Raw genomic sequence first — 56,585 nt, 5'->3', positions numbered from 1 at the left:
CATCTCTATTTCAGCACAGAGGTTTTGCGCCTGGCCAGCGGTTTTTCTGTTGACTCACCTGATCCCACCCACCACTACACTCGTGTAAGGTGCGCATCTTTCCTACGGAGCACTGGCATGAGCACGGCCCAACACAACGCGCTGCACGGCAAGACCCTCGAACAGATCCTCACCGAGTTGGTGGCGCACTACCAATGGCAGGGCCTGGCCGAGCGCATCGATGTGCGTTGCTTCAAAAGCAACCCGACCATCAAGTCGAGCCTGACCTTCCTGCGCAAGACGCCGTGGGCACGGGAAAAGGTCGAGCAGCTGTACGTGAAGCTGCAGCGCCAGGCCTGACATGCCGCGTCGCCCCTGGCTGACCGGCATGGCCGTGCTGGGCTGGTTCGGCCTGACCGTGCAGGTGTATCTGGTGCTGCTGGCGCGCTGGCAGGAGCAGGCCAGCCTGGTGGGTGGCCTGATCAATGTGTTCGGGTATTTCACCGTGTTGACCAACACCCTGGTGGCAACGGTGCTCAGTTATGCGGCGTTTGGCCGGGAAGGCCGTGCCAAACGCTTTTTCCTGTCGCCTTCGGTGAGTTCCGCAGTGGCTGCCAGCATCGTGCTGGTGGCATTGGCCTACAGCGTGCTTTTGCGTCACTTGTGGCAACCGCAGGGCTGGCAATGGCTGGCGGACGAGTTGCTGCACGATGTGATGCCCGTGCTATATGCCTTGTACTGGTGGTGCGAGGTGCCCAAAGGTAGGTTGCGGCTATGGCATCTGCTGGTCTGGGCGGTTTACCCGACGACGTATTTTGCCTACGCGCTTTGGCGTGGGAGCGAGATTGGCGTGTATGCCTACCCGTTCATCGACGTGGCGAGCCTGGGGTATGGGCAGGTAATGCTCAATGCCCTGGGGGTGTTGGCGGGGTTCTGGGGGATTGGGCTGGTGTTGCTGGGGCTGGATCGGTGGCGGGGGCTGCACAGATTGGCTTGACCTGCACTGGCCCTATCGCCGGCAAGCCAGCTCTCATAGAACAACACATGACTCATTGGTTCGGCGAGGTTCTGTAGGAGCAGCCTTGTGCTGCGAAGAGGCCGGTGCTGACAAAGCCTGTCTATTGGCTCTACCGGCCTCTTCGCAGCACAAGGCTGCTCCTACAAAGGACGCGTCAGACGTGCGATATTGGTTCTCTGCACGACAGCGCAGCCCTTGAGCGCTGCGGGTACCTGTGGGAGCCGGCTTGCCGGCGATAGGGCCAGTGCAGGCGATAAACAATCATTCGTCGTCCGAAGTCCCGTCGGCACGCCAGTAGGCCACAGCCTTGAGCGCATCCTCAGGCAAACCTTTCTCCAGCAACAGTGCCTTGGCCTGGCGGGTCAGGGCTTTTTCCAGTGCTACCCAGCCGTACAACCGGCCTTGCGGCAAGGTCAGGTTCTTCACCAGCGCCAGCAAGTCTTCCTGTTGGCGACGTACCCAGATCACTTCCACCTTTGCCTTGCTTGGCAGTGGCTGGCGTTCCTGCTCGTCTTCGATCTGGATAACCGCCAGTACCTGCCGGCCCGCTGGCAATTCCTCCAGGCGGCGGCCAATGGCCGGAATGGCGGTTTCGTCGCCGATCAGCAGGTAGCTGTCGAAGATGTCCGGCACCACCATCGAAGCCCGCGGCCCGGCGATGTCCAGGGTTTGCCCGGGTGCCGCCTGGGCGGCCCAGGTGGATGCGGGGCCATCGCCGTGCAGCACGAAGTCGATGTCCAGTTCATTGGCCACCAGGTCGATGCGCCGTGGCGTGTATTCACGCATGGTAGGCCGTGCGCCACCTTCTCGGCCCAGGTTACGAGCCTCGATGGCCTGCTGTTGCTCCGGCGTTTCGGCGAACAGCAGTTTGATATGGTCGTCAATGCCCACGCTGGTGAAACCTTGCAGCTCGGCACCCCCGAGAGTGATGCGGCGCATGCGCGGGGTCAGTTCGGTGACCCGCAGCACCTGCAGGTGGCGTTGGCGGATTTCGTGGTTGACGCGGTGAATGGTGTCATTCATGGGGTGTCTCCGGGACAGGTTCGGCCGGCCCGGAGGCGATAGCCTTGGCGGTGTGGTTGAGCAGGTCGCGGACCCGCTCGATTTCTTCCGGAGTCCAGCGGCCGCTGTGCATGTGCAGTGCGTGGCGCAGGTTGCCGACCGCTTCATGAATCTCTGGTGGGCGGTCGTGGCCGCGCAGGGCGCGCTTGCTGACTTCGATGCGCATGCGCACGCCGTCCAGTGCGACGGCCTGTTCGGCCAGGGCGGTGCGGCCGGCTTCGGTGATGGCATAGAGGCGTTTGCTGCCCTGCACCTGGCCGCTGATCAGCTCGGCCTCCTCGAGGAAGTTGAGGGTGGGGTAGATCACCCCGGGGCTTGGGCTGTAGCTGCCGTCGAACAGGTTTTCGATCTGGCGGATCAGGTCGTAGCCGTGGCCTGGCTGCTCGGCGAGCAGGGCCAGCATCAGCAGCTTGAGGTCGCCGGGAGCGAAGACGCGCGGGCCGCGTTCGCCACGACCTGGGCGCCGCTCGAAGGGGTCATGGGGGGTATGTTCGCGCATGGGGGCTGGGCTCCGTCGTTTGCGATATATCGTAAGATATTACTCAAGATATATCTAAAGACAAGCCCTCAATTGCAGATGATTATCATCTATTCGTTCGATGTGTCCCCTTGCGGTGTGGCTGTATGCACGGCAACCTGCGGCGGCTTGCACTCGTTCGGATTGCCCGGTTGCAGGTAAGGCATGAGAATCGGCGCCATGCCCTTGAGTACCTGCACCGGCAGCGCCGAGGTGAACTTGAAGGCCTCTGCCGAGCGCCCCGGCACGAATGCGGTCAACGTGCCGAAGTGGTTGTCACCCAGGAAGAACACGAAGGTGGCGGTACGGTTCAGCGAGCGCGAGCCGATCAGCCGGCCGCCAGCACCAAAGCTTTCGATGCGGTTGTCACCGGTACCGGTCTTGCCGCCCATTACCAATGGCGTGCCGTCCTGCAGCTTGAAGCTGCCGGAAATACGCCGCGCGGTGCCCGCATCCACCACCTGCGACATGGCGCCTTTGAGGGCGCGCGCCACTTCGACCGGCAGAATCCGTACACCCCGGTCCGGGTCGGTGACCAGCTTGGTCTCGTAAGGCGTGTTGGCCGCAAAGTGCAGGGTGTCGATACGCAAGGTCGGCAGACGCACGCCGTCGTTCTGGATGATGCCAACCAGTTCGGAGAGGGCGGCAGGGCGGTCGCCCGAGCTGCCGATGGCGGTGGCCAGCGAAGGCACCAGGTGGTCAAACGGATAGCCCACGCGCTTCCAGCGCTGGTGAATGTCGAGGAACGCTTCGATCTCGACCATGGTGCGAATGCGGCTGTCACGGGCGCCCTGATGGCGGCTCTTGAACAGCCAGCCGTAGACCTCCTGGCGCTCGAAGCGGCTGGCATTGACCATTTCGGTCAAGGTCGAACCGGGGTTCTTCAGCAGGTAACCCAGCAGCCACAAGTCCAGTGGGTGGACCTTGGCGATATAGCCCTGGTCGGGCAGGTCGTACTTGCCCGGGCCATAGGCGTCGTACATCTCCGACAGGCGGCCATCGGTCAATTTGCCCAGGACGATCTTGTCACCCTTGAGGTGGGCACGGACGAAGGCGTTGAAGGTTTCCTGGCCAGCCTCGGGGAACAGGTAGCGGTGCACGGCCGCCAACCGTTGCGGGGTCACGCGCATGCTATCGAGGAAGGTGTCCAGGCGCTGCTGCGAGGTCTTGCGCTGGTATTTCTTCCAGAAGCGCATCAGGTAGTTGGTGCCTTCCTTGTCGGCGAAACGGGCCAGGTATTCCTGGCGGCGCGGGTCGGAGTCGTCCTTGAGCAGCGGCACGCGGTTGTACGGTTGCTGGTAGGTCACGTAGCGCACCAGGTCGCGCATCAGGCGGATGAACGGCAGGTTGATCGATTCGCGCAATGCATCCTTGAGGGTTGGGTTGCGGCTGTTGTCTTCCTTGCGGAAGTTGTTGAACACATGCATGCCGCCGCCGGTGAAGAAGGCTTCGCCGGTGTTGGCCGAATACTTGCGTTCCAGCGCGGCATCGAGCATGGCGTCCAGGCTCTGGTTCTTGCTGTTCTGCGCCAGCCATTCCAGCGACCACTGGCTGATGCGGTCGAGTTCGGCGACTTCGACTTTCTTCAACTCGGCGGCTGGCTTGCCGGCGTATTTGTCGTGCAGTTCGGCGATGATCTCCAGATAGGTGGTGAGCACCCGCAATTTGGCGGTTGAGCCCAGCTCCAGCTTGCTGCCTTCGTTGATGTCGAATGGCTGGTCGGTGCTGTCGGTCTGCACCCGCACCCGCGAGCCGTCGGCGGTGCGCTCGAACAAGGTGAAGCTGTAGCTCACCTGATCGGTGGTCTTGGCGGTGAGCAGGCGTTCGCCGATCAAGCCGATCTGCGCCGCGAATTCAGGATCGGCAAGGTTTTTCAGGTACTGGCTGACCTGCAGCTGCAGGTCGGACTGCAGGGTGCTGGTGGCCGACACATCCAGCCGGTCGAGATCGTAAAGCGGGCGGTTGAGCATGGCTGCCAGGCGGTTGCGTGCCAGGCTGATGCCCTTGTTGGTGACGATCGGCACGATGGTCGGTTGCGCCACCCAGTCGCGGTATACCGCCTTGCTGGCCAGTGCAGCGTCGGCCAGTGGCTGCTCGATGACCTTGTTGGCGGCCAGCACGCGGATGTGCGCGTCGGTCAGTTCGGCCAGTTCGAGCCGCCCCTTGGACAGGTAGTGCGACGGCCGGCGCTGGGCAATCATCAGCGACAGCACCTGGCGCAGGGCCAGGCCGCGTGTGGCCATGCTCTCAGGGTCGCTGGCGGTGGAACTCAGGGCCTGGTTGACCTGGTCGAAATCGGCGCCGTACCACACCCGCAGGCCTTCGGCCATGCCATGCACTTCGCCATGCCCAGGTACTGCCGACAGCGGCACGCTGTTGAGGTAGTCCCGCACGATGCGCTGGCGCGCCTCGGTTGTATCAGGGCCGCCCTGATAGGCACGCACGCTGGCGGAAATCATCTGGCGGATCTTCTCGGCGCCGGAAACGGTCAGGCCGTCCGGTGAATGGCGGTACTTTTCAAGCTGCGTAGCCAGGGTGCTACCGCCAGCGGACTGGCCGGGCAGGGCCAGGTACTTGGCCACCTGGCTGTAGGCGGCCTTGGCGAAGCGCGGCCAGTCCACGGCCGGGTTGTTGCGCGGGTCCTTGGTGTCGAGCAGGTCGCGGTTCTCGATGAACAGCAGGCTGTTGACGATAACCGGCGGGATCGCCGCAAAGTCCGGGTACAAGTGTTGCGGGTAGTTGTACTGGTACAGCATGTCGCCACGGCAGTCGGTGATCGACAGGCCAGCCTGGATTTTCTCGATATAGGGGGCGAACAGCCCATGATCGACGTAGTTCATCAACGCCGGCGAGAACTTCACCTGCTCGCTGATCAGGTAGTCGCGCTTGAGCAGCCGCGGCAGGAATTCGCCCAGGGCGCTGTAGCCCAGGCGTTTGTCGAACGGCCCTTCGCCGGGGTAGACGATGGCATCGCTGGGGCCTGGTTGCAGCGAATAGGTGAGGGTGCTGGCCAGCTTGCTGAATTCCCGCGACTGCAGGTTGGAGGTGCGGAATTCGTCATATGCAGCGAAGCCGATGGCAACCAGCGCCACCAGCAGGATGAGGATGATCAGCCGCCACCATAGCCGACGCTGACGGGGGGACTTTGGTTGTGGCGTCTCGGCCGGAGGTATCTCGGGTGCTTCCGTTCTGCTTGGTTCCGATTGCCACAGTGCGCCCATAGTCTTCTATCCGGCCAGGTATTTTCGTCTTGCTTGTCTGAAGCTTAGACGTTGAGCGGGTCAGGTGAAAAATTTGTAAGAGACGGAGAAGAGTGGCGTAGGGCTATGCGGCTTTGGTGTGGGTTTCTTCATACGGCGATGTTGCTATGGTGGCCGGGCGATTTGGGGCCGCTTCGCGCCCCATTCGCAGCACAAGGCTGCTCCTACAGGGGAATGCGTATCCATTGTAGGAGCAGCCTTGTGCTGCGAATGGGGTGCGAAGCGGCCCCAGAGATCTAGCTGAATATTCCTGTTTATACAGCGAAAAAACCTGCAAGGGTCTTCCTATACTGCTCGCCCCCTTCGCCTCGCCGGGCGCTCTATTCCGGCACTCGGGCCGGCCCACAAGGCCAGTTCGGCAAGCCAATGCCACGCCTATCGGCCTGGCTGGTGCTGCACGAAGGTCAAATCCAATAACAAAATGAGGTTGTATTGCTATGCCAGTCGGCAACCACCCTGCCCACGGCCAGGCCGCTGAAGGCGGCCCGCTCAAGCGTGAACTGGGCGAACGGCACATCCGCCTGATGGCGCTGGGCGCCTGTATCGGTGTCGGTCTTTTCCTCGGTTCGGCCAAGGCCATCGAAATGGCCGGCCCCGCCATCATGTTGTCCTATGTCATCGGCGGCCTGGCCATCCTGGTGATCATGCGCGCCCTTGGCGAAATGGCCGTGCACAACCCTGTCGCCGGCTCGTTCAGCCGTTATGCCCAGGACTATCTAGGCCCGCTGGCGGGCTTCCTTACCGGCTGGAACTACTGGTTCCTGTGGCTGGTGACCTGCGTTGCCGAAATCACCGCGGTGGCCATCTACATGGGCATCTGGTTCCCCGACGTACCACGCTGGATCTGGGCCCTGGCGGCGCTGGGCAGCATGGGGGCGGTCAACCTGGTGGCCGTCAAGGCCTTTGGTGAATTCGAGTTCTGGTTCGCCCTGATCAAGATCGTCACCATCATCGCCATGGTCCTTGGCGGCATCGGCATCATTGCCTTTGGCTTCGGCAATGACGGCGTGGCAGTGGGTATTTCCAACCTTTGGAGCAACGGCGGCTTCATGCCCAATGGCGTGACCGGCGTGCTGATGTCGCTGCAAATGGTCATGTTCGCCTACCTGGGCGTGGAAATGATCGGCCTTACCGCCGGTGAAGCACGCAACCCGCAAAAGACCATCCCGCAGGCCATCGGCTCGGTGTTCTGGCGCATTCTGCTGTTCTATGTCGGTGCGCTGTTCGTGATCCTGTCGATCTACCCTTGGAGCGAAATCGGCAGCCAGGGCAGCCCGTTCGTCATGACCTTCGAGCGCCTGGGCATCAAGACCGCCGCCGGCATCATCAACTTCGTGGTCATCACTGCAGCGCTGTCGTCGTGCAACGGCGGCATCTTCAGCACCGGGCGCATGCTCTACAGCCTGGCGCAGAACGGCCAGGCCCCGGCGGCCTTCGCCCGTACGTCGAAGAACGGCGTGCCGCGCAACGCGCTGCTGCTGTCGATCGGTGCGCTGCTGCTGGGCGTGCTGGCCAACTACCTGGTGCCGGAAAAGGTCTTCGTCTGGGTGACTTCGATCGCCACCTTCGGCGCGATCTGGACCTGGGTGATGATCCTGCTGGCGCAACTGAAGTTCCGCGCCGGCCTCAGTGCCACTGAACGCAAGGCACTGAAATACCGCATGTGGCTGTGGCCGTTGAGCTCGTATCTGGCGCTGGCCTTCCTGGTGCTGGTGGTCGGCCTGATGGCGTACTTCGAGGATACTCGCGTGGCGCTGTACATCGGCCCGGCGTTCCTGGTACTGCTGACGGTGCTGTACTACGCATTCCGCCTGGCGCCGAAAGATGCGCAGGGTGTGGCCAGTACTGCCTCCTGATCTGAAATGGCTGGGGCCGCCTTGCGGCCCTTTCGCGACACAAGGCCGCTCCTACAGGCGACCGCGACCCATGCAGCTGGCGCGGTCGCCTGTAGGAGCGGCCTTGTGTCGCGATGGGCTGCGTAGCAGCCCCAGGGTTCTATCAGGCCGCCACTTCGCTGTTCGGTTCAAAGCTGTCCGCCCGTGCCAATTGCCACATGCGCGAATAGAACTGCCCGTTCACCTCGCCAGTCAGCAGCTCACCCGGCTTCAAGAACACATGCATCTGCGAGAACAGCTTGATCTCGGTGGCCGAGATGCGCCGTACCAGGTGCTTGGCTTCCAGCTGCGCCGGGTGCTCCAGGCCCGCTGCCGCAAGCATTTCGGCCAGGGCACGCAAGGTGTTGTGGTGGAAGTTCAACACCCGCTGGGCTTTGTCCGGCACCACCAGCGCACGCTGGCGCAGAGGGTCTTGCGTGGCCACACCGGTCGGGCACTTGTTGGTGTGGCAGCTCTGCGACTGAATGCAGCCGATGGCGAACATGAAGCCGCGCGCCGAGTTGGCCCAATCAGCGCCAATGGCCAGCACGCTGGCAATGTCGAACGCGCTGACGATCTTGCCGCTGGCGCCCAGCTTGATCTTGTCGCGCAGGTTCAGGCCAACCAGGGTGTTGTGCACGAACAGCAACCCTTCGCGCAGCGGTACGCCAATGTGGTCGGTGAACTCCACCGGCGCCGCGCCGGTGCCGCCTTCCTTGCCGTCGACGACGATGAAGTCGGGCAGGATGCCGGTTTCCAGCATGGCCTTGGCGATGCCCATGAACTCCCACGGGTGGCCCAGGCAGAACTTGAAACCTACCGGTTTGCCGCCAGACAGCTCACGCAACTGGGCGATGAACTGCATCATCTCGATGGGTGTGGAGAAGGCGCTGTGGCGCGACGGCGATATGCAGTCTTCGCCCATCAGCACACCACGGGTTTCGGCGATTTCCCGGGTCACCTTGTGCTTGGGCAGGATGCCGCCATGGCCGGGCTTGGCGCCTTGGCTCATCTTGATTTCGATCATCCGCACCTGCGGGCTGCGTGCCTGGGCGGCAAAGCGTTCGGGGTCGAAGCGCCCGTCTGGCGTGCGGCACCCGAAGTAGCCGCTGCCCAGTTCCCAGACCAGGTCGCCGCCATGCTCGCGGTGATAGGGGCTGATGCTGCCTTCGCCGGTGTCATGGTGGAAGTTGCCCAGCTTGGCGCCCTGGTTGAGCGCGCGGATGGCGTTGGCGCTGAGCGAGCCAAAGCTCATCGCCGATATGTTGAAGATCGACGCTGAGTATGGCTGGCTGCATTGCGGCCCGCCGACGATGACCCGGAAGCTTGCCGGGTCGGCCAATGGCGCCGGGCGCATGGAGTGGCCGATGAATTCGAAGCCGGACTCGTACACGTCGATCAGGGTGCCGAATGGTTTGTCCGAGGCTTCGTTCTTCGCCCTTGCGTAAACCAGCGAGCGCTGGGCGCGGGAGAACGGCAGGGCGTCGCTGTCCGCCTCCAGCAGGTACTGGCGAATTTCCGGGCGAATGGCCTCGACCAGATAGCGGATGTTGCCCAGGATCGGATAGTTGCGGCGTACTGCGTGGCGTTGCTGCAACAGGTCGAACAGACCGATGAGGCTGAGGATTCCGGTGCTCAGGGTGAACGGCCACAGCCATTCGTGGTGGGTGAACGGCAGGCTCGCCAGGGTGAACAGCACACAGGCGGCGAAGAAGGCATAGCGACTGAGAAGTGACAGGCTCATACAGGGTCCTTGCGATGGCGCGGTCAGGCTCAGGGCCTGGGGCAAACCCCGACCATAGCCAAGTTGCTCGGCTGTGCAAATTAAAATCGGGGTAGCGAAAATCATTCTCGCAGAGCCTGGCGATAGTCTTCAGGCCAACACGGGCTTTTGTAGGAGCAGCCTTGTGCTGCGAAGAGGCCAATAGGGAAACAGATTGTCTTCGGCAATAATGGCCTCTTCGCAGCACAAGGCTGCTCCTACAGGTGCTGTGCATGCCCTGAAGTCAGCAACAAGGGATTCAGATAGTGTCGCGCAGCAGCTTCTGCCGCCAGCTTTCCTGCTCTTGTGCCGGCGCTTCGACCAGGTACGAATAGTGCCCTGCCACCCGCATCGCCACTGGCACCCCGTCGCGGTACAGCAGGCGGTTGCCGCTCACCGCCGGCACTTTTGCCCCCGGCAGCAAAGACCCGACCAGGTTCAGTGGGTCACTGGCACTCACCACCACCAATGCCCCGTCCAATTCACGCCGCCGCACCTGCCGCAGCAGCCCCACCGCCTCCGGCAAGGCGAACTGTTCGCCGGCCAGCCCGGCAATGAAGCGCCCGCCACGAATCTCGCCACGCGCTTCCAGCCGGTGATAGCAGCGCAGCAGTTCGCGCCAGGGCGGCAGCACATCGCTTTCGCGCTCCAGCAGGCGCCAGCACACCACGCCATAGCGCCGAAGCAGGGCCCGGGCGATGTGCTCCAGGCGCTGGCTGTCGTCTACAGTGCCCCTGCGCAGCAAGGCCCAGCGCCCGGCATGGGACATGCTGCTGGACAGCGGCGGGTGGCCGCGTCGGCTGTTGCGCGATGTGCGTTTCGCCGCCGGGGTGATCAGGCTGCGCAGGCCGGTGAAGCTGTCGGCCCCCACCAGGCCTGCACCTACCAGCTCTTGCAAGGCCGTCTCCAGTTCGCTGGGCAGCAGGTGGGCGTCGTGTGCCAGCTCGTCGAAGAACAGCGCGCCATGTGCGTTCAGCACCTCGTGGACGCGTTGCGCCCGTGCGCCGAGGCTATCCAGGGCGGGTACGGGGGCAAGGCTGCGCCACAACCCAAGATGCTCGCGCGGCAGCAGCACCAGTGGTGTGCTCGACAAGGTGTTGCTCGACACGGTCGCCGCCAGCCGGCTCCAGGCAAACTGTCCGCTACGGCAGGCATCGTCGAGCCAGTGCGGGCTGTAGTCCTTGATACGTGCCGGCAGCAGTTCGGCCTCCCAGGCTCCGGCTGCACTCGGGAACCCTTGCAACTGGCCAAGTACCTCGGCCACGGCTTGCGGGCCGCGCAGGCGCGTGTCGTCAGCCAGGTGCTGCCAGTCGAACAGAAAGCGCACGAAGTCCTGCAGGCTGACCGGCTCGATCTCCCGGCGCAGGCGTTTGACTGTGTAGCGGTGGATGCGCGCCAGCAAATGGCGCTCGCACCACTGCAGTTCGCTTGCGCCGGGGCTGAAATGCCCACGCAGCACATAGCCTTCGGCCTCCAGGCGGGCCAGGGCCTGTTCGATGGCCGGCAGCGGCTTGCCAAGTGCTGCCGCAATCTGCGCACGGGTCAGCGGGCCATGGCCGCTCAGGCGGGCTCGCAACAGTTCGACCAGCGCAATGTCCGGCTCGATGGCCTGATCGAAGCCTGGCAGTACCTGCAACGCAGGTTCCAGCCGGGAGCCGGGATACAGCACCTGCAGCAGACTCGACCGCTCGCGTGCCAGCCACAGTTTTTCATCCACCAGGCGCAAGGCCCGGCCAGCCTTGGCCAATTGTCTGAGCAGCAGCTCCCAGCCGGCATTGCCCTGCACTTCGTCCTGGCTGATGACACCCAGGCCCATCAACGCTTCATGCATTTCGTCGGCGTTGCGCGGTTGCGGCCAGGCCTCGGCCGTCACGGCGGCAATCGCATCGGCGTCCAGCGCGCCCAGGTCGTCGCCGTTCTGCACCTCGTTCCAGCGCCGGTTGAGCACTGCCTGCGTGCGACGCTCTTCCAGTGGCGCGTCATCCAGGAAGGCATATGGCCGTGCATTGAGGATGGCCGCCGCCAACGGCGAAGGGGCGGGCAGATCGCGGCACAGCAGGCGTACCGTGCCGCTTTCCATGCGCCGCAAAAGTGCTAGCCAGCCTTCGCTGTCCATCGCCTCGTGCAGGCAGTCGTCGAGGGTTTGCTCGACCAGCGGATGATCAGGAATCTGCCGCTCGCCGACGATGTTCTCCAGGCAGGCGATCTGGTCGGGGAACACGGCGGCAATCAGGTCTTCACTCTTCATCCGCTGGATCTGTGGCGCCACCTTGCGACCGCCGACAAAGCGCGGCAAGGCCATGGTCACGCTGGCGTTCCAGCGCCAGCGCACGCCGAACAGCGGCGCATCGAGCAGTGCCTGGACAAGGATCGACTCGGCGTTGCGGCTATTCAGGTAACGCCACACGTCGTCCAGTTCGAAGCTGTGGCTGGAGGACAGCGACAGCACGATGGCGTCCTCGCTGGCCGCCGCCTGCAACTCGAAGTTGAAGGTGCGGCAGAAGCGCTTGCGCAGGGCCAGGCCCCAGGCGCGGTTGATGCGGCTGCCGTAGGGCGAATGGATGATCAACTGGGTACCGCCGGACTCATCGAAGAAGCGCTCCATCACCAGCGTGTCCTGCGAGGGCAGGGCACCAAGCACTTCGCGGGTGCGGGCCAGGTAGTCGAGCAACTGGCCGGCGGCGTCTTCACCTAGTTCGAAGGTGGCCTGCAACCATGTCAGCACCTCGGCCTGGTTGTTGTCAGCCAGCTGTTGGTCGATCTGCGCCTGCAGCCGGGCCACCGCGGCGGACAGCTCGTCGCTGCGCCCCGGCGCTTCGCCCAGCCAGAATGGAATGGTCGGTGGAAGGCCATGGGCATCCTCCACCCGCACCCGGCCTGGCTCGACCCGCAGGATTCGATAGGAGGCATTGCCAAGCTGGAAGATGTCGCCGGCGATGCTTTCCACGGCGAAGTCTTCGTTGACGCTGCCGATGTTCAGCGCCTGGGGTTCGAGCAGCACGGCGTAGTCGGCGTTGTCGGGGATGGTGCCGCCGCTGGTCAGGGCGGTCAGCTGGCTGCCGCGGCGGCCACGCAGGGTGCCGCTCACCGCATCGCGGTGCAGATAGGCACTGCGCACGCCCTGGCGGCCGTTGTAGCCCTCGGCGAGCATGCGCAACAGGGCCTGGTAATGTTGCTGGTCGAGTTCGGCATAGGGCGTGGCCTGGCGCAGGCAGTCGAACAGGGCTCGTTCGTGCCAGGGCTGGTTGCTGGCTTCGGCGACGATCTGCTGGGCCAGCACGTCCAGCGGCGCCCGGGGAATGTGCAGTTCATCCAGTTCGCCCCGGCGTATGCAGTCGAGCAGGGCCACGCATTCGATCAGGTCATCACGCGAGGTCGGGAACAAGCGGCCCTTTGGCACGCCATCGACCTGGTGGCCGGCGCGGCCGACCCGCTGCAGAAAGGCCGCTATCGAACCTGGTGAAGCGATCTGGCAGACCAGATCGATGTCGCCGATATCGATGCCCAGCTCCAGCGATGCGGTGGCCACCAGCACCTGCAACTGGCCATTCTTAAGGCGTTGTTCGGCGTCCAGGCGTAGTTCCTTGGCCAGGCTGCCGTGGTGCGCGGCAACCGCCTCCTTGCCCAGCCGGTCGCTGAGGTGGCGGGTGATGCGCTCGGCCAGTCGCCGGGTGTTGACGAACACCAGGGTGGTGCGGTGTTCGCGCGCCAGGGTGGCCAGGCGGTCATAGACCAGGCCCCAGACATCGGTGGCCATCACTGCACCCAGCGGCACTGGCGGCACCTCGATGGCCAGGTCGCGCTGCCGAGCATGGCCGACATCGACGATTGCGCAGGGGCGGCCGTTGCCGACCAGAAATTGCGCCACCCGTTCGACCGGGCGTTGCGTGGCCGACAGGCCGATGCGCCGCAACGGCCGGTTGCACAGGGCCTGCAGGCGCTCCAGGGTCAGTGCCAGGTGGGCGCCGCGCTTGTTGCCGGCCAGGGCATGGATTTCGTCGACGATTACCGTGTGCACGCTGGCCAGGCCTTTACGGCCAGAAGCCGAGCCCATCAGCACGTAGAGCGATTCGGGGGTGGTCACCAGGATGTGCGGCGCCAGCTTGCGCATGGCGGCACGCTCCTTCTGCGGAGTGTCGCCGCTGCGCACGGCCGTGGTGATGCGCGGGGCGTTCAGGCCCTGGTCCGCGATGGCCTGGCTGATGCCTTCGAGCGGGGCTTGCAGGTTCAGGCGGATATCGTTGGACAGCGCCTTGAGTGGCGAAACGTAGACCACCTGGGTTTGCGCTGGTAGCTCGCCCTGGTGCTCCAGGCCTTGGCGGAACAGTTCGTCGAGTACGGCCAGGAACGCACTGAGGGTCTTGCCCGAGCCGGTCGGTGCGGCCAGCAGCATCGACTGGCCCGCATGGATCAACGGCCAGGCCTGGGCCTGGGCATCGGTCACCGTGGCGAAGTGGCGACGGAACCAGGTGCGCACGGCGGGGTGGAACAGCTCGAGCACCGGGTGGTGTTTGGCGGGCAGGTTCATGTGTTGGTTATGGAGGGTGTGGGACGGGTTGGCAAGGGGCCGTTCGTCTGGTGCCGGCCTCTTCGCGGGTAAACCCGCTCCCACAGGTACTGCGCCGCTCTCTGACCTTGTGGTGCACCTGTGGGAGCGGGTTTACCCGCGAACAGGCCGGCACAGGAGACACTGGCCTTGTCAGGGCAATGACCCCCATGGGATCCTCCCCGGCCATTGTTTCAGGTGAGCCCCCATGCCCAACACCATCCGCATCGCCGCGGCCCTGCTGATCGATCCCCAAGGCCGAACACTGCTGGTACGCAAACGCGGCACCCAGGCTTTCATGCAGCCCGGTGGCAAGATCGATGCTGGCGAAACACCCGTGCAGGCGCTGGTGCGCGAGCTGCATGAGGAACTGGGCCTGCACATCGACCCGGCCCAGGCCGTGCACCTGGGCCAGTTCAGCGCCCCGGCCGCCAACGAGCCGGGCTTCGAGGTACAGGCCGAACTGTTCCGTGTCGACAGCGCCGCAGCCGTGCTGCCGGCCGCGGAGATCGAGGAGGTGGTGTGGCTGGCCGCAGACCAGGTACCCGCCATGCAGCTGGCACCCCTGACCCGCGACCTGATCCTGCCGCTATACCGCCAGGCCGTCAGCGCACCGCGCTGACACCATCGAGGGTGGCGAACGAGGTGTCCTTGGCCGTCAGCAAGAAGTCGCGCATATATGGCGCATCGAGCATGTCGGTGCGCACGGCGGCATAAAGCGTGGCGAACAGGCCTTTCTCACCCAGGCGCTTGCCCTTCACATATCCGCGCGAGCTGTACTCGTGCAGCGCCCAGTGCGGCATGCCGCACACGCCACGGCCACTGGCCACCAGTTGCATCATCATCACCGTCAGCTCCGATGTGCGCACGGCGGCGGGCTCGATGTCGGCTGGCTCCAGGAAGCGGGTGAAGATGTCCAGGCGGTCGCGCTCCACCGGGTAGGTGATGAGGGTCTGGTCGAGCAGGTCCTGCGGCACGATGTAGGGCCTGCTGGCCAACGGATGCTGGTTGGCCACCGCCAGCATCGCCTCGTAGGTGAACAGCGGCACGTAGGTGATGCCCGCCAGGTCCAGCGGGTCGGAGGTCACCACCAGGTCGAGGTCGCCGCGGGCCAGGGCCGGCAGTGGGGCGAAGGCAAAGCCGGAGGCCAGGTCCAGCTCCACCTCCGGCCAGGCGTCACGGAACTGGTCGATGGTCGGCATCAGCCACTGGAAGCAGCTGTGGCATTCGATGGCCATGTGCAGACGACCGGCGGTGCCGCCGGCCAGGCGCGCGATGTCACGTTCGGCGCCGCGCAGCAGCGGCAGGGTGGCATCGGCCAGTTGCAGCAGACGCAATCCGGCGCTGGTGAAGCGGATCGGCTTGGTCTTGCGCACGAACAGCGGCAGGCCCAGGCGCTCTTCCAGCTCCTTGAACTGGTGCGACAGCGCCGACTGGGTCAGGTGCAGGCGCTCGGCGGCCTCCACCAGGCTGTCGGCCTCGCGCAGGGCATGAAGGGTTTTCAGGTGACGGATCTCCAGCACAGCTGACTCCGGTGTGTGGACTTGAGGAAACAGGGAATGAGTTGAGTTTCCCTCATGTTGCCGCGCCTGTCGACTAGGCGTACCGCCGCACCGCCTGGCGGGAGTCATCAAACTGTCACTGAACTGTGGCAGCGCGCCCGAACAGAATTCATCAGACTCGCGCTCTACTGGGGATCTGCATTCTGGTGTTTCTTTCATGCGGGCTTTTTGGCTTTTTCTTTTCTTTGTATTCGGCGTACCTGCAAGTTTCGCTGAACAGCGTTGTGACGCCCACGTGCCGGTGCAGCGGGCCGAGCTGGGCGCGGTCAGCCTTGTCTACCAGAGCGTCGGTGCGCCACGCGACCCGGCCTTGCTGCTGGTGATGGGCCTTGGCGGGCAGCTGATCCACTGGCCGGACGACGTGGTCGAAGCGTTGTGCCGCCAGGGCTTTCGGGTGATCCGCTATGACAACCGCGATGTCGGCCTGTCACGCTGGAACCAGTTGCCACCGACGGCCAACCTGACGGTCGAACTGCTGCGCTACAAGCTGGGCCTGTCGGTGGCTGCGCCCTATACGCTGACCGACATGGCGGACGATGGCCTGCGCTTGATGGATGCGTTGGGCGTGCGCCAGTTTCATGTGCTGGGGGTTAGCATGGGCGGCATGATTGCCCAGCACTTGGCTGCCATGGCGCCCGAGCGCGTGCGCAGCCTGACGCTGGTCATGTCCAGTTCAGGGGCGGCGGGGTTGCCGGCGCCGGATCCGGCGCTGGTGCAGTTGCTGGCCCGGCGCAGCGCGCCGAACCGCGAAGTGGCCATCGAGCAGCAGGCTGATCTGCTGGCGGCGCTGGGTAGCCCCGAGGTGCGTGACGACCGTGCGGCCTTGCTGCAGCAAGCGGCCGTGGCCTACGACCGGGCGTTCAACCCTGAAGGGGCCAAGCGCCAGATCATGGCGATACTGGCCGAGCCGAGCAGGGTCGAGTTGCTTAACCAGTTGCGGGTGCCGACCCTGGTAGTGCATGGCACGGCCGATCCGTTGCTGCCGGTGATGCATGGCGTGCACCTGGCGGCGCATATCCAGGGCAGCCAGCTGCGCTTGATACCGGGGTTGGCGCACCGCTTCCAGGAGCCGTTCAAGGCGCCGTTGCTGGGGGCGGTGTTGCCCTACCTGCAGGCACATCGGCAGGATGTCACGCATATCGCAGGGCTGTGAATTTCCATGCTTCCAGGCTGATGCGATCCCCTGTAGGAGCGGCCTTGTGTCGCGAAAGGGCCGCAAGGCGGCCCCGGCAATATTCGCGGCTAAGCTGAAATCGGGGGCCGCTACGCGCCCCATCGCGACACAAGGCCGCTCCTACACGGACCGCGTCAGCCGACCTGCCTCAGTGCATCCGCACCCACAAGGTCACCAGCACGGTCGCCGCCATCAGCCAGGCCACCGTGGCCAACGCCAGCGATGCCTCCAGGCGCATGCGGTCGACCAGTACATACAAGGTCGCCAGGTACACGAAGTACGGAATGATCGACCACATGCCGAACAGGATGGTGGTCTTCAGGTCGGCAATGCTGCGCCCCTTGCCGACAATGTAGTGGGCAATCAGGGCGAAGGTGGGGAACAGCGGCACCAGCCCGGCGATGTAGTAATTGCGCGTCTTCGACAGCACCGCCAGCAGCACCACCACACCAGCACCCAGGGCAGCTTTGAATACCAGGTCCACGTTGTCTTTCCAGGTTGGGTTGAGGTCAGCCGAGGCCGTATTTCTTCACTTTGTCGAACAGCGTGGTCTTGGCCATGCCCAGCTCCTGGCTGGCCTGGCTCAGGTTGCCACCGGTACGTTGCAGGGCATCGCTGAGCAGGTTGCGCTCGAACGCTTCCACCGCCTCGGCAAAGCCCAAGCCTTGGCTGGCACCACCGCTGGGGCCTTTCTTGAACGCAGGCAGGCCGAGGGCATAGCGTTCGGCGACGTTGCGCAGCTCACGCACGTTGCCCGGCCAGTCGTGGGCCATCAGGCGCGACAGGGTCTGGCTGTCCAGCGCAGGTGTTTCACGGTCGAAGCGCAGGGCCGACTGCTGCAGGAAGTGTTCGAACAGCTGCAGGATATCTTCGCGGCGCTCGCGCAGCGGCGGCAGCTCCAGTGTCACCACGTTCAGCCGGTAATACAGGTCGCTGCGGAACTGGCCACTCTGGCCCATGGCATCCAGGTCAGACTTGGTGGCGGCGATCACCCGGCAGTCCACCGGAATGCTCTGGTTCGAGCCCAGCCGCTCCAGGGTGCGCTCCTGCAGCACACGCAACAGCTTGATCTGCAGGTTGATCGGCATGCTCTCCACTTCGTCGAGGAACAGCGTGCCGCCATTGGCATGTTCGATCTTGCCGATGCGGCGTTTGCCAGCACCGGTGAAGGCGTTGGCCTCGTGGCCGAAAATCTCGCTTTCGAACAGGTTTTCCGGCAGGCCGCCACAGTTCAGTGCCACGAACGGCTGGCCCTGACGACGGCTGAAGTCGTGCAGGCAGCGGGCGACCAGTTCCTTGCCGGTACCGGTTTCGCCTTCGATCAGCACGTTGGCCGAGGTATCGGCGACGTTGGCGATGAGCTCGCGCAGGTGCTCCATGGCCGGCGAACGGCCAATGATGCGCCCCTCCAGGCTGCTTTGCTCCGCCAACTGGCGGCGCAGGGCCACCACTTCGCGCGACAGCCCGCGCTGTTCGAGGGCGCGGCGCACCACGTCGACCAGGCGCTCCGGGGAGAAGGGTTTTTCCATGAAGTCGTAGGCGCCATTGCGCATGGCGCCCACCGCCATGTCGATATCGCCGTGGCCGGTGATCAGTACCACCGGCAGGCTGCGGTCGCGGGCCTTGAGGCGGTTGAGCAGCTCCAGGCCATCGATGCCCGGCAGGCGTATATCGCTGACGACGATGCCGGCGAAGTCGTCGCCGATGCGCTCCAGCGCCTGCTCGGCGCTGCCCACACCTTCACAGGCGATGTCTTCCAGGGCCAGCGCCTGTTGGCAGCCGAGCAGCACATGCGGGTCGTCTTCGACGATCAGGACGGTAAGAGGCGCTTGGTTCATGGGTGCTCTGCCGATTCGCTAGGGGGTGAGACCAGGGGCAGGGCCAGGACGAAGGCCGTGCCGCCGCTGGCGGGGTGCTCGACGTTGAGGCTGCCCTTGGCGGCGGCGGCAAGGCTCGCCGACAGGGTCAGGCCCAGGCCCAGGCCATGTTCGCCCGGTTTGGTGGTGAAGAAAGGTTCGAACAGGTGCTTGCGCGCCTCGGCGTCGATGCCGTGGCCATTGTCGCGCACCTGCAAACGGTACTTGTCGCCCTGCAGCTCGCCTTCCAGCCACAGTTGCGGCAGCGGCTGGGCGGCCATGGCATCCAGGGCGTTGCCGATCAGGTTGACCAGGATCTGCTCCAGGCGGGTCTGGTCGATGGCCAGCTGCTGGTCCTCGAACTGATTGTGCAGCTGCAGGTGGCAGGCGCTGATGCGGTTGGCCAGCACCTGCAAGGTAGCGTCCACTGCCTTGGCCAGCGAAGCCTGGCCGCTGTCGTCACTGCGTCGGGCGAACGAGCGCAGGCTGGCGGTGATTCGGCCCATTCGGTCGATCAGGTCGTTCATGGTACGCAGGTTGGTGCTGGCGGTTTCCAGCGCCCCGCGTTCGAGGAAGCGCACGGTGTTACCGGACAACGTACGCAGCGCGGCCAGCGGTTGGTTCAGTTCGTGGGCAATGCTGGTGGACATCTGCCCGATGGCGGCCAGCTTGCCAGCCTGTACCAGTTCATCCTGGGCGTGACGCAGGGTCTGCTCGGCATGCCGGCGCTCGCGAATCTGGCCCTTCAGGCGTTCGTTGCTGGCACGCAGGTCGGCCGTGCGTTCGGTAATCCGTCGTTCCAGCTGGCTGTTGGCTTCCTGCAGGGCCTCGCGGGCTGCCAGGCGAGTGGCGATGACCTTGCGCCGTTCGTTCCAGGCGATGCCGAGGATCGCCAGCAATGCAAAGGCCACGCCTGCCAGGATGCCCTGTACCATGGATTCGCGGCGCAGGTCCTGCAGCGGGGTCAGCAGGGTGAAATGCCAGGGCGTGTCGACCAGGCGCCGGGTCTGGGCCAGGTAGGCCATTTCGCGGGCCTTGCCCTGTGCGGTTTCGCTGTTGGCCGGGAAGGTCAGCTTTTCCACACCATCGGCCAGGGTCTCCCGTGCCAGCGGCTGCAGTTCGTTCAGCGGCCACCAGTAGTACTGCAGGCTGCGAGCCAGGCGCTCCTTGATCTGCGGGGTCAGCGGGCGTACCGACTTCAGGCGCCGGGCAGGGTCGCTGGAGAGAATGATGATGCCGTTCTCGTCGCTGACGAACGCCTCCAGGCGGGCACGCTGCCAGCGCTCCTCGAGGGTGTCCAGGCGCACTTTGATCACCGCCACGCCAATGATCTTGCCGTGTTCCTCCAGGCCGTGGGCCAGGTAATAGCCGGCCTCGCCGGTTGTACTGCCGATACCGTAGAAACGCCCGGGTTCGCCGCGCACGGCAGTCTGGAAGTAGGCCCGGAACGACAGGTCCTCGCCGAGGAACGAGTCGGCATCGCGCCAGTTGCTGGTAGCCTGGACACGGCCGTTGGTGTCGAGGACGAAGATGGCCCGGCTGCGGCTGCGCCGGTTCAGGCCTTCGAGGTATTCGTTGACGGTCTGCCGCGAGCCGCCGTCAGGGTCGGTGAGCAGGTGCGAGACGCTGTCTTCCAGCTCCAGCAGGCTCGGCAGGTAGGTGTACTTGCTGATTTCGCTCTCGACCGTGCGCGCGTGCAGCTCCAGCTGGCGCTCGCCGTTTTCGCTGAGGGTGCGGATGCCGCTGCTCTCGCTGATCAGGTAGCCAGCCATTCCCAGGCCGACCATCAGCAGGATGATCAGTGGCGGTAACAGCAATTGGCGGAGCAGGCGGGATTTCACGGCAGGCTTGGCAGGGAGAAGAAGCGAAGGATCGCATTTCATCACAGTGGCCTTGTCACGACCAGCGCCTGCTGCCCGAAGGGCAGCGGCGCCGACCGCTTCAGTGAAGCAAAATCAGTGTTGCAGGATCTTGCTGAGGAAGTGCTGGGTACGTTCGTGGCGGGCACTCGGGTTGCCGAAGAAGTCTTCCTTCTGGCAATCCTCGATGATGTTGCCCTTGTCCATGAAGATCACGCGGTTGGCCACCTTGCGGGCAAAGCCCATTTCGTGGGTCACGCACATCATTGTCATGCCTTCGTGGGCCAGCTCGACCATCACGTCCAGTACTTCGTTGACCATTTCTGGGTCCAGGGCCGAGGTCGGTTCGTCGAACAGCATGACGATCGGGTCCATCGACAGGGCGCGGGCGATGGCCACGCGCTGCTGTTGGCCGCCGGACAGCTGGCCGGGGTGCTTCTTGGCGTGGGCACCGAGGCCGACGCGGTCGAGCAGGGCCAGGCCCTTCTTGGTCGCTTCTGCTTCGCTGCGGCCAAGCACCTTGCGCTGGGCGATGGTCAGGTTCTCGGTGATGGACAGGTGCGGGAACAGCTCGAAGTGCTGGAACACCATGCCAACGCGCGAACGCAGCTTGGGCAGGTTGGTCTTGGGGTCGGCGATCGAGGTGCCGTCGACCACGATGTCACCTTTCTGGAACGGCTCCAGGGCGTTGACGCACTTGATCAGGGTGGACTTGCCCGAGCCCGACGGGCCGCAGACCACCACCACTTCACCCTTCTTGACCTCGGTGCTGCAGTCGGTCAGTACCTGGAAGTCCCCGTACCACTTGTTTACGTTCTTGATGGAAATCATACGGCGATCCTTTTTTGCAGGCGCTTGACCAGCCACGAAGCGGAGAAGCTGATGAGGAAGTACACGACACCGGCGAAGATCAGGAACTCATGGGAGCGCCCGATGATGTCGCCGTTGGAGCGTGCCGAGTTGAGGAAGTCCACCAGGCCCACGGTGTAGACCAGCGAGGTGTCCTGGAACAGGATGATGCTCTGCTGCAAAAGCAGCGGCGTCATCTTGCGGAAGGCCTGGGGCAGGATGATAAGGCGCATGGTCTGGCCGTAGGTCATGCCCAGGGCCTGGGCGGCGCCCATCTGGCCCTTGGAGATCGACTGCACGCCGGCGCGGACGATTTCGCAGAAGTACGCGGCCTCGAACATCATGAATGCCACCACGCAGGAGGTGAAAGCACCTACCGGGGTGTCCTCACCGGTAATCCAGCGCAGCACGAATGGTACCGCCAGGTAGAACCAGGTGATTACCAGCAGCAGCGGGATCGAGCGGAAGTAGTTGACGTAGGCGCCGGCCACGTTCGACAGCAGCTTGCTCGACGACAGGCGCATCAGGGCCAGGATGGTCCCCAGTACAATGCCGCCAACCACGCCCATTATCATCAGCTGCAGGGTCATGACCATGCCTTCCCAAAGGGCAGGCAGGGCCGGGATGATTTCGCTGAAATCCATGTCCATTTATTTGCCCCCTACGGAAATCAGGCCGGGCACCGAGACTTTCTTCTCGACCATGCGCATCAGTAGCATCAGGCCCATGTTCAGGGTGAAGTAGATCAGCGTGGCCAAGGTGAAGGCCTCGAACAGGTTCGCCGAGAACTCAGCGGTCTGCTTGGTTTGTGCGAGCAGTTCCATCAGGCCGATCAGCGACGCCACCGACGAGTTCTTGAACACGTTCAGGAATTCCGAGGTGAGCGGCGGAATGATGATCCGGTAGGCTTGTGGCAGCAGCACATTGGTGTAGATCTGCGACAGGCTGAAGCCCATGGCGCGGGCGGCGGCTTCCTGGCCGCGGGGCAGCGCCTGGATGCCGGTACGCACCTGCTCGCACACGCGGGCGGCAGTGAACAGGCCCAGGCAGATGACCACGCTGATCAGCGCCGAAGTGGTCGGGTTGAGGTCCTGCTTGAACCATTCCTGCAGGCCTTCTGGCAGCAGGTCTGGCACCAGGAAGTACCAGATGAACAGCTGCACCAGCAGCGGTACGTTGCGGAACAGCTCCACATAGGCGGTGGCGATACCCGATACCAAACGGTTCGGCACGGTGCGCATGACACCGAGGACCGAGCCCAGCAGCAAGGCGATGACCCAGGCGGAGATGGCGATGGCGATGGTCCAGCCCAGGCCGGTGACGTACCAGTCCAGATAGGTTTCGCTGCCCACGCCGGTGGACTTGAAGAACACGCCCCAGTCCCAGTTGTAATTCATCGGGATTTCCCCTCAGACGATTGTTTCACGGGCACCTTCGAGCATCCGAGAGCGCTTGGCGCCCTCGGATGAAAGGTTAGACACTAATGAGTGGCCTGCAGTATTGATTGGTACTGTTGAGCACCAGGCCACTATCTGAGAGTCAGGACTTCTTCTCGTCCGCAGCCTTGTCGGTCGGCTCGGCGATCAGTTTCTTCAGCTCGTCGCTCATCGGGAACTGCAGGTTCAGGCCCTTTGGCGGGATTGGCTGCTGGAACCATTTGTCGTAGCTCTTGTTGACTTCGCCCGACTTGAAGTAGCCGACGATGGCGTCATCGACCGCTTTCTTGAAGGCCGCGTCATCCTTGCGCACCATGCAGCCGTAGATTTCGTACGATTGCGGGGTACCGGTGATGACCCAGTCCGACGGTTTGCGAGCCTTGGCCATTTCGCCGGCGAGCAGGGCGTCGTCCATCATGAAGGCCACGGCGCGGCCGCTTTCGAGCATGTTGAAGGCTTCACCGTGGTCCTTGGCGGAAATCACGTTCATCTTCATCTGCTTGTCGGCGTTCATCGCCTTGAGGATGCGCTCGGAGGTGGTACCGGCGGTGGTCACCACGTTCTTGCCGGCCAGGTCCGGGAAGTCCTTGTATGCCGGCTGACCGTCCTTGACCTTGGTCAGCAGGCGGGTACCGACTTCGAAGATGCCGACCGAGAAGCCGACCTGCTGCTGGCGCTCGATGTTGTTGGTGGTGGAGCCGCACTCGAGGTCCACGGTGCCGTTCTGCACCAGCGGGATGCGGGTCTGGGAGGTGACGAGGTTGTAGCGGACCTTGATGTCCGTGCCCAGCTGCTTCTTCAGGGCGTCGACGACAGCCAGCTGGATGTCATGCGAGTAGCCCACGGGCTCGGGCTTGCCGGCCAGGTAGGAAAACGGGATGGAGGAGTCGCGGTGGCCCAGGGTGATGGTGCCCGACTCCTTGATCTTCTTCAGGGTGCCGGTCAGTTCTTCGGCCATGGCCGGCGAAGCGATCACGGCGGCCGCGATGGCGGCGCCCAGCAATTGACGAACGATGCGCATCAAATTTTCCTCGACGTGTTTGTTTTTTTTATGGAGCCGTTGGCGGACTCTTCGTTCAACGAATACAGAAATAAACGATTGCATTCGGCTACCAAGTGTAGAGCATGAGTCGTGCCAAGCTCTGGCATTGATCATAACGCCTCGAATTCATTGGGAATCAACCTTTTGCTTTCATCGTGTGACGGTAAGTTTCATTCGCCATACCGAATGAATGGCGGTTAATCGTTCGGAAATCCGAACGGATTTGCCAGCCCTGCATCGCAATGCACGAGCGATCAGGACCGCTGCCATGCAGCGCCTGATCGCAGTGCTGCCAGCCTGGTCAGTGGGGCATGAGCCGCTCTTTCGGCGTCTGGTTCCAGCGCGCCCAGGCCTCGGTAGTGAGGGTGCGTATCAGCACTGACTCCTCGGCGGCAAGTTCGCGCATCAAAACCCTGGCCTGGTCTTCATAGCCCGCTTCCTGGCCGGCCACGGCCCGTGCCTCGAGCGCTTCCATTCGCTCGTAATAAGGCCTTGCGGTCGCCTCGAAACGGTCAGCATAGGTTTCTCGCAGGTAGTTCTGCCAGTAAGGGCGGCCTGCAAGCGCGTCCAGCATCGACAAGGTGCTGTAGCTTTGCAGTACTTCTATTTCTGCTGCGTTCAGATCCCGCGTTGTCACGTGGGCGAATGATGCGAAGTGCATCTCATCCGGTGGTGCTGGCAAGTCAAGTGGCCCCGTCAGCCGCAGGCGATAGAAAAGCCGAACTTCGATTTCATCTACTCTGCGTCCTGCTTCGCGCAGGGCCTGGATGTGCCGGTTGGCAATATCGTCAAGCAGGTCCAGGCGGTGCAGCTGGCCGCCCAGATACAGCAGGTGGCTCTCTCTCATTTCCGCTGGCACCCCTTCGATGCCCTGGAAGGCCAGCACGCCCACTTCCATCTGGTTGAGCAGCAGCAACAGGCGGTCCTCGCAGGTACGCGGCCCGTCGGCCTCGCGAAACAACTGCTCGCGTAACGCTTCATTGTTTTCGCAGGCTTCGAGGATGTGCCAGAGACGGCGTCGATAATGCCGCGGATGGGCCTCGAAGTCTTCGCTCTGGGCAAAGTCGGCCAGGAATCTGAACAGGCCTCCAGAGCCCGGCTCCTCGCTCAGGCGGTCCCAGGCTGCCTCCCGTTCTGCACGGAGGAGCTCGTTTCTGGACGCTACCCAGGTTGCACGGGTTTCTTCATCTATTGGCTCGTGGGCATACGACGCGCTGCCTCGGGCGCCTGTTTCGCTGGCACCCTGTGCTTCGTCCAGATACTCGATGCTGCCTTCGCTCAACGGATTGTCATGCAGGTTCAGCCTTTGCAGGCGCAGGCGCAAGCCGCGCATCTCGCGCTGCAACTCGCTGATTCTGTTGTCGCGCAAGTCGATATGGGCGCGTAGCGCTACGTTCTGGTGGACCAGGCCAATATCCGCCTGGCCCGTTGCTCGCAGGCGCAGGTCCCGCACATGTGGCAAGGCCGAGAGGTCGGGCATGCCGTTGAGGGGGTTGTAATTGAGTATCAGGGTATCCAGCCGCTGCAACTGAGCCAGGCGGCTGCCACCTGCTGCGTCCATCGCAATCAGGTTGTTGCTCAGGTTCAAGCGCCGTAGCTGGCTGAGGCCCTCGATGCCCTCGGGAACCAATGTCAGCCGGTTGCCGCTCAGGTCCAGGTCCACGACGTTGGGGAACAGCCTTAGGAAGCGCGCATCGATCTGCTGCAGGCGCATGTTGCGTAACGTCAGCCGGCGCACGTGTCGGTATTCCACACCCTCCGGCAGGTCTGGCAAGGCATCGATGTGCTCGCCGTCTATGGTCAGTTCATATTGGTCGTTGCCGTCCACCAGTTTGCGCCGCCAACTGCGGCGAAGGGTATCGGCTACCCGGCGTCTGCGAATGGCGTCGATCGGAGATTGCCAACCGGCCTGCCAGACCCGAAGTGTTTCGCGCAGGTCGGCAAGCTGGCGTTGCAGCGCCTGGTAATGGTCCCACAAGCTCTCCCCGCGCTGGCGGACTGCTTCGAGGTAAGCGTCCAGTTGCAGTTCGGAGAGTGTGGGGAATATTTGATGGATCCCTCGGCGAATAGCGCTTTGGCTGCTTTCACCACCGCCGCTGAGTGTATAGGCCAGCCTGCCGTCGGCGAAACGCCGGGGCGGCCTGATAGTTGCGCGGATGCCGGGCAGGTCGAGCAGGCTAGCCGTGGAGTCGCGATCCTGTTCGGCTGCCATGGCCAGTTTGTCGCGCAGTTCCCTGAGCTGCAGGTTGCGGTTCCCCAACCGGTTTTTCTGCTCGTCGTCCAGGCACCGCAGGAGCGCTGCCAGCAAGGACTTGCCCTGGGTTTCTTCGCCATCCAGGGCGTAGCCTTGCTCATTTTTGACAATGGTGCGCACCTTCTGCGCGGTCTCGCTCTGGCTGGCGAATATCTGTAATCCCTCCGGGCCGCCGTGGCGTAATTCGACCCGTACTGAGTCTGGCCACGGGGCTTCCCGCTCGATGAGGCGTAGCGCCAGTATTTCGCTATCGGTGTTGGTCAGGTTCTGTAGGCGCAAGCCGAGACAAGCTCGGTCAATACGGCTGGCATGTTCATACCATCGTGCATGTTGCGCCATGCTAAGTGGTATCCGCCCGGAAGCATGCAACTGTTCTATCTGGGCGCTACTGCAGTGGTCGATGACTTCCTGGGCGCCCCTTGGCGACAGCCCCCGAAAGGCGCCGATCAGCTTGGCCTGGTCGATGGATAGCGGTGTTTGCCATGCCTGAAGTTTCTGCTCGAAGGCCAGCCCTTTCAGGGTCGGATCCTGCTGGTGCAGCTTGATCCGGTCGTGGATGTCTAGCAGCCGCGCGGGTGGTGGAGCGTTCTCCAGGCAAAGTCGGCGCAGCTGGTCCACGGACAGGCCTGTGACCTGCAGAAGCATCCGGCCATGGTCTGACAACGTGTCGGCAAAGTGCTCCCCTTGCAGGCCTTCCAATAATACCGAGACATTTTCCTCGGCAGGCAGGTAGCGGAGGTTTCTGGTCAGCCTTACGCCGCGGCCGGGCAACACCGTTGGCGCAAGCCTGTCGACAAAAGGTATTCGTCGCAGCGTATGCAGCGCACCTGCAGTCAGGCCTGTGGTCGCCAGGCCCTGGGCTACGTTGAACAAGTGCTCCAGTGCACCTTGGCGATCACCTAGCTGCCAGTCCTGGTAGCCTTCGTAGACTTCATCGAGCAATTGCGCCGCGCTGACGACCAGCAGCAGGTCTCCCAATACCGGTACGACCAGAGCTGCCAGCCCCAGCAGGTCCAACCCGGCGCTGAGCATGCCCTGCAAGCGCTGATGTCTGCTCAGGCGGTCTTCGACGTCCGTGGGCACAGCCAGGTAGGCTGCATCATCGAACATTCGTCCGAGCAAAAGCGCTCGTACATGTGCGAACACATCCCCCTCTATGGGCAGGTTTCGCCCGTCGAGCTGCAGTTTCTTTGCTCCAGGCGACGCTACCAGCCGTTGTGCAAGTTCCTTGTCGAAAGCGCTTGTGTCCCGCGCCTTGATGAAACGCTTGAAAAACCTGCGGAATGGCTGCTGTTTGAGGCGAGTGGCCAGGTCGCTGTACACATCGTTCCAACTGTCGTAAAAGCACAGGCTTTGCCCGGGGGCATCGGGTATCCAGACGATGATCTCGTCGATGTCGGCAGCCAAGGCAGGGCGCCATTCGAGAGTGATGACCCCCGTCACGCACTTGCCGAGCAGATAGAGTTGGCGAGGTGTCAGCGTGCCTTTGCCATAGGTTGCGAGCGCAGGGGTTTCCAGCATCGACCGCAGCCGAAGCAGATCCCGCTCATCCAGTTGCCGCTTGAACCTGGCCTCGTAAACCGCTGCTTGCATGCGCGTTCGTACGCCGGTTTCAAACAGGTGCCTTATTGTCGTGCGCGCCTGATCGCCCGGCTGGCCCCGCCCAGCCTTGGGTTCGAGCACTGTCTTGAGCAGCACCTGATACTTGCCGCCCAGATCCAGCGAGCGGCACAGGCGAACGAATTGCTCGAAGGTCATGGCCAGCTTTTCGCCTTTCTCGTTTTCCAGATGCGCTTTACGCAACAGCCACGGTTCAGCTTCGTGTGCTTCGAAGTTATGCAGGGCGGCAGCCAGCAGGGTTTGTCGTGTGCTATGGATTACGGTCGGCTTGTAGAAATGCTCTGCGGCCGAAGGTAGTTGGAACTCTTCGCTCACGACCACGTGACCCCGTCGCGCGTCGATATGCCCCAGTCTCTGCTCACGCAGCGCGCGTTCGAGCAGGGGCAGGGCGAAGTCTTCGAGGCGAGGGATTCTTTCGAGCAGATGGCGAAGCCTGTCCGCTGCCTGTTGTTGTGCACCCAAGGCCTTGCCGTAGGCTTGCAGGTGCGTTGTGTCGGCGCTGGTCAACCAGTCAGGCAGTTGCTGGGCGATCAGGGCGTCGACTGAATAGGACGGGTTGTATTCGGTGGGTCGCACGTGATGTTCTCCGGGGTTTGAAAGACCCCAGAGCATCACGCCGATAATGTGGTTTGGCGGTAGTTACTGCTGCGCCGAATGGCCCGCTTGCGCCTGGCGCGTATGGGCGGGCCAGGGAGTCACGCTGCCTGGGTGCGCGCCTGCTGCTCTCGTTGCAGGTAGTCTGCAAGCACCTGTTGTTCGCCCGCGCTGGTGAACAGGCCCAGCTTGGTGCGGCGCCAGAGAATGTCTTCAGCGCTGCAGGCCCATTCGTTGCTGCCGAGGTAGTCCACCTCTCGAGCGAACAACCCACCACCAATTGCCTGGCCCAGGTCTTCCGGCCCTTGCACGCCCTCCAGCAGCTGCCATACACGGCTGCCATAGGTCAGCACCCAGCGCCTGGCGATATCGACCGGCAACCAGCCACAGCGCGCCAGCACCGCATCTACCAGAGCCTGCACCGTGGTCATTTGCTCACCACCTGGTAGCGGCGCGCCAGCGGTCCAGCTGCCGCGCATCTGTGGGAAGTGCGGCTTGAGCTCGGCCATCGCCGATTCGGCCAGTTTGCGGTAGGTGGTCAGCTTGCCACCGAATACCGACAGCAACGGCGCCTGCCCTTCACTGGCGGACAGCGCCAGGGTGTAGTCGCGGGTGACCGCGGACGGATTGTCCGATTCGTCGTTGCACAGTGGGCGCACGCCGGAATAGGTGTGCACGATGTCGCTGCGGCTGATCTGGTGGTTGAAGTGAGCGTTGACCACCTTGAGCAGATAATCGGTTTCCTGCTCGGTGATCGCGACTTTGGCGGGGTCGCCGCTGTACTCGCGATCGGTGGTGCCGATCAGCGTGAAACGCTCCAGGTACGGGATGCAGAAGACGATACGCTGGTCCTCGTTCTGCAGGATGTAGGCATGTTCGCCTTCGTACATGCGCGGCACGATGATGTGGCTGCCCTGGATCAGGCGGATGCCGTAGGGGGCATCGAGCTTGAGGTCGTCCTTGATGAAGCTGGCCACCCACGGCCCGGCGGCATTGACCAGGGCACGGGCGCGAATGGTCTGCAGGCGGCCGTCAGCGTGCTGCAACTCCACTTGCCACAGGCCATCCACACGCTCCGCGCGCAGGCAGCGGGTGCGGGTATGGATATGGGCACCTTTTTCCCGTGCGGCCATCGCATTCAGCACTACCAGGCGGGCATCGTCCACCGCACAGTCGGCGTATTCGAAACCACGGCTGATCGCAGACTTGAGCGGGTACCCCGGGCCGAAGTGCAGGCTGCGCGAAGCACCCAGGCGCTTGCGCTTGCCCAGGTGATCGTAGAGGAACAGGCCGGCGCGAATCATCCAGGCAGGGCGCAAGTGCGGGCGGTGCGGCAGCACGAAGCGCATCGGCTTGACGATGTGCGGGGCTTTGGCCAGCAGCACTTCGCGCTCGGCCAGTGCTTCACGCACCAGGCGGAACTCGTAGTGCTCCAGGTAGCGCAGGCCGCCGTGGATCAGTTTGCTGCTGGCCGACGAGGTGTGCTGGGCCAGGTCGTCCTTTTCGCAGAGGAATACCTTGAGGCCACGCCCGGCGGCGTCGGCAGCGATGCCCACGCCATTGATGCCGCCGCCGATCACGGCGAGGTCATAGCAGTCGGCGACTGGGGGCTGGGACGAAACGGGCTGGGACACGGGCAAGGCCTCCTGGGGCTGTTCACATCGAATATGAACATTGATGTTCGTTTTCGAAAATACTAGCGCAACAGAAAGCTGGTCGCCAGTCAGTCTTTATAGAAAAAACTGATCAGATGACAATGAAATGAACATTTACGAAAGTTTTGGATGATCGGTTTGAAAGGTATCGCGCCTGTAAGATTGAGCGCGGCGCGGGCGACGCTCGATCTCACAGGCGCGACAAACCTTGCGGCATGCGCCTGTCAGCCCTCAAACCACCTCAAGCCGGATCTTGTACTGGTTCAGCAGCTGGGTGAGGGCGGCGGTTGGCGCCTGGTCGGTCACCAGGCAGTCGACCAGGCTGATCGAGCCCATGCGCACCATGGCGTTGCGCCCGAACTTGCTGGAGTCGGCGGCAAGGATCACTTGTCGGGCATTGGCGATGATTGCCTGGGATACCCGCACTTCCTGGTAATCGAAATCGAGCAGGCTGCCATCTTCGTCGATGCCGCTGATGCCCACCAGGGCGAAGTCGACCTTGAACTGGTTGATGAAGTCGACACTGGCCTGGCCGACGACGCCGCCATCACGGCGCACCGTGCCACCTGCCACCAGCACTTCGAAATCGTCCTTGGCGGCTAGGATCGCGGCCACGTGCAGGTTGTTGGTGATGACTTTCAGGTGGTTGTGGTTGAGCAGCGCCCGGGCGATGGATTCGGTGGTGGTGCCGATGTTGATGAACAGCGAGGCATGGTCGGGAATCTGCCGGGCCACGGCTTCGGCGATGCGTTGCTTTTCGTCGCGCATCTGGTCGGCGCGCATGGCGTAGGCGGTGTTCTCGATGCTCGAGTCGTAAGCTGCACCGCCGTGGTAACGGCGCAAAAGGTTGAGCTCGGCAAGCTGGTTGATATCTCGGCGGATAGTCTGCGGAGTGACGACGAACAACTGCGCCATTTCTTCGATACTGACGTAACCGCGTTCGCGCACCAGTTCGAGGATTTGTTGTTGGCGAGGGGGCAGATTCATGGGCGGTCCTTTGGGGCTGCCGGACAAATGCTGCAATGATGCCGTAGGACGCGGACTACGACCAGTAGACTATCGGGGCGGCCGCGGGGACAAATGCCCTGCATCGATTCTGTGGCCTGCGCTGGCGCTTTTTTGTAGGAGCGGCCTTGTGTCGCGAAAGGGCCGCGAAGCGGCCCCAGCAACATTTGCAATGACACGAAAATCCTGGGGCCGCTTTGCGGCCCTTTCGCGACACAAGGCCGCTCCTACACGTGGTGTAGCGCCTATCAGGTAGGATCAGGCCTCGTGATCTTCCCAGTCACGGGTACGATCGACTGCCTTCTTCCAGCCTGCGTACAGCTTCTCTTTCTGCGTTTCATCCAGCTGCGGGCTGAACTCGCGCTCGATGATCGCCTTGTCGCGCAGTTCGTCCAGGCCGCTCCAGAAGCCACAGGCCAGGCCTGCCAGGTAGGCCGCCCCCAGCGCCGTGGTTTCGCGCATCTTCGGCCGCTCTACGCAGGTGCCGAGGATGTCGGCCTGGAACTGCATGAGGAAGTTGTTGGCCACTGCACCGCCGTCTACGCGCAGCTCGGACAGGCGCTGGCCGCAATCCTGCTGCATGGCATCAAGCACGTCGCGAGTCTGGTAGGCGATGGATTCCAGCGCGGCGCGGATGATGTGGTCCACCTTCACGCCACGGGTCAGGCCGAACAGTGCGCCACGGGCATACGGGTCCCAGTACGGGGCACCCAGGCCGGTGAAGGCAGGCACCAGGTATACGCCGTTGCTGTCCTTGACCTTGCTGGCGAAGTATTCGGTATCCAGTGCGTCGTTGACGATCTTCAGTTCGTCACGCAGCCACTGCACGGTGGAACCACCATTGAACACGGCGCCCTCCAGCGCATAGGCCACTTCACCACGCGGGCCGCAGGCGATGGTGGTGAGCAGGCCATGGGACGACTTCACCGCCTGGTCACCGGTGTTCATCAGCAGGAAGCAGCCGGTGCCATAGGTGTTCTTGGCCTGGCCCGGTTCCACGCACATCTGGCCGAACAGTGCCGATTGCTGATCACCGGCGATACCGGCAATGGCGATACCGCTCTTGGTATGGCCGTAGACCTCGGAGGAAGGGCGTACCTCGGGCAGCATCTGCCGTGGGATGCCGAGGATTTCCAGGAGCTTGTCGTCCCACTGCAGGCTGTGGATGTTGAACATCAGCGTGCGCGAGGCGTTGGTGTAATCGGTGACATGCACCTTGCCGCCGGAGAACTTCCAGATCAGCCATGTATCGATGGTGCCGAACAGCAGCTCGCCGCGCTCGGCGCGTTCGCGGGCACCCTCGACATTGTCGAGGATCCACTTCAGCTTGGTGCCGGAGAAGTATGGGTCGGTGACCAGGCCGGTGGTTTCGCGAATGTAGTCTTCATGGCCGTCGCGCTTGAGCTGGGCGCAGATCTCGGTGCTGCGGCGGCACTGCCAGACGATGGCGTTGTACACCGGGCGGCCGGTTTCCTTGTCCCACACCACGGTGGTTTCACGTTGGTTGGTGATACCCAGTGCGGCGACCTGGGCGTGGCTGATGCCCGCCTGGGCCAAGGCCTCGACCATGGTCGCGCTCTGCGTGGCAAAGATTTCCATCGGGTCGTGCTCGACCCAGCCCGCCTGCGGGTAGTGCTGGGCGAACTCGCGCTGGGAGGTCCCCACCACATTGGCGTCGCGGTCGAAAATAATGGCCCGCGAACTGGTGGTGCCCTGGTCCAGGGCGATGATGTAGTTCTTATCCTGGGTGTCTGTCATGGTCGTAGGCCTTGCGAAAATAGGGGGTCAGGGCTGGGCGTGATGCCGGCGTCAGTTGACTTGAGTATCGCCCTGGCGATTGTCATTTGTCTCAGGGTTCACGGCGGCTGCCATTGGCAGGTTGCGTGCGATCAGGCCGCGATAGGTCGCGGCACCCAGGCAGGCGCCAAGGATCGGTGCGAACACCGGAACCAGGAAATAAGGCATGTCCCGACCGCCAGTGAAGGCGATTTCGCCCCAACCGGCCAGGAAGGTCATGAGTTTTGGCCCGAAATCGCGGGCCGGGTTCATGGCAAAGCCGGTCAACGGGCCCATGGCGCTGCCGATCACTGCGATCAGCAGGCCGATCAGCAGCGGGGCCATGGCGCCGCGCGGCAGGCCGTTGTTGTCGTCGGTCAGGGCCATGATCACGGCCATCAGGATGGCGGTGATGATCACCTCGACCAGAAACGCCTGGCCGGTGGACAGCGATGGGTGCGGATAGGTGGAGAAGACCGAGGCCAGTTCCAGGCTGGCTTCGCTACCGCGCAACATGGCGTGGGCCTGTTCGAAATCGAAGAATAGGTTGCTGTACAGGGTGTAGACCAACGCTGCGCCACAGAACGCGCCGCATACCTGGGCCAGCATGTAGAAGGGCAGCTTGCGCTTGTCGAAGCCGGCGAACAGGGTGAGGGCGATGCTCACCGCGGGGTTCAGGTGCGCGCCGGAAATACCGGCGGTGAGGTAGATCGCCATGCTGACGCCCACGCCCCAGATGATACTGATTTCCCAAAGGCCGAAGCTTGCGCCCGCGACCTTGAGCGCGGCGACGCAGCCGGTACCGAAAAAGATGAGCAGTGCAGTGCCCAGGAACTCGGCCAGGCATTGGCTGGAAAGCGTGGGTTGGCGTAGAGCAGTCGTCATGTATGACCTCGTTTTTTTTGTTGTGAGGCGCGTGGCGCTCGACAGCAAAGCCCGGAGTCTATCCCCGTTGACCCGGGCAGATGTTGGAAATGCACCTTAAAAGTGCACCATTTTATTCAGAAACGAAAAAATATAGACAAGAAACGCTGATGTCAAAGGTCGAAAGTGAACGGTTGGTCACGATCTGGATGCTGATTTCAGGTGCGGATCCGCGTACTAGAGCCGTGCAATTGCGGTGCGCTGGCTGCGGTGTGGGAATTGTCCTAAAGTAGCCGCCGAGCTGTCCCGACCGGAGCCCCCGCATGACCCCCGCCCTAGACCTGTTGAAGAAACACCGTGCCGAGCATCGTGTGCACAGTTACGAACATGACCCCAAATCGGCGTCATATGGCCTGGAGGCGGCGGAGAAACTCGGTCTCGACCCGCAGCAGGTATTCAAGACCTTGCTGGCGAGCAGCGAGAAAGGTGAGTTGCTGGTAGCAGTGGTGCCTGTGGTGGGTACGCTCGACCTCAAAGCCCTGGCCCAGGCTGCCGGAGTGAAAAAGTGCGAGATGGCCGACCCGGCGTCGGCGCAGCGAGCCACGGGGTACCTGGTGGGCGGGATCAGCCCGCTGGGGCAGAAGAAGCGCCTGCGCACATTCATCGATGACTCGGCGCAGAACTTTGCAACCATCCATGTCAGCGCCGGGCGGCGTGGGCTGGAGGTGGAATTGGCGGCGGTGGTGCTGGCTGAGCACACCCAGGGCAAGTTCGCCGGGATTGGTCGGGGCTGAGATTTCTGGGGCTGCTTTGCGGCCCATCGCGGCACAAGGCCGCTCCTACAGGGGGAATACGTACCCTTGTAGGAGCGGCCTTGTGCCGCGATGGGCCGCAGAGCGGCCCCAAAATTTCGAGTCAGGTCGCCGAGCTGTACCGGCGAACGCCGTTGTCCTGCCGCGGTAACTGCGCCGCCACGCTGCCCGGCACCGGGAACAGCACCAGGTGATCGGCCTTGACCGCAATCCCCACATCCTCACCGACCTGACGGTCGTCATGGCTAGGGAAGATCGCTTCGAGCTGGCTGCCGGTCGGCAATTGCAGGCGGTACAGGGTCGATGCCCCAAGGAAGCTCTTGCCGACGATGTTCGCCTGCAGCGCACTGCCCGGTGCGTGGACGATATCGTCAGGGCGCAGCAGCACATCCACCGAGCTGCCCGGCGCCATGATGTAGGCACGGTTGCCGCGTAATTCACCCAGCTCGGTATTGACCGCCTCGTGGCTGATCATCTGCCCACGGATGAAATACCCCTGGCCAATGAAGCTGGCCACGAACGGCGTCTGCGGCTCGTGGTAAAGGTTGTAGGGCGTGTCCCACTGCTCCAGGCGGCCTTCCTTGAACACGCCAACCTGGTCGCTGACGGCAAAGGCTTCTTCCTGGTCATGGGTCACCAGGATGGCGCTGGTGCCGCGGCTCTTGAGAATGTCGCGAACCTCATGGCTCAGGCGCCGGCGCAGCTCTACGTCGAGGTTGGAAAATGGCTCGTCGAGCAGCAGCAGTTGCGGCTCCGGTGCCAGTGCACGGGCCAGGGCGACCCGTTGCTGCTGGCCGCCGGACAGTTCATGCGGGTAGCGCCCGCCCAGACCGCCCAGCTTGACCAGCTCGAGCATCTCTTCGATGACCTCGGCCTGGCGGGGGTGCTTGGCGATGCCGAAGGCAACGTTCTGCGCCACGGTCAGGTGCGGGAACAGCGCGTAATCCTGGAACACCATGCCGATGCGGCGTTTTTCCGGGGCCAGTGTGAAACCGGCCCGGGAAATGACTTCGCCAGCCAACTGGATCTCGCCATCGTGCACGGGTTCGAAACCGGCGATGGCGCGCAGGGTGGTGGTCTTGCCGCAACCGGATGAACCCAGCAGGCAACCGATGTCGCCTGCGTTCAGGTGCAGATTGAGGTTCTGAACGATGCGCTGGTCGCCATAGCCGCAGGCGAGGTTGCGCAGGTTGAGCAGTAGGGGTTGACTCATGCGTGGTGGTAAGCCGGTTCTACAAGGAATTCGAGAAGGGCCTTCTGTGCATGCAGGCGGTTCTCAGCCTGGTCCCAGGCGACCGAACGTGGGTCGTCGAGCAGGTCATGGCTGATTTCCTCACCACGGTGGGCTGGCAGGCAGTGCATGAACAGGGCGTCGGGTGCCGCCAGGTCGAGCAGTTCGCGGGTGACCTGGTAAGGCGCGAAATGCGCCAGGCGCCGTGCAGTTTCCTCCTCCTGGCCCATGGAAGTCCAGACATCCGTGGTTACCAGATGGGCGCCGCGCACGGCTTCCTTCGGGTCACGCACGATCTGCACGTGGTCACCACCAATGGCCATGAAGCGTGGGTCCGGCTCGTAGCCTTCCGGGCAGGCAATGCGCAGCTGGAAGTCGAACTGCCTGGCTGCCTCGATGTACGAGTTGCACATGTTGAAGCCATCGCCGATCCAGGCCACTGTCTTGCCCTGGATCGAGCCGCGATGTTCGAGGAAGGTCTGCATGTCGGCCAGCAGCTGGCACGGGTGCGACTCGTCGGACAGCGCGTTGATCACCGGCACACGCGAGTTGGCGGCGAATTCGGTCAGGGTGCTGTGGGCGTGGGTACGGATCATCACCACGTCGAGCATGCTCGACAGCACGATGGCGCTATCGCCGATCGGCTCGCCACGGCCCAGCTGGGTGTCGCGTGGGGACAGGAAGATGGCCTGGCCGCCGAGCTGGATCATGCCGGCCTCGAACGACACGCGGGTACGGGTCGAGGATTTTTCGAAGATCATGCCCAGCACGCGGTTCTTCAGGGGCTCGAACAGCACGCCTCGCTTGCGCAGGTCCTTCAGCTCGATGCCGCGGCGGATCACACCGAGCAATTCGTCGGTGGTGAAGTCCAGCAGGGAGAGAAAGTGCCTAGCGCTCATGATTGACTACCTTATCTGCAACGGTATGCAGGTCGACCGTATGGTTTTTTTTGACAACGGGAGTGACCTGCGGCGTAAGCCGCACGGGGGCGGACGAAATAGGGAAAGGCGCAATACTATAAGTAAATGTCGCCTGAAGCCAAGAGGGGAAACAGCTGCCCAGTACCAAAGGGTGTTGCAAAGGGTGTCTTTTCCCGACGGGCAGTGCTGTTTTTTATTTGCTACAGAGGGTTGTACACGGCTTGCCGGCAATTTGGCAAATGGCTGTCGCAAATCGTGTGCCTGATGTCGGTGGATTCACGCCGCGAAGGGCGCTGGCCGGTGGCGGGGGCTGGGCGCATAGTCGATGTTCGACAACCTTTTACACATCCTCCACAACAACAAGGCAGAGGCGGCCATGACCAAGACCCTGCATCACCGTGCCTGTCACCTGTGCGAAGCGATCTGTGGGCTGAACATTGAAGTCAGCCATGACGACGACGGGCGGGCGCTGATCAGTTCGATCAAGGGCGACCCCCAGGACCCGTTCAGCCGCGGCCATGTCTGCCCCAAGGCCGTGGCCCTGCAGGACATCCAGAACGACCCCGACCGCCTGCGCCAACTGCACAGGCGGGTGGGCGAGCACTGGCATGCCATCGGCTGGGACGAGGCCTTTGCCCTGGCCGCCGACAGGCTGTGGGCGATCCAGCAGGCCCATGGGCGCAATGCCGTGGCGGTGTACCAAGGCAACCCGAGCGTGCACAACTACGGCCTGATGACCCACAGCAACTACTTCCTGGGCCTGCTGAAAACCCGCAACCGCTTCTCTGCCACCTCGGTGGACCAGTTGCCGCAGCACCTGGTCAGCCACCTGATGTACGGCCATGGCCTGCTGCTGCCGATCCCGGACATCGACCAGACCGGTTTCATGCTGATCCTTGGCGGCAACCCGCTGGCCTCCAACGGCAGTATCATGACCGTGCCGGATGTGGAAAAGCGCCTGAAAGCCCTGCAGGCCCGGGGTGGGCGCCTGGTGGTGGTGGACCCGCGGCGCAGCGAAACGGCGGCGATGGCCGACAGTCACCTGTTCATACGCCCCGGAGGGGATGCCGCCTTGTTGTGTGGCTTGCTCAATACCCTGTTCGCTGAAGGCCTGGCGCGCGGCTCGCACTTGCCGGTCGTCGGCCTGCAGCAGGTGCGCGAAGCGATCGCGCCGTTCAGCGCGGAGGCCATGAGCGCGCACTGTGGCATTGCCGCGACAGACATTCGCCAGCTGGCAAGGGACTTTGCCGCGGCCGACAGGGCGGTGTGCTACGGCCGCATGGGGGTTTCGACCCAAGCCTACGGCACCCTTTGCCACTGGCTGGTGCAACTGATCAACCTGGTGACCGGCAACCTTGACCGTGAAGGCGGCGCGTTGTGCACCGAGCCTGCCGTCGACCTGGTGGCGACCACCTCGGGTGGCCATTTCAACGCCTGGCAGAGCCGGGTGTCGGGCTTGCCCGAGTACGGCGGCGAACTGCCCGTGGCGGCCTTGGCCGAGGAAATGCTGACGCCCGGCGAAGGGCAGGTGCGTGCGCTGGTGACGGTGGCTGGCAACCCCGTGCTCTCAACGCCCAATGGCCGCCAGCTGGATGTGGCGCTGGACGGGTTGGAGTTCATGCTCAGCATTGACCTGTACATCAACGAAACCACCCGCCATGCCGACCTGATCCTGCCCTCTACCTCGGCGCTGGAAAACGACCATTACGACAGCACATTCAACTTGCTGGCCGTGCGCAACGTGACCCGCTTCAACCGGGCGATCCTGGCCAAGCCCGAAGGGGCATTGCATGACTGGGAGATTTTTGTCGGGCTGGCACAAGCGTTCGCCAAACGCGCCGAGCTGGAATTGAAGCCGACCTTGGCACCGGCGCAGATGATCGACCTGGCCCTGCGCAAGGGGCGTTATGGTGACGCGACACCCTGGCAGCTGTCGCTGGCAGCGCTGGACGAGCACCCGCATGGCCTCGACCTGGGGCCATTGCGCGCCAACCTCGCTGCGCGCCTGACGACTGCCAGCAAGGCCGTTGAAGCGGCGCCCCAGGTGCTGCTGGATGACTTGGGGCGACTGGCGCAACAGGCCCCTCCGGTGCCGGGCGAACTGCTGCTGATCGGCCGTCGCCATGTACGCAGCAACAATTCATGGATGCACAACTTTCATCGACTGGTGAAAGGCAAACCGCGCCATCAGTTGTTGATGCATCCGCAGGACCTGCAGCATCGTCAGTTGCAGGACGGCCAGCGAGTTCGTATCCGCTCGCGTACCGGGGATCTTGAAGTCGAGGTTCAGGCCTGCGATGACATGATGCCCGGTGTAGTCAGCCTGCCCCATGGCTTCGGTCACTCTCGTCAAGGCGTGCACATGCAGACCGCCCAGGCGCAACCTGGCGTGAGCGCCAACGACCTCACCGATGAGCGCCTGCGTGATCAGGTTTCCGGCAACGCCGCCCTCAATGGCGTACCCGTGCAGGTAGAGGCCGCGTAAGGAACGGTAAGGCCGAGCATGCTGCTCGGCTTTCCGTTACAATGCGTCACCGTGCCGACGACCGCGTCGGAAAGTTCAGCCGAGGTGCTACATGGATATCATCGAAACGATCAAAGAGCAGATTGCCAACAACACCATTCTGCTTTACATGAAAGGCTCGCCGAATGCCCCGCAGTGTGGCTTCTCTGCGCGTGCATCGCAGGCCGTGATGGGTTGTGGCGAGAAGTTCGCCTACGTCGACATCCTGCAGAACCCGGAAATCCGTGCGAACCTGCCAAAATACGCCAACTGGCCGACCTTCCCGCAGCTGTGGGTAGCCGGTGAACTGGTCGGCGGCAGCGACATCATGCTGGAAATGTTCGAGAAGGGTGAGCTGCAGACCCTGATCAAGGAAGCGGCTGCCAAGGCCAAGGCTTCCGAGGCCTGATTCTCCGACAAGCATGAAAAAACCCGCGGATCGCGGGTTTTTTCATGGAGCGAATATTTATTCTTCGCCCATCTGCGACTGCAGGTAGTTCTCGATACCAATCTTGTCGATCAGCCCCAGCTGGGTTTCCAGCCAGTCGATGTGTTCTTCCTCGGATTCGAGGATATCTTCGAGCATGTCACGCGAGCCAAAGTCGCCAGCGGTTTCGCAATGGGCGATGGCCGCTTTCAGGTCGACCAGGCCTTTCTGTTCGATCTTCAGGTCGCATTCGAGCATCTCTTTGGTGTGCTCGCCAATCAGCAGCTTGCCCAGGTCCTGGACGTTGGGGATGCCTTCGAGGAAGAGAATACGCTTGATCAGTTTGTCAGCGTGCTTCATCTCGTCGATGGATTCCTTGTACTCGTGCTTGCCGAGTTTGTTCAGGCCCCAATCTTCGTACATGCGTGCGTGCAGGAAGTACTGATTGATCGCGACCAGCTCGTTTCCGAGGATCTTGTTGAGATGCTGGATGACGCTTACGTCGCCTTTCATGTCGGGTTCCTGCCCTGTAGAAGTGTGCCAATACAGTCAAGTTTGAGCCCGATACTTAGGTGTGTCAAACCTAAGTTCTTGAATAATAAGTGAAAATTAATGTAAATAAGAATGTTTGTGAACCGCGTTGGAGCGCTAACTTGTTGAATTGCGAGCATAAAAAAACCGGACGCAAGGTCCGGTTCTTCGAATTCTTTGTTTTCAGGCTGCGGTAAATTCCACGGGGTAGGGCAGGGCTGCCTGGCTGACCTGGAGCTCGGTCAGGGTCTCGCGGACCACCTGCTTGGCCACGCAGGCACATTTGCCGCACTGGCTGGCGACGTTGGTGGCGGCTCGCACTTCCTTGTAGCTGCAGCATCCTTCATAGATCACATCGCGGATCTGTCCGTCGGTAACGCCGACACAAAGACACACATACATAAAGGCTGACCATCGTTGGTGGGCTCGATGGAGTGGAGCTTAATGTTAATGAGAATGCTTGTCAAAGGAGTTTCTGAAAGGGCCGTGCTTGAGCGACCGGCGGTTGCTTCGTCGTTGGAGTCGGCCTGTCACCAGAAGCCGTGTATGATGGACGGCCTTTGTTGGATGTCGGGCAAGCCCGTCTGGCCCGGCAAACGGTTTTTCACCCTCATCAGGAGATTACAATGAGCGTACTCGTTGGTAAGAAAGCCCCCGATTTCACCGTTCCGGCCGTGCTGGGCAATGGCGAGATCGTCGACAGCTTCAACCTGGCTTCGGCCATCAAGGGCAAGTACGGCCTGGTGTTCTTCTACCCGCTGGACTTCACCTTCGTCTGCCCGTCCGAGCTGATCGCCCTGGACAACCGCATCCCTGACTTCCAGGCGCGCAACGTGGAAGTGATCGGCGTGTCGATCGACTCGCACTTCACCCACAACGCCTGGCGTAACACCCCGGTCAACAACGGCGGTATCGGCCAGGTCAAGTACACCCTGGCTGCCGACATGACCCACGAAATCTGCAAGGCCTACGACGTCGAGTCCGAAGGCGGCGTAGCCTTCCGTGGCGCCTTCCTGATCGACACCAACGGTGTTGTTCGTTCGCAGATCGTCAACGACCTGCCACTGGGCCGCAACATGGACGAGCTGCTGCGCCTGGTCGACGCCCTGCAGTTCCACGAAGAGCACGGCGAAGTCTGCCCTGCCAACTGGAAAAAAGGCGACAAAGGCATGAACGCTTCGCCGGAAGGCGTTGCTGCCTACCTGAGCGAGAACGCTGGCAAGCTGTAATTGCCGCGTGCATGAAAAAACCGGCCCTTGTGGCCGGTTTTTTTGTGCCGTCCTGTGCCGGCCTCTTCGCAGGCTTGCCCGCTCCCACAGGAATCGCACAATGGCTGAGGCCACTGCAGTGCCTGTGGGAGCGGGCATGCCCGCGAACGCTTTTGCAGATCAATCGTTGAAATCGCGCCAGCCGCCCATCTCTTTCCAGCGGTTGACGATGCCGCAGAACAGCTCGGCCGTCTTCTCGGTGTCATAGCGCGCCGAGTGCGCCTCACGCCCGTCGAAGTCGATGTCGGCGCTCTGGCAGGCCCGCGCCAGTACGGTCTGGCCATAAGCCAGGCCCGCCAGGGTAGCGGTGTCGAAGCTGGAGAACGGGTGGAACGGGTTGCGCTTCAGGTCATTGCGCGTCACCGCCGCATTGAGGAAGCCCAGGTCAAAGCTGCTGTTGTGGCCGACCAGGATCGCCCGCTTGCAACCATTGGCCTTGAGCGCTTTGCGTACGCCACGGAAGATGTCGGTCAGCGCACTTTCTTCGCTGACTGCCATACGCAGCGGGTGGTCCAGCTTGATCCCAGTGAATTCCAGCGCGGCCGCCTCGATGTTGGCGCCCTCGAATGGCTCCACGCGGTGGAAGTAGGTGTGCTCGGGGAACAGGAAGCCCTTTTCGTCCATGCCGATGGTGACTGCGGCAATTTCCAGCAGGGCATCGGTAGCGCTGTTGAAGCCGCCGGTTTCAACGTCTACCACTACCGGCAGATAGCCGCGGAAACGCTCGGCCATCGGGTGGCGCGAGCCGCTGCTGCCTTGGGTGTCGAGGTCGTCTTCGTAGAGGTCTTCGCTCACGCGTTTTCCTCCAGCAGGCGCCAGCGCAGTTTTTCGCCGGCGCGCAGCGGGATCACGGTCTGCTCGCCAAACGGCAGGCTATCCGGGGCGGTCCATTCTTCGCGGACCAAGGTAATGGTGTCGGTGTTTGCCGGCAGGCCGTAGAACGCCGGGCCGTGCAGGCTGGCAAAGCCTTCCAGCTTGTCCAGCGCGTTACGCTGCTCGAACGCTTCGGCGTACATCTCGATGGCTGCGTAGGCGGTGTAGCAGCCGGCGCAACCGCAGGCGGCTTCCTTGGCGTGTCGGGCGTGTGGGGCCGAGTCGGTACCCAGGAAGAACTTCGGGTTGCCGCTGGTGGCCGCATCCAGCAACGCCACCTGATGGGTGTTGCGCTTGAGGATCGGCAGGCAGTAGAAGTGCGGGCGAATGCCGCCAACCAGCATGTGGTTGCGGTTGTACAGCAGGTGCTGCGCGGTGATGGTCGCGCCGACGTTGGCCGGGGCCTCGGTGACGAACTGCGCGGCATCGCTGGTGGTGATGTGCTCGAACACCACCTTCAGTGTCGGGAAGCGCTCGACCACACGGCGCATATGCTCGTCGATGAAGCGCTTCTCGCGATCGAACACGTCGATCTCGCTACGGGTCACTTCGCCATGCACCAGTAGCGGCATACCAACTTCCGCCAGCGCCTCGATGGCCGGGAAGATGTTGTCGATGCTGGTCACGCCCGAGTCGGAATTGGTGGTGGCGCCAGCAGGGTACAGCTTGGCGGCATACACGAAACCGCTGGCCTTGGCCGCGCGGATGTCCTCGGGGCTGGTGCGGTCGGTGAGGTACAACACCATCAGCGGCTCGAAGCGGCTGCCAGCCGGGCGGGCGGCCAGGATGCGCTCACGGTAGGCGCCGGCCTCTACGGCATTGCGTACCGGCGGAACCAGGTTGGGCATGATGATGGCACGGGCGAAAGTACGCGCCACATCGCCAACGGTGTGGGGCAGGACGGCACCATCGCGCAGATGGATGTGCCAGTCGTCGGGACGCAGGAGGGTCAGGCGATCGGACATTGGGGATTCCAGGCGGGTCGAACTCAAGCCCCAATGCTACCGGAAAACCCTGGGTGGAGCACGGCTATCAAGTTTTCCGCCAGGCGTCCGATAGCCTGCAGGTAAGCCGTCAGAATTTGTGGAGCCGCCCGTGCGCCAGCGTTACCTAGCCCTGTTGACCCTGTTCGCCAGCCTGCCGGCCGGTGCGCTGACCTTCCAGACGCGCATGGAAAACATTGCCTGGAAGGTCGAGGGTGACCAGTTCGAATGCCGGCTGATCCAGCCGATCGATGGTTTCGGCAGTGGCGAGTTCGTGCGCCGCGCGGGCGAGCAGCCGGTGTTCCAGTTGCGCTCGGACAGCAACGTACTGGGGACAGGCACGGCCACATTGCTGGCAGCTGCTGCGCCGTGGCAGCCTGGGCGCAGCGATATCAATCTGGGCAGCGTGCGCATGGCCCGTACCGGGGTGTTGTTCAGTTCGTCCCAGGGCCAGGCCAGTCGCCTGATCAACGGCCTGCTCGATGGGCGCAGCACGGTGGTACGCAATTATGCCGGCGAGGCGGGCAGGCCGATGGAAGTGCGTGTGCTGCCGGTCAGCTTCGCCAAGGCCTACAACGACTATCAGGCCTGTGCCGGCAAGCTGCTGCCGATGAACTACGATCAGGTGCGTCAGACCCAGGTGGGCTTCCCCGGGGGAGGCTTCGAGCTGGATGGCGCGGCCAAGGCACGGCTGGATGTGATCCTCGACTACATCAAGGCTGACCCTACCGTTAACCATGTAGAGCTCAACGGCCACTCCGACAACAGTGGCAATCGCCTGACCAATCGCGACATGTCGCGCCGCCGGGCACTGGCGGTAGCCGACTACCTCAAGGCCCACGGCGTTCCGGAAGAGCAGATTACCGTGCGTTTCCATGGCGAGCGTTACCCATTGGCGAAGAACACCAGTGCTGCCAACCGGGCGCGTAATCGTCGGGTGAATATCGAACTGGATCGGGTGGCGGTCATCGAGAAGCCGGCTGAGAAGCCTGTCGAAAAGGCCCCTGAGCCAACACCTGCCAAGTCCTGAAGGCTGCTCCCACAGGGCATTTCATAATTTCCGACGGTAAGTCGCCCTTCCGAAACTTCTTGTCGCTTTGTCGTCAGAAGCTGTCGCCCCACTGTAAATTTATCCGTAACGTCGTTAGAATCGACCCCTTTCCGTACAACCCCGTGGAGTGATGGCATGGCGGACGTAAAAAAGGTCGTACTGGCGTATTCCGGCGGCCTTGATACTTCGGTGATTCTCAAGTGGCTGCAGGATACCTACAACTGCGAAGTGGTGACCTTCACCGCTGACCTGGGGCAGGGCGAAGAGGTCGAGCCGGCTCGTGCCAAGGCCCAGGCAATGGGCGTTAAAGAGATCTACATCGACGACCTGCGCGAAGAATTCGTGCGTGATTTCGTGTTCCCGATGTTCCGCGCCAACACCGTCTACGAGGGCGAGTACCTGCTGGGTACTTCCATCGCCCGTCCGCTGATCGCCAAGCGCCTGATCGAAATTGCCAACGAAACCGGCGCCGACGCCATTTCCCACGGCGCCACCGGCAAAGGCAACGACCAGGTGCGTTTCGAACTGGGTGCCTACGCGCTGAAGCCAGGCGTCAAGGTAATCGCCCCATGGCGTGAGTGGGACCTGCTGTCCCGCGAGAAGCTGATGGACTACGCCGAGAAGCACGGCATCCCGATCGAGCGCCACGGCAAGAAGAAGTCGCCGTACTCGATGGACGCCAACCTGCTGCACATCTCCTACGAAGGCGGTGTCCTGGAAGATACCTGGACCGAGCACGAAGAAGACATGTGGCGCTGGAGTGTCTCGCCTGAGAACGCCCCGGATCAGGCTACCTACATCGAGCTGACCTACCGCAACGGTGACATCGTTGCCATCGACGGTGTCGAGAAGACTCCGGCCACCGTCCTGGCCGACCTGAACCGTATCGGTGGTGCCAATGGCATCGGCCGTCTGGATATCGTCGAGAACCGTTACGTCGGCATGAAGTCGCGCGGTTGCTACGAGACCCCTGGTGGCACCATCATGCTCAAGGCCCACCGTGCCATCGAGTCGATCACCCTGGACCGCGAAGTCGCTCACCTTAAGGATGAGCTGATGCCGAAGTACGCCAGCCTGATCTACACCGGCTACTGGTGGAGCCCGGAGCGTCTGATGCTGCAACAGATGATCGACGCTTCGCAGGTCAACGTGAACGGCGTGGTACGCCTGAAGCTGTACAAGGGCAACGTCACCGTTGTCGGCCGCAAGTCGGACGACTCGCTGTTCGACGCCAACATCGCTACCTTCGAGGAAGATGGTGGCGCCTACAACCAGGCGGATGCAGCTGGCTTCATCAAGCTCAACGCCCTGCGTATGCGCATTGCTGCCAACAAGGGCCGCTCGCTGCTCTGATTGCCGTCATGTGCAGCAAGAACCCCGGCTCAGGCCGGGGTTTTTTTTTCTGTGGAATCAGTGGCCGTCGTTTGCCACCTGTTCATCAAGCGCGCTGATCGATAGTTGCGCGCACTGGCGTCTGTCCAGGTTGCAAAAGCGCCAGGTGCGAGATTGCTGAGGCGGTTGGGCGAGGGCGGACAGCAATTGCTGCTCCATCATGCGATAGGCATCGGGGCCGGAAAACATGAACGTGACAGGCTCGCCCTGCAGCGCTTCGCCGGTACTACCGGGAATTGCATGCTTGGCCACATCGCTCGGTGTCGATGTGTTGTCGTTTGGCGTCCTGTTTGGCGACGGGTCGTAGAACGACTTGTAATTGAAGTTGAGCGTGAGGAAGAACAGTGCCGTCAGGAAGAATGGGAAGCCCACCAGGAACCAAGTATAGAGCTTTTGACTGGACTCGCTGAGAAACGGCAATGTGGCAAGGGCGGAGGCTTCGATAATCCCTGCGAAGATGGCAATGATCGTCAGCGGGGCGACAGGTTGTACTTGTTGCATATGGGTCGTCTCCAGCGATTTTGCATATCTTTGCCTTACCGCGCTGCTCAACTAAAGACTGGATTGTTTCCCGTGAGAATAATCGCTCGAAATCCTGGTGATGTTGCCTGTTCAGGCATTTGAATTGAACATTTCCCGAGGTATCGGCCGGTTTTCAACTGGTGCACTTTTACAGGCCGGTGATACCGTTCATTCGGTAACAGGGAATTTGATTGTTACAAGTACATCAGTTGAGTGTAGGAAATTTCTGTAAGTGTTGTAGGTTCCATCTGTTCATATATTTCGCCGGTAAATCACCGCGCCAGCAGGCGCTCTGTAGGTTATCTTGGCGGGCCAAAGCAAAAGCAATGAATGGATATCGCATGAATAAAGTGCTTATCGTGGATGATCATCCGGTCATACGCCTGGCCGTACGCATGCTGATGGAGCGGCATGGGTATGACGTCGTGGCGGAAACCGACAACGGAGTGGCTGCGCTGCAACTGACACGGCAACACCTGCCGGATATCGTGGTGCTCGATATCGGTATCCCCAAGCTGGATGGCCTGGAAGTAATCACCCGCATGACGGCTTTCAGTCCGGGCAGCAAGGTGCTGGTGCTGACATCGCAGGCCCCCGGCAACTTCTCGATGCGCTGCATGCAGGCGGGGGCGGCGGGGTATGTGTGCAAGCAGCAGGAACTCACCGAACTGCTGAGCGCCATCAAGGCCGTACTGTCGGGCTACAGCTACTTCCCCAACCAGGCCCTGCATGTATCACGTGGAAGGGGGGGGAGCGAGACGGACATGGTCAACCGCCTCTCGGCAAGGGAGATGACCGTGTTGCAGCAGCTGGCGCGAGGGCGTTCCAACAAGGAAATTGCCGACAGCATGTTCCTCAGCAACAAGACGGTCAGTACCTACAAGTCGCGCCTGTTGCTCAAGCTCAATGCACGGTCGCTGGTCGACTTGATCGAGCTGGCGCAACGGCAAGGGTTGAGCTGATCGCCAAGGCCGTAAAGCCTCCAGCCAGGAGGCTTTGCCAAGGTTACAGATCGTAGTCGAAGTCGGCCAACTGCTTCTGCAGGCGCCTTTCCTCCAGCATATTGTCGATGGTGCGGCGCTTGCTCAGGTTGGTCTTTGCGGTTTCCACCTGGGGTTCCGCTTCGTCATCTGCGGCAACAAAATCATCTTCGATCGACAGGTCGTCTTTATCGCTACTCATGAGTCGCTCCAAGCCAAGGGGCCATTGGCCGTCCTTATAACCAGAAAGCAGACCCTGGTAAAAAAGATTTTTTCAATCGCAGTGGGTGGTTTCGAGCTATCGACTCAATCGTCGGAGGTCTTGTGCTTGTACTCGCACAAGTCTTCAATCCGGCAACTGCCACAGCGTGGCTTGCGTGCCTGGCACACATAGCGCCCGTGCAGGATCAGCCAGTGGTGGGCGTCGAGCAGGTAATCCTTTGGTACGAACTTGATCAGCTTTTTCTCCACTTCCAGCACCGTCTTGCCTGGCGCAATGCCCGTACGATTGCTGACCCGGAAGATATGGGTATCCACCGCCATGGTCGGCTGGCGGAACGCTGTGTTGAGCACTACGTTGGCGGTCTTGCGGCCAACGCCGGGTAGCGCCTCCAGGGCTTCGCGAGTCTGCGGGACCTGGCTGTCATGGTGTTCGATCAGCAGCCGGCAGGCTTCGATAACGTTCTTCGCCTTGCTGTTGTACAAGCCAATGGTCTTGATGTACTCACTCAGGCCTTCGACGCCCAGCGCATAGATGGCCTCGGGGGTGTTGGCGACCGGGAACAGGCGTGCGGTGGCCTTGTTGACGCCGACATCGGTGGATTGCGCAGACAGTGTCACGGCGACCAGCAACTCGAACGGGGTGGTGTACGCCAGTTCGGTCTTCGGGTCGGGGTTGTCTTCGTGCAGCCTGCGAAAGATCTCCAGGCGTTTGGCGGCATTCATGAAATCAGAGCTTTCCTTGATGACGTGATTGGGCAGGGCCCGGACGCAGGCGATTGTACAAGGCCAACAGCAGTCCGAGCAGTAGCAAGGCGCCCGGGGCCAGGCTGGCCAGGTGCAGGCCGATACCGTCGGCCAGCCATTGGCGGCTGGCACCAAGCAGCAGGCATGTGGCAAGCAGCGCGCAAAGGTGGCCGGCGAGCAGGCGCCAGCGCCCTTGATCGGGTAGCAGGTAGTCAATGGCCAGGCATTGCAGGCACAGCAGTGCGGGATAGTGGCCGAGGGAGAGTGCCAGTGGCAGCAGCCAGGCACGCAGTGCCAGTTGCAAGCAACTGGCCAGGGCCGCCAGAACCAGCAGGCTGGCCAGTACATAGGTCCAGGTGACAGACCGTCGGCGCAGGGGGGCCATTAATAGCTGGTGAAGGCTGCTCAGCAGCACTGCGCACACGCCTATGGTGGCGCCTTCGCTCAGTGTTCGGGTGGCGCCCAGCAGAGGCACCAGGCTTGCGCCGAGCAGGTAGAGCCTATTCATGCGTGGCGCCCTCCAGCAATACGCTGCGCTGCTCATCGAAGTAGCTCAGCGCTTCCTGTAGCGCGACGATCACTGCACGTGAGGTCACGGTTGCGCCGGCCAACTGGTCAAAGTCGCCCTGGTCGCGCTTCAGCGCCCAGTGGTCGCCCAGCTGACGGTTGGCAAATTGCCCCAGCCAGTTCAGCTGCGCATCACCCAGGCGTGCACCCAGCCCAGGGCTTTCCTGTTGCTCGACCACCTGGCTGCCGATCAGTCGGCCGTCCGCTGCGATGGCCACGCTCAGCACGATAGGCCCGGCATAGCCCTGGGCCTTTGTGACCAGTATGACGGCGGTCGGTTTACCCGCCAGCGTTGCCCGGTAAGCTGCCAGGATGCGGCTGTTTGGCCGCTGTGCGGCGGGCCTGGGCAACGGGCTGTCCAAAGGTTGGTTGTCGTAACTGCCTTCTGGCAACACCGCCAGCCGCTGGCGGCTATTCAGTTGCTTCTCGGCGTCGGCGATGGCTGCGCTGGTCCAGTGCCGCCAGGCCAAAGTGGTCGACAGCGCCAGTGCTCCGGTCAGGAGCAACAAACCCACATCACGTACCAGGCGCTTCATCGGGCAGCCTTCTGACGCTGCAGAGCCAGGCGTTCGAGGCTCGGCGCCATGAGGTTCATGAGCAGGACGGCGAACGCTGTACCGTCCGGGTAGCTACCCCAGGTGCGGATCAGATAGATCAGCAGGCCCGCCCCCAGGCCGAAACCCAGCTTCGCCCACTCCTGCCGGGGCCCGGACACCGGTTCGGTGGCAATGAAGAACGCCGCCATCATGGTCGAGCCGGAGAACAGGTGCACCAGGGGGGAGCCGTTGGAGTCCGAGCCCGAGCCATTCCAGCCCAGCAGGCTGAACAGGAACAACCCAGCCAGCAGACCGACCGGCACATGCCAACTGATAACCTTGCGTTGCAGCAGAAACAGGCCGCCCAGCAGGAACGCCAGGTTGACCCATTCGCTGCCCCGTCCACCGATGCTGCCGAAGCCCGGGTGACCGGCGAACAGTTCATCGATGGTCAGGCTGCGGTTGTGGCGCAGGCCGTCGAGCAGTGTCGGCCGGGCCCAGGCGTCGATCTGCTCGCCGCCGGCGAACACCAGCTGCAGGCTGTCGAGCAGGCCTGGTGCCGGCCCCGGCCAATGGTTCATCTGCAACGGGAAGCTCAGCAGCACGAAGGCGTAGCCGACCATGGCCGGGTTGAACAGGTTGCGCCCGACTCCGCCAAAGGCCTGCTTGCCGATGCCGATGGCAACACTGGCTGCGACCACAGGCAACCACCAGGGCGCCAGGGTGGGCAGGGCGGCGGCCAGCAGCACGGCGGTCACCAGCGCGCTGCCGTCGTTCAGCGCCGTGCGCAGCGGTTGTGCTCGCAAGGTAAGCAACAGCGCCTCGCACAGCAGCGCGGTGCTTGCGCACAGCAACAGGTTCAGTAGCAAACTCCAGCCATGCAGCCAGAACAGCGCCAGCAGGCCAGGTACGCAGGCCAGCAACACCAGGTCCATGCTGGTGCGTAGCCGCGGGTCGGGCTTGGCGGTCATTGGGCGAACAGCCCGTTGAAGCCGGAAAACGCCATGGCCATTACTCCGGCCCCAAGCAGTTCGATGGGCAGGCCGCGCATTGCCCCGGGGACGTCGGCATGAGCGCTGCGCTGGCGCAGGTCGGCGAACAGCACCAACGCCAGCCAGAAGCCGCCGCCGGCCAGCAGGCCTTGCAGCAAGGTAGCGAGCCATGTGCTTTCGTCGCTTGCCTGTTGCAGGGTCAAGCCCAGTACTACCGCGTTGCTCAACAGCAGCGCGGGCAGTTGCGTCACCGGCCAGCTCGGGCGCCATCTTGTCAGTAGCCATGGTACGCCCCAGGCAAGCACGGCCAGCCAGGGCAACAACAGGAACAGGGCAAGGTCCTGGGCTTGCAGTGGGGCAAGCACCCCGCGCACCAGTAGTTGTGCGCCGATCACGCCCAAGGCAATGCACAGTGCGCAGGCGAGGCCGTGCACGTGGAGGTGCAGCCTTGGGAATGGCTGTTGTTGCAGGCACAGGTGATTGACCAGCGCAGCGCTGATCAGTACCAGGATGTAGTCGCTCATGAGATGACGATAGCCGGGAATCGGGGCGATTGTCCGGGTTTGGCATCAAGGTGCCGGAGTCATTGTGAGAGCGGGCGTGCCCGCGAACACCGGAAACGCCGGTGCCATGCACCGCGTAGTCAGTTTCGCGGGCACGCCCGCTCCCACAAGGTCCAGCAGGTTTTGTTACTTGATGCGCTGGCCTGGCTTGGCACCGCTGTCCGGGCTCAGCAGGTAGATCTCTTCACCGCCAGGCCCGGCCGCCATGACCATCCCTTCGGACACCCCAAAGCGCATCTTCCGTGGCTTGAGGTTGGCCACCATCATGGTCAGCCGGCCTTCCAGCTGGGACGGGTCGGGGTACGCCGACTTGATGCCGGAAAACACGTTGCGGCGCTCGTCACCGATGTCCAGGGTCAGTTGCAGCAGCTTGTCCGCGCCCGGTACGGCCTCGGCCTTGACGATCAGCGCCACGCGCAGGTCGACGGCAGCGAAGGTGTCGAACTCGATTTCCGCCGACAGTGGGTCCTTGGCCAGCTCGCCATTGCCGGCCGGGGCCTTGGCTTCGGCGGCCAGCAGGTCTTCCTTGCTGGCGGCGACCATGGCTTCGACCTTGGCCGGTTCGATGCGGCTCATCAGCGCCTTGAACGGGTTCAATTGGTGGTTTTCCAGGCGCGACAGGTGGTCGTTCCAGGTCAGTGGTGCCACGTTGAGGAAGGCCTCGGCGTCGGCAGCCAGTACCGGCAGCACCGGCTTGAGGAAGATCACCAGCTGACGGAACAGGTTGATGCCTTGGGCGCAGATGGCCTGAACTTCATCCTGCTTGCCTTCCTGTTTGGCCAGCGACCATGGGGCCTTGTCAGCGATCCAGGCGTTGGCGCGATCGGCCAGCGCCATGATTTCGCGCATGGCACGGCCGAAGTCGCGGCCTTCATAGGCGTCGGCGATCGACGGGGCGGCCGCCAGGAAGGCTTCGGTCAGCTCCGGTGCAGCATCGCCAGCCACCATCACGCCTTCATTGCCCTTGTGGATGAAACCGGCGCAGCGGCTGGCGATGTTGACCACCTTGCCAACCAGGTCGGAGTTGACCTTCTGCACGAAGTCTTCGAGGTTCAGGTCCAGGTCATCGACGCCACGGCCCAGCTTGGCGGCGTAGTAGTAGCGCAGGTATTCCGGCTGCAGGTGGTCGAGGTAGGTGCGGGCCTTGATGAAGGTGCCGCGCGACTTGGACATCTTGGCGCCGTTCACGGTCAGGTAGCCGTGCACGTTGACCGCGCTCGGCTTGCGGAAGCCCGCGCCTTCGAGCATGGCTGGCCAGAACAGGGCGTGGAAGTTGACGATGTCCTTGCCGATGAAGTGGTACAGCTCGGCCTTGGAGCCTTCGTTCCAGAACGCGTCGAAGTCCAGCTCCGGGCGGCGTGCACAAAGGTTCTTGAAGCTGGCCATGTAGCCGATCGGTGCATCCAGCCACACGTAGAAGTACTTGCCTGGCTCGCCTGGGATCTCGAAGCCGAAGTACGGCGCGTCGCGCGAGATGTCCCACTCCTGCAGGCCCGAGTCCAGCCATTCGGCCAGCTTGTTGGCTACCGCGTCCTGCAGCGTGCCGCTACGGGTCCACTGCTGCAGCATGGCCTGGAAGTCCGGCAGCTTGAAGAAGAAGTGCTGGGAATCACGCAATACCGGGGTGGCACCAGAGATGGCCGACTTGGGGTTCTTCAGCTCGGTGGGCGCGTAGGTGGCGCCGCATTTCTCGCAGTTGTCGCCGTACTGGTCTTCGGCCGCGCACTTGGGGCAGGTGCCCTTGATGAAGCGGTCGGCGAGGAACATCCCCTTTTCCGGGTCGAAATACTGGGTTACCGAACGGGTGGCGATGTGCCCGGCGTCTCGCAGGCGCGCGTAGATCAGGCCCGACAGCTCGCGGTTTTCTTCGCTGTGGGTGGAGTGGAAGTTGTCGAAGTCCACCAGGAAGTCGGCGAAGTCGCTGCTGTGTTCGGCCTGGACGTTGGCGATCAGCTGTTCCGGGGTGATGCCTTCCTTCTCGGCGCGCAGCATGATGGCCGAACCGTGGGCGTCGTCGGCGCAGACGTAGATGCACTGGTTGCCGCGCAGCTTCTGGAAGCGGACCCACATGTCTGTCTGGATGTACTCGAGCATATGGCCAAGGTGGATCGATCCGTTGGCATAGGGCAAGGCGCTGGTGACGAGAATCTGACGTGGCTCGGACATGGTGGCTCGGCTACTTATCTGGCGACGGGGTAAAAATGAGGTTGATCGGCCACTATAAAGGGCTGGCGAAGATATTTCACCCCGCATGCGCATCTGCTGACGATTGACGGGTTAGGATAGGCGTCTGTTTTACATTCAGTTTGCCATTGGGAGTCTCCATGAGTGCCGTCACCCGTGCCGCCGTCGAAGGCGTGCTTCGCCAGTACACCGACCCCTACCTGAACCAGGACCCGATCAGCGCCGGCTGTGTGCGCGCAATCGATATCCAGGGCGGCCAGGTCAGCGTGCAATTGCAACTGGGTTATGCCGCAGGGCTGTTCAAGAACGGCTGGGCCCAGGTGCTGCAGACCGCCATCGGCAACCTGGAGGGCGTCAGCAGTGCCCAGGTGTCGATCGACTGCGTGGTGGCTGCGCACAAGGCCCAGGCCCAGGTGCCGGCAATGGCCAACGTCAAGAACATCATCGCCGTGGCCTCGGGCAAGGGCGGTGTGGGCAAGTCGACCACCGCTGCCAACCTGGCCCTGGCGCTGGCTCGCGAGGGCGCGCGGGTGGGTATTCTCGATGCCGATATCTATGGCCCCAGCCAGGGCGTGATGTTCGGCATCGCCGAAGGCACCCGCCCGCAGATTCGCGAGCAGAAGTGGTTCGTGCCGATCAAGGCCCATGGCGTGGAAGTCATGTCCATGGCGTTCCTTACCGACGACAACACGCCGATGGTATGGCGTGGCCCTATGGTTTCCGGCGCGCTGCTGCAGCTGGTGACCCAGACTGCCTGGGACGACCTGGATTACCTGGTGATCGACATGCCGCCGGGCACCGGTGACATCCAGCTGACCCTGGCGCAGAAGGTACCGGTTGCCGGTTCGGTGATCGTCACCACCCCGCAGGACCTGGCCCTGCTGGATGCCAAGAAGGGCGTGGAGATGTTCCGCAAGGTCAACATCCCGGTGCTGGGCGTGGTGGAGAACATGGCCGTGCACATCTGCTCGAACTGCGGTCATGCCGAGCACCTGTTCGGCGAAGGCGGTGGCGAGAAGCTGGCGAGCCAGTATGGCGTCGACCTGTTGGCGTCGTTGCCGCTGTCGATGCTGATTCGCGAGCAGGCCGATAGTGGCAAGCCGACGGCGATCGCCGAGCCGGAAAGCCAGATTGCGATGGTCTATCAGGAGCTGGCCCGTCAGGTGGGCGCGCGGATCGTGCTGCAGGAAGCTGCTGCGCCGGCGATGCCTAGCATTACCATCAGCGAAGATTGACTGGCAGACCGAGTCGCCTGCTTCGCGGGTAAACCCGCTCCCACAGGTACAGCGCAGACTTCAAGTACCGCGCTGTCCCTGTGGGAGCGGGTTTACCCGCGAAGAGGCAGACTCGGTCTTTCGACCAGGCATAAAAAAACCCGCCGGAAGGCGGGTTTTTTGAAAGCTAGGAAGCTTCGATCGACTTAGGCGATCTGAACTTCTTCAGCCTGCATGCCTTTCTGGCCGCGGGTAGCGACGAAAGTAACAGCCTGGCCTTCTTTCAGGGTTTTGAAGCCGTCAGCTTGGATGGCTTTGAAGTGCACGAACAGGTCGTCGCCCGACTGAGGGGTGATGAAGCCGTAGCCTTTCTCATCGTTGAACCACTTAACAACACCGGATTGACGGTTGGACATTTTTCTGTCTCCTTGGACAATTTGATAACGGTCAGGAAAAACCCTGGCCGGGACTGAGCGCAAAGAGAGCAGAAAATTCAGCGATGGGCCGATCAGGATCGTGCATCAAACTAGAGATTCTCGGTGTCACGTGCAGCACAGTGGCGCCACCTTACCCCACTTTCCGCAACCTGCCAATGGTCAGAAGGCGCTTTACGCAAATTCGGATCGACGGCGGCTGAAGCCCCCGCCCGGCGCGGGATGAGGCATGGAACTTTAACCTGGGCGCCGGGACCGGTAAGATGCGCGTCTCGATTTTTCACCTCGCAACTCTTCAGGACACCCCGCCATGAGCATCAAATCGGACAAGTGGATTCGCCGCATGGCGCAGGAACACGGCATGATCGAACCGTTCGTCGAGCGCCAGGTGCGCGGCGAACAGGACAGCCGGGTGATCTCCTTCGGCGTCTCCAGCTACGGCTACGACGTGCGCTGCGCCGACGAATTCAAGGTGTTTACCAACATCAACTCGGCCACCGTCGACCCGAAGAACTTCGATGCAGGCAGTTTCGTCGACATCAAGAGCGACGTGTGCATCATCCCGCCGAACTCCTTCGCCCTGGCGCGTACCGTCGAGTATTTCCGCATTCCGCGTGATGTGTTGACCATCTGCCTGGGCAAGAGCACCTACGCCCGTTGCGGCATCATCGTCAATGTCACCCCGCTCGAGCCCGAGTGGGAAGGCCATGTGACACTGGAGTTCTCCAATACCACCACGCTGCCGGCGAAGATCTACGCCAACGAAGGTGTGGCCCAGATGCTGTTCCTGCAGTCCGACGAAGAATGCGAAGTGTCGTACAAGGACCGTGGCGGCAAGTACCAGGGCCAGCGCGGCGTCACCCTGCCGCGTACCTGAGCCGACAAGCGCGGGGAATTCCCCGCGCCTTTGGCACTCCAACTGGATAACGCCGGTACGCATGACGCGTAGCGGCCTTGCCAGGAGCAGCCAATGAAACTCCACCCCGCAATCAGTGCCAAGCTGGCAGGCCTGCAGCCCAACCACGTCGGGTTGCTACCATGGTCACTGCTGGCACACCCGCTGCCGATGCAGGCGGGGGGCGTGCCCCACCAGCCTGACCCGGATACCCCGCAACCGCCGGAGCCCGGTGAAACACCACCCATGGAGCCGGGCGAGCCGACCCTGCCGGACGAGCCTCCACCGGCACCTGTAGCCTGAGTGATCCGGGCTAGAGCGGCCAGACGCGGTCTGCACCGGTCAGGAACACCCGGCTGGCGCCCGTGGGGGCAATTTCCCAACCCCCGGTAAATTCACCGAACGCCGGCAGCAGGCTGACCTGTCCATCGATCAGGAAGCAGGGCAATCGCAGGCGTTGCCGAGCCTTGCCGCGCAGGACGAATACCGGGTGTACGTGCCCTGCCAACACCGGTTGGGTCGGGTGGGGGCGGGGTTCGTGCTGTAGCGCAAAGGGTCCCAACAGCCAGGGTTCGCTCACGACTTCGATACCGAGTGACGCGGGTGGGTCACCGGCGTTTCGATCGTGATTGCCGCGGATCAGCACGATTTTCAGGGTTCTGTGGCGCTCTCGCCAGGCCTGCAGCGTTGCCAAAGTTGCCGGTGCCTGCGCTGCGCGCGCATGCAGAAAATCGCCAAGAATGATCAGTTGCTCGCAATCATGCCTTGCCAGCAATGCATCCAGGCGAGCGAGTGTCGCCTCGGTGGTGCCGCGCGGTACCGGTTGGTGCAAGGCGCGATAGCTTGCTGCCTTGCCGATGTGCAGGTCGGCCACCAGCAGGGCATGACGGGCTGGCCAGTAGATGGCCTTGTCCGAAAGCAGCCATAGCACTTGGCCATGGTGTTCGATGGGTAAAAGGTTGGTCATTCCGTAGCGTCCGCCGCACTGTTCAGCTCCGCGACCATCCTCGCAATCCGGTCCGCCAGTCTCTCGGTGCTCAACGTTTCGCGCATGCCTTCCACCAGCAAGGCAAATGCCAACGGTCCGGGCCGTTTGAGTGGTCGCAGTTCCAGCTGTAACTGGCCCATCTTCAGCAATTGCCGGTGCAACCGCTCGATCTCCAGTTCCTCATTCAGC

50 protein-coding genes (1 of these 50 running past the window's edge) are annotated in these 56,585 nt (G+C 62.6%); 15 read left to right on the top strand and 35 right to left on the bottom strand.

The window, feature by feature from the left end; genetic code table 11:
• Window positions 1-117 precede the first annotated feature (117 nt).
• Together WM94_RS02600 and WM94_RS02595 are read left to right on the top strand one after the other, a co-directional pair.
• Window positions 118-339: a VF530 family DNA-binding protein gene (locus tag WM94_RS02600; RefSeq protein WP_003252112.1), complete on the top strand. Its 222-nt coding sequence runs from the start codon at window positions 118-120 to the stop codon at window positions 337-339.
• Window position 340: 1 nt separating this feature from the next.
• Window positions 341-976 (top strand): Pr6Pr family membrane protein, encoded by a 636-nt coding sequence (locus WM94_RS02595; RefSeq protein ID WP_061550365.1) that lies wholly within the window; start codon window positions 341-343, stop codon window positions 974-976.
• Window positions 977-1,258: 282 nt separating this feature from the next.
• On the opposite strand, the gene WM94_RS02590 is transcribed toward WM94_RS02595, so the two are convergent.
• From WM94_RS02590 to WM94_RS02580, 3 genes are all read right to left on the bottom strand, one after another.
• Window positions 1,259-2,020, bottom strand: a complete 762-nt coding sequence (locus WM94_RS02590; RefSeq protein WP_061550364.1) for a siderophore-interacting protein — start codon at window positions 2,018-2,020, stop codon at window positions 1,259-1,261.
• The gene (locus WM94_RS02585) at window positions 2,013-2,558 is read right to left on the bottom strand and encodes a PadR family transcriptional regulator (protein ID WP_061550363.1); all 546 of its coding nucleotides are present in this window, start codon (window positions 2,556-2,558) and stop codon (window positions 2,013-2,015) included. The genes WM94_RS02590 and WM94_RS02585 overlap by 8 nt, the downstream gene beginning before the upstream one ends.
• An 89-nt stretch (window positions 2,559-2,647) precedes the next feature.
• Window positions 2,648-5,797, bottom strand: coding sequence for a transglycosylase domain-containing protein (locus WM94_RS02580; RefSeq protein WP_061550362.1), 3,150 nt, complete (start codon window positions 5,795-5,797; stop codon window positions 2,648-2,650).
• Window positions 5,798-6,273: 476 nt separating this feature from the next.
• Between WM94_RS02580 and WM94_RS02575 the strand changes: the two genes are divergently transcribed.
• Window positions 6,274-7,692, top strand: coding sequence for an amino acid permease (locus WM94_RS02575; protein WP_061550361.1), 1,419 nt, complete (start codon window positions 6,274-6,276; stop codon window positions 7,690-7,692).
• Window positions 7,693-7,834: 142 nt separating this feature from the next.
• Here WM94_RS02575 and WM94_RS02570 read toward each other — a convergent pair whose 3' ends face one another.
• The gene (locus WM94_RS02570) at window positions 7,835-9,454 is read right to left on the bottom strand and encodes an FMN-binding glutamate synthase family protein (RefSeq protein ID WP_015271581.1); all 1,620 of its coding nucleotides are present in this window, start codon (window positions 9,452-9,454) and stop codon (window positions 7,835-7,837) included.
• A 277-nt stretch (window positions 9,455-9,731) separates the two neighbouring features.
• Window positions 9,732-14,000, bottom strand: a complete 4,269-nt coding sequence (locus WM94_RS02565; RefSeq protein ID WP_061550360.1) for a DEAD/DEAH box helicase — start codon at window positions 13,998-14,000, stop codon at window positions 9,732-9,734.
• 226 nt (window positions 14,001-14,226) lie between these two features.
• On the opposite strand from WM94_RS02565, the gene WM94_RS02560 reads away from it, so the two are divergent.
• Entirely contained in the window at window positions 14,227-14,640 is a 414-nt protein-coding gene (locus WM94_RS02560; RefSeq protein WP_013973975.1) for an NUDIX domain-containing protein, read from the top strand.
• Here the strand turns inward: WM94_RS02560 and metR are convergent.
• Complete coding sequence (metR, locus tag WM94_RS02555; protein WP_061550359.1) at window positions 14,624-15,541, bottom strand: transcriptional regulator MetR; 918 nt, start codon at window positions 15,539-15,541, stop codon at window positions 14,624-14,626. The two genes, WM94_RS02560 and metR, sit on opposite strands and share 17 nt — an antisense overlap.
• Window positions 15,542-15,737: 196 nt before the next feature.
• Between metR and WM94_RS02550 the strand changes: the two genes are divergently transcribed.
• The gene (locus WM94_RS02550; protein WP_024087669.1) at window positions 15,738-16,733 is read left to right on the top strand and encodes an alpha/beta fold hydrolase; all 996 of its coding nucleotides are present in this window, start codon (window positions 15,738-15,740) and stop codon (window positions 16,731-16,733) included.
• Window positions 16,734-16,902: 169 nt separating this feature from the next.
• Here the strand turns inward: WM94_RS02550 and WM94_RS02545 are convergent, their stop codons facing one another.
• From WM94_RS02545 to WM94_RS02490, 12 genes are all read right to left on the bottom strand, one after another.
• Entirely contained in the window at window positions 16,903-17,238 is a 336-nt protein-coding gene (locus tag WM94_RS02545; protein WP_013973973.1) for a GlpM family protein, read from the bottom strand.
• Between the two features lie 25 nt (window positions 17,239-17,263).
• A complete protein-coding gene (locus tag WM94_RS02540; protein WP_013973972.1) occupies window positions 17,264-18,592 on the bottom strand; it encodes a sigma-54 dependent transcriptional regulator in 1,329 nt (442 codons plus the stop codon).
• On the bottom strand, window positions 18,589-20,493 hold the full coding sequence (locus WM94_RS02535) for an ATP-binding protein (protein ID WP_044047147.1): 1,905 nt from the start codon (window positions 20,491-20,493) through the stop codon (window positions 18,589-18,591). The genes WM94_RS02540 and WM94_RS02535 overlap by 4 nt, the downstream gene beginning before the upstream one ends.
• Before the next feature lie 72 nt (window positions 20,494-20,565).
• Window positions 20,566-21,300 (bottom strand): amino acid ABC transporter ATP-binding protein, encoded by a 735-nt coding sequence (locus WM94_RS02530; protein ID WP_003258023.1) that lies wholly within the window; start codon window positions 21,298-21,300, stop codon window positions 20,566-20,568.
• A complete protein-coding gene (locus tag WM94_RS02525; protein WP_013973970.1) occupies window positions 21,297-21,968 on the bottom strand; it encodes an amino acid ABC transporter permease in 672 nt (223 codons plus the stop codon). The genes WM94_RS02530 and WM94_RS02525 overlap by 4 nt, the downstream gene beginning before the upstream one ends.
• Window positions 21,969-22,715, bottom strand: a complete 747-nt coding sequence (locus tag WM94_RS02520; protein ID WP_015271574.1) for an amino acid ABC transporter permease — start codon at window positions 22,713-22,715, stop codon at window positions 21,969-21,971.
• Between the two features lie 142 nt (window positions 22,716-22,857).
• Window positions 22,858-23,775, bottom strand: a complete 918-nt coding sequence (locus tag WM94_RS02515) for a glutamate/aspartate ABC transporter substrate-binding protein (RefSeq protein WP_061550358.1) — start codon at window positions 23,773-23,775, stop codon at window positions 22,858-22,860.
• A 322-nt stretch (window positions 23,776-24,097) separates the two neighbouring features.
• Window positions 24,098-28,282 (bottom strand): NEL-type E3 ubiquitin ligase domain-containing protein, encoded by a 4,185-nt coding sequence (locus WM94_RS02510; RefSeq protein ID WP_220467573.1) that lies wholly within the window; start codon window positions 28,280-28,282, stop codon window positions 24,098-24,100.
• Between the two features lie 83 nt (window positions 28,283-28,365).
• Window positions 28,366-29,898: a glycerol-3-phosphate dehydrogenase gene (gene glpD, locus WM94_RS02505; RefSeq protein ID WP_061550356.1), complete on the bottom strand. Its 1,533-nt coding sequence runs from the start codon at window positions 29,896-29,898 to the stop codon at window positions 28,366-28,368.
• 252 nt (window positions 29,899-30,150) lie between these two features.
• Window positions 30,151-30,906, bottom strand: a complete 756-nt coding sequence (glpR, locus tag WM94_RS02500; RefSeq protein ID WP_013973965.1) for a DNA-binding transcriptional repressor GlpR — start codon at window positions 30,904-30,906, stop codon at window positions 30,151-30,153.
• Window positions 30,907-31,182: 276 nt separating this feature from the next.
• A complete protein-coding gene (gene glpK, locus WM94_RS02495; RefSeq protein ID WP_015271569.1) occupies window positions 31,183-32,682 on the bottom strand; it encodes a glycerol kinase GlpK in 1,500 nt (499 codons plus the stop codon).
• 51 nt (window positions 32,683-32,733) lie between these two features.
• Entirely contained in the window at window positions 32,734-33,585 is an 852-nt protein-coding gene (locus tag WM94_RS02490; RefSeq protein WP_015271568.1) for an MIP/aquaporin family protein, read from the bottom strand.
• Between the two features lie 302 nt (window positions 33,586-33,887).
• Here WM94_RS02490 and ybaK point away from each other — a divergent pair, with 302 nt between their 5' ends.
• Entirely contained in the window at window positions 33,888-34,358 is a 471-nt protein-coding gene (gene ybaK, locus WM94_RS02485; RefSeq protein WP_013973962.1) for a Cys-tRNA(Pro) deacylase, read from the top strand.
• Window positions 34,359-34,479: 121 nt separating this feature from the next.
• Here ybaK and WM94_RS02480 read toward each other — a convergent pair whose 3' ends face one another.
• Entirely contained in the window at window positions 34,480-35,589 is a 1,110-nt protein-coding gene (locus tag WM94_RS02480) for an ABC transporter ATP-binding protein (protein WP_023661843.1), read from the bottom strand.
• Window positions 35,586-36,506: an ornithine carbamoyltransferase gene (gene argF / locus WM94_RS02475; protein ID WP_013973960.1), complete on the bottom strand. Its 921-nt coding sequence runs from the start codon at window positions 36,504-36,506 to the stop codon at window positions 35,586-35,588. The genes WM94_RS02480 and argF overlap by 4 nt, the downstream gene beginning before the upstream one ends.
• 397 nt (window positions 36,507-36,903) lie before the next feature.
• On the opposite strand from argF, the gene WM94_RS02470 reads away from it, so the two are divergent.
• Together WM94_RS02470 and grxD are read left to right on the top strand one after the other, a co-directional pair.
• Complete coding sequence (locus WM94_RS02470; RefSeq protein WP_061550402.1) at window positions 36,904-39,012, top strand: molybdopterin oxidoreductase family protein; 2,109 nt, start codon at window positions 36,904-36,906, stop codon at window positions 39,010-39,012.
• A 91-nt stretch (window positions 39,013-39,103) separates the two neighbouring features.
• Window positions 39,104-39,439, top strand: coding sequence for a Grx4 family monothiol glutaredoxin (gene grxD, locus WM94_RS02465; RefSeq protein ID WP_003254949.1), 336 nt, complete (start codon window positions 39,104-39,106; stop codon window positions 39,437-39,439).
• 57 nt (window positions 39,440-39,496) lie between these two features.
• Here the strand turns inward: grxD and bfr are convergent, their stop codons facing one another.
• Window positions 39,497-39,970, bottom strand: coding sequence for a bacterioferritin (bfr, locus tag WM94_RS02460; RefSeq protein WP_003258014.1), 474 nt, complete (start codon window positions 39,968-39,970; stop codon window positions 39,497-39,499).
• Between the two features lie 201 nt (window positions 39,971-40,171).
• A complete protein-coding gene (locus tag WM94_RS02455; RefSeq protein ID WP_061550355.1) occupies window positions 40,172-40,390 on the bottom strand; it encodes a bacterioferritin-associated ferredoxin in 219 nt (72 codons plus the stop codon).
• 224 nt (window positions 40,391-40,614) lie between these two features.
• On the opposite strand from WM94_RS02455, the gene WM94_RS02445 reads away from it, so the two are divergent.
• Entirely contained in the window at window positions 40,615-41,217 is a 603-nt protein-coding gene (locus tag WM94_RS02445) for a peroxiredoxin (protein ID WP_003254945.1), read from the top strand.
• Between the two features lie 159 nt (window positions 41,218-41,376).
• On the opposite strand, the gene rnt is transcribed toward WM94_RS02445, so the two are convergent.
• Both rnt and pyrC read right to left on the bottom strand, forming a co-directional pair.
• On the bottom strand, window positions 41,377-41,988 hold the full coding sequence (rnt, locus tag WM94_RS02440) for a ribonuclease T (protein WP_230388460.1): 612 nt from the start codon (window positions 41,986-41,988) through the stop codon (window positions 41,377-41,379).
• 59 nt (window positions 41,989-42,047) lie between these two features.
• Window positions 42,048-43,094: a dihydroorotase gene (pyrC, locus tag WM94_RS02435; protein ID WP_061550354.1), complete on the bottom strand. Its 1,047-nt coding sequence runs from the start codon at window positions 43,092-43,094 to the stop codon at window positions 42,048-42,050.
• Window positions 43,095-43,224: 130 nt separating this feature from the next.
• Here pyrC and WM94_RS02430 point away from each other — a divergent pair, with 130 nt between their 5' ends.
• Together WM94_RS02430 and WM94_RS02425 are read left to right on the top strand one after the other, a co-directional pair.
• Complete coding sequence (locus WM94_RS02430; RefSeq protein WP_061550353.1) at window positions 43,225-44,142, top strand: OmpA family protein; 918 nt, start codon at window positions 43,225-43,227, stop codon at window positions 44,140-44,142.
• 156 nt (window positions 44,143-44,298) lie between these two features.
• Window positions 44,299-45,516, top strand: a complete 1,218-nt coding sequence (locus WM94_RS02425) for an argininosuccinate synthase (RefSeq protein ID WP_013973956.1) — start codon at window positions 44,299-44,301, stop codon at window positions 45,514-45,516.
• A 57-nt stretch (window positions 45,517-45,573) separates the two neighbouring features.
• Here WM94_RS02425 and WM94_RS02420 read toward each other — a convergent pair whose 3' ends face one another.
• Window positions 45,574-46,056 (bottom strand): hypothetical protein, encoded by a 483-nt coding sequence (locus WM94_RS02420; RefSeq protein WP_061550352.1) that lies wholly within the window; start codon window positions 46,054-46,056, stop codon window positions 45,574-45,576.
• A 362-nt stretch (window positions 46,057-46,418) separates the two neighbouring features.
• Here WM94_RS02420 and WM94_RS02415 point away from each other — a divergent pair, with 362 nt between their 5' ends.
• On the top strand, window positions 46,419-47,039 hold the full coding sequence (locus tag WM94_RS02415) for a response regulator transcription factor (protein ID WP_015271559.1): 621 nt from the start codon (window positions 46,419-46,421) through the stop codon (window positions 47,037-47,039).
• Between the two features lie 43 nt (window positions 47,040-47,082).
• Here the strand turns inward: WM94_RS02415 and WM94_RS30370 are convergent, their stop codons facing one another.
• The 7 genes from WM94_RS30370 to metG all read right to left on the bottom strand — a co-directional run bounded on the left by WM94_RS30370 (window position 47,083) and on the right by metG (window position 52,847).
• Entirely contained in the window at window positions 47,083-47,259 is a 177-nt protein-coding gene (locus tag WM94_RS30370; RefSeq protein WP_003258006.1) for a PA3496 family putative envelope integrity protein, read from the bottom strand.
• A 104-nt stretch (window positions 47,260-47,363) separates the two neighbouring features.
• Window positions 47,364-48,002, bottom strand: a complete 639-nt coding sequence (gene nth, locus WM94_RS02410; protein WP_061550351.1) for an endonuclease III — start codon at window positions 48,000-48,002, stop codon at window positions 47,364-47,366.
• 4 nt (window positions 48,003-48,006) lie between these two features.
• Window positions 48,007-48,531, bottom strand: a complete 525-nt coding sequence (locus WM94_RS02405) for an Rnf-Nqr domain containing protein (RefSeq protein ID WP_061550350.1) — start codon at window positions 48,529-48,531, stop codon at window positions 48,007-48,009.
• Complete coding sequence (locus tag WM94_RS02400; protein WP_003258004.1) at window positions 48,524-49,126, bottom strand: RnfABCDGE type electron transport complex subunit G; 603 nt, start codon at window positions 49,124-49,126, stop codon at window positions 48,524-48,526. The genes WM94_RS02405 and WM94_RS02400 overlap by 8 nt, the downstream gene beginning before the upstream one ends.
• Complete coding sequence (locus tag WM94_RS02395; protein WP_061550349.1) at window positions 49,123-50,097, bottom strand: RnfABCDGE type electron transport complex subunit D; 975 nt, start codon at window positions 50,095-50,097, stop codon at window positions 49,123-49,125. The genes WM94_RS02400 and WM94_RS02395 overlap by 4 nt, the downstream gene beginning before the upstream one ends.
• Window positions 50,094-50,642, bottom strand: coding sequence for an Rnf-Nqr domain containing protein (locus WM94_RS02390; protein WP_015271556.1), 549 nt, complete (start codon window positions 50,640-50,642; stop codon window positions 50,094-50,096). Before WM94_RS02390 ends, WM94_RS02395 begins: the two co-directional genes overlap by 4 nt.
• Window positions 50,643-50,807: 165 nt before the next feature.
• On the bottom strand, window positions 50,808-52,847 hold the full coding sequence (gene metG / locus WM94_RS02385) for a methionine--tRNA ligase (RefSeq protein ID WP_015271555.1): 2,040 nt from the start codon (window positions 52,845-52,847) through the stop codon (window positions 50,808-50,810).
• Between the two features lie 158 nt (window positions 52,848-53,005).
• Here metG and apbC point away from each other — a divergent pair, with 158 nt between their 5' ends.
• Complete coding sequence (apbC, locus tag WM94_RS02380) at window positions 53,006-54,100, top strand: iron-sulfur cluster carrier protein ApbC (protein WP_015271554.1); 1,095 nt, start codon at window positions 53,006-53,008, stop codon at window positions 54,098-54,100.
• A 185-nt stretch (window positions 54,101-54,285) separates the two neighbouring features.
• On the opposite strand, the gene WM94_RS02375 is transcribed toward apbC, so the two are convergent.
• The gene (locus WM94_RS02375) at window positions 54,286-54,495 is read right to left on the bottom strand and encodes a cold-shock protein (RefSeq protein WP_003254922.1); all 210 of its coding nucleotides are present in this window, start codon (window positions 54,493-54,495) and stop codon (window positions 54,286-54,288) included.
• A 328-nt stretch (window positions 54,496-54,823) separates the two neighbouring features.
• On the opposite strand from WM94_RS02375, the gene dcd reads away from it, so the two are divergent.
• Both dcd and WM94_RS02365 read left to right on the top strand, forming a co-directional pair.
• On the top strand, window positions 54,824-55,390 hold the full coding sequence (dcd, locus tag WM94_RS02370; RefSeq protein ID WP_003258001.1) for a dCTP deaminase: 567 nt from the start codon (window positions 54,824-54,826) through the stop codon (window positions 55,388-55,390).
• Between the two features lie 93 nt (window positions 55,391-55,483).
• Window positions 55,484-55,711, top strand: coding sequence for a hypothetical protein (locus WM94_RS02365; protein WP_003254918.1), 228 nt, complete (start codon window positions 55,484-55,486; stop codon window positions 55,709-55,711).
• Window positions 55,712-55,721: 10 nt separating this feature from the next.
• Here WM94_RS02365 and pdeM read toward each other — a convergent pair whose 3' ends face one another.
• Together pdeM and WM94_RS02355 are read right to left on the bottom strand one after the other, a co-directional pair.
• Window positions 55,722-56,375 carry a ligase-associated DNA damage response endonuclease PdeM gene (gene pdeM / locus WM94_RS02360; RefSeq protein WP_024087661.1) on the bottom strand — a complete coding sequence of 218 codons (654 nt, stop codon included), beginning with the start codon at window positions 56,373-56,375 and terminating at the stop codon, window positions 55,722-55,724.
• Window positions 56,372-56,585 carry the 3' end of a ligase-associated DNA damage response DEXH box helicase gene (locus tag WM94_RS02355; RefSeq protein WP_061550348.1) on the bottom strand. Its footprint extends 2,240 nt past the window's final position, so only the last 214 of its 2,454 coding nucleotides appear in the window; the start codon falls outside the window, past its right edge — the gene reads right to left on this strand; its stop codon occupies window positions 56,372-56,374. The genes pdeM and WM94_RS02355 overlap by 4 nt, the downstream gene beginning before the upstream one ends.

The organism is Pseudomonas sp. ABFPK (assembly GCF_001586765.1).
In the GTDB taxonomy this organism is placed as follows: Bacteria; Pseudomonadota; Gammaproteobacteria; order Pseudomonadales; family Pseudomonadaceae; genus Aquipseudomonas; species Aquipseudomonas asiatica.
The sequence above is the reverse complement of the archived record's forward strand: the minus strand, read 5'-3'. Positions and strand labels throughout refer to the sequence as shown.

What these genes read in the sequence shown, in the direction of transcription:
- pyrC (WP_061550354.1), bottom strand. Translation starts at nt 43,094, where the DNA reads ATGTCCGATCGCCTGACCCTCCTGCGTCCCGACGACTGGCACATCCAT.
- WM94_RS02395 (WP_061550349.1), bottom strand. Translation starts at nt 50,097, where the DNA reads ATGACCGCCAAGCCCGACCCGCGGCTACGCACCAGCATGGACCTGGTG.
- grxD (WP_003254949.1), top strand. Translation starts at nt 39,104, where the DNA reads ATGGATATCATCGAAACGATCAAAGAGCAGATTGCCAACAACACCATT.
- WM94_RS02535 (WP_044047147.1), bottom strand. Translation starts at nt 20,493, where the DNA reads ATGAAATGCGATCCTTCGCTTCTTCTCCCTGCCAAGCCTGCCGTGAAA.
- WM94_RS30370 (WP_003258006.1), bottom strand. Translation starts at nt 47,259, where the DNA reads ATGAGTAGCGATAAAGACGACCTGTCGATCGAAGATGATTTTGTTGCC.
- WM94_RS02575 (WP_061550361.1), top strand. Translation starts at nt 6,274, where the DNA reads ATGCCAGTCGGCAACCACCCTGCCCACGGCCAGGCCGCTGAAGGCGGC.
- WM94_RS02375 (WP_003254922.1), bottom strand. Translation starts at nt 54,495, where the DNA reads ATGTCCAACCGTCAATCCGGTGTTGTTAAGTGGTTCAACGATGAGAAA.
- glpR (WP_013973965.1), bottom strand. Translation starts at nt 30,906, where the DNA reads ATGAATCTGCCCCCTCGCCAACAACAAATCCTCGAACTGGTGCGCGAA.
- WM94_RS02390 (WP_015271556.1), bottom strand. Translation starts at nt 50,642, where the DNA reads ATGAGCGACTACATCCTGGTACTGATCAGCGCTGCGCTGGTCAATCAC.
- WM94_RS02515 (WP_061550358.1), bottom strand. Translation starts at nt 23,775, where the DNA reads ATGCGCATCGTTCGTCAATTGCTGGGCGCCGCCATCGCGGCCGCCGTG.
- pdeM (WP_024087661.1), bottom strand. Translation starts at nt 56,375, where the DNA reads ATGACCAACCTTTTACCCATCGAACACCATGGCCAAGTGCTATGGCTG.
- WM94_RS02470 (WP_061550402.1), top strand. Translation starts at nt 36,904, where the DNA reads ATGACCAAGACCCTGCATCACCGTGCCTGTCACCTGTGCGAAGCGATC.
- metG (WP_015271555.1), bottom strand. Translation starts at nt 52,847, where the DNA reads ATGTCCGAGCCACGTCAGATTCTCGTCACCAGCGCCTTGCCCTATGCC.
- WM94_RS02405 (WP_061550350.1), bottom strand. Translation starts at nt 48,531, where the DNA reads ATGAATAGGCTCTACCTGCTCGGCGCAAGCCTGGTGCCTCTGCTGGGC.
- WM94_RS02510 (WP_220467573.1), bottom strand. Translation starts at nt 28,282, where the DNA reads ATGCTCTGGGGTCTTTCAAACCCCGGAGAACATCACGTGCGACCCACC.
- WM94_RS02525 (WP_013973970.1), bottom strand. Translation starts at nt 21,968, where the DNA reads ATGGACATGGATTTCAGCGAAATCATCCCGGCCCTGCCTGCCCTTTGG.
- WM94_RS02595 (WP_061550365.1), top strand. Translation starts at nt 341, where the DNA reads ATGCCGCGTCGCCCCTGGCTGACCGGCATGGCCGTGCTGGGCTGGTTC.
- bfr (WP_003258014.1), bottom strand. Translation starts at nt 39,970, where the DNA reads ATGAAAGGCGACGTAAGCGTCATCCAGCATCTCAACAAGATCCTCGGA.
- rnt (WP_230388460.1), bottom strand. Translation starts at nt 41,988, where the DNA reads ATGGCCGAGCGTTTCCGCGGCTATCTGCCGGTAGTGGTAGACGTTGAA.
- WM94_RS02490 (WP_015271568.1), bottom strand. Translation starts at nt 33,585, where the DNA reads ATGACGACTGCTCTACGCCAACCCACGCTTTCCAGCCAATGCCTGGCC.
- WM94_RS02600 (WP_003252112.1), top strand. Translation starts at nt 118, where the DNA reads ATGAGCACGGCCCAACACAACGCGCTGCACGGCAAGACCCTCGAACAG.
- WM94_RS02590 (WP_061550364.1), bottom strand. Translation starts at nt 2,020, where the DNA reads ATGAATGACACCATTCACCGCGTCAACCACGAAATCCGCCAACGCCAC.
- WM94_RS02565 (WP_061550360.1), bottom strand. Translation starts at nt 14,000, where the DNA reads ATGAACCTGCCCGCCAAACACCACCCGGTGCTCGAGCTGTTCCACCCC.
- WM94_RS02365 (WP_003254918.1), top strand. Translation starts at nt 55,484, where the DNA reads ATGAAACTCCACCCCGCAATCAGTGCCAAGCTGGCAGGCCTGCAGCCC.
- WM94_RS02520 (WP_015271574.1), bottom strand. Translation starts at nt 22,715, where the DNA reads ATGAATTACAACTGGGACTGGGGCGTGTTCTTCAAGTCCACCGGCGTG.
- WM94_RS02415 (WP_015271559.1), top strand. Translation starts at nt 46,419, where the DNA reads ATGAATAAAGTGCTTATCGTGGATGATCATCCGGTCATACGCCTGGCC.
- WM94_RS02480 (WP_023661843.1), bottom strand. Translation starts at nt 35,589, where the DNA reads ATGAGTCAACCCCTACTGCTCAACCTGCGCAACCTCGCCTGCGGCTAT.
- apbC (WP_015271554.1), top strand. Translation starts at nt 53,006, where the DNA reads ATGAGTGCCGTCACCCGTGCCGCCGTCGAAGGCGTGCTTCGCCAGTAC.
- nth (WP_061550351.1), bottom strand. Translation starts at nt 48,002, where the DNA reads ATGAATGCCGCCAAACGCCTGGAGATCTTTCGCAGGCTGCACGAAGAC.
- WM94_RS02550 (WP_024087669.1), top strand. Translation starts at nt 15,738, where the DNA reads ATGCGGGCTTTTTGGCTTTTTCTTTTCTTTGTATTCGGCGTACCTGCA.
- WM94_RS02425 (WP_013973956.1), top strand. Translation starts at nt 44,299, where the DNA reads ATGGCGGACGTAAAAAAGGTCGTACTGGCGTATTCCGGCGGCCTTGAT.
- WM94_RS02445 (WP_003254945.1), top strand. Translation starts at nt 40,615, where the DNA reads ATGAGCGTACTCGTTGGTAAGAAAGCCCCCGATTTCACCGTTCCGGCC.
- glpK (WP_015271569.1), bottom strand. Translation starts at nt 32,682, where the DNA reads ATGACAGACACCCAGGATAAGAACTACATCATCGCCCTGGACCAGGGC.
- WM94_RS02455 (WP_061550355.1), bottom strand. Translation starts at nt 40,390, where the DNA reads ATGTATGTGTGTCTTTGTGTCGGCGTTACCGACGGACAGATCCGCGAT.
- WM94_RS02400 (WP_003258004.1), bottom strand. Translation starts at nt 49,126, where the DNA reads ATGAAGCGCCTGGTACGTGATGTGGGTTTGTTGCTCCTGACCGGAGCA.
- WM94_RS02420 (WP_061550352.1), bottom strand. Translation starts at nt 46,056, where the DNA reads ATGCAACAAGTACAACCTGTCGCCCCGCTGACGATCATTGCCATCTTC.
- WM94_RS02585 (WP_061550363.1), bottom strand. Translation starts at nt 2,558, where the DNA reads ATGCGCGAACATACCCCCCATGACCCCTTCGAGCGGCGCCCAGGTCGT.
- dcd (WP_003258001.1), top strand. Translation starts at nt 54,824, where the DNA reads ATGAGCATCAAATCGGACAAGTGGATTCGCCGCATGGCGCAGGAACAC.
- ybaK (WP_013973962.1), top strand. Translation starts at nt 33,888, where the DNA reads ATGACCCCCGCCCTAGACCTGTTGAAGAAACACCGTGCCGAGCATCGT.
- WM94_RS02560 (WP_013973975.1), top strand. Translation starts at nt 14,227, where the DNA reads ATGCCCAACACCATCCGCATCGCCGCGGCCCTGCTGATCGATCCCCAA.
- WM94_RS02570 (WP_015271581.1), bottom strand. Translation starts at nt 9,454, where the DNA reads ATGAGCCTGTCACTTCTCAGTCGCTATGCCTTCTTCGCCGCCTGTGTG.
- WM94_RS02530 (WP_003258023.1), bottom strand. Translation starts at nt 21,300, where the DNA reads ATGATTTCCATCAAGAACGTAAACAAGTGGTACGGGGACTTCCAGGTA.
- WM94_RS02580 (WP_061550362.1), bottom strand. Translation starts at nt 5,797, where the DNA reads ATGGGCGCACTGTGGCAATCGGAACCAAGCAGAACGGAAGCACCCGAG.
- argF (WP_013973960.1), bottom strand. Translation starts at nt 36,506, where the DNA reads ATGAGCGCTAGGCACTTTCTCTCCCTGCTGGACTTCACCACCGACGAA.
- WM94_RS02540 (WP_013973972.1), bottom strand. Translation starts at nt 18,592, where the DNA reads ATGAACCAAGCGCCTCTTACCGTCCTGATCGTCGAAGACGACCCGCAT.